Raw genomic sequence first — 45,664 nt, 5'->3', positions numbered from 1 at the left:
TTGCTCTCCAAAATGATCCAGTCTGGACAGTGCATGAAATTATTTGCTGTTCATAGATGGTAGCGTTGGACGCTTACCTGACTCTTTTAAAAGCAATGGCGTTCAGCATGTTTTCTGCTACGATAATTAACAAAGGCGTTAGTGAGTAATCAGAATATAGCGACCAATGTTGATTAGCTTGTCACTCAAGTATGAGTAATGTTGCGTACGTCTCAAAATTAATATCGATGAAGACGCTAACATCTTCGATTTTTGCAAACATTTTTATGTGTTAAAAAAATCACTTTAGCTCAAGTAAAGCTAACTCGCTTGATCAATATCAATTTGACTGAGGTAAGTCCATATCTTCAAGACGTATCGCCGTTTCCGACATTGTTATAGGCCAACCGTTGCAATGGGACGTTTATGGTGGAGATGGTAGCTTATTACTTCGCAAGGGATTTGTAGTTTCTAATGTGAATCAGGTCTCGGCACTGATCGAGCGCGGCTTGTTTGCAGATGTGGAAAAATCTGATAAAGCGATACGTGATAAGAGGCAAGCAGAAAAACAAATAGAACTGCCCTCCGTCGTGCGGATGATTAATACATCTCGCACCGAACTACGCAGAATTTCTTACAACATAGCCAGCGAACCCAACGCACAAGAGCAATTTCTCGCGCTAGGAAAACAGGTCGCAACGGCTGTATCAATGAATCAAGAAGTGGCTCTCGGCTGTATCTTACTTAATCAAGACGATACCTATGCGACTAGGCATTGCGTTGATACAGCCGTAGTGGCTATCCTTGTTGCCCGAGCATTAAAAAAACCACCTGAAGAAATAATTAGGCTCACCGCGGCGGCATTAACTATGAACCTCAGCATGCTCAGACAGCAAGAAAAACTACAAGGAAAGAATGAGAGCCTGACACCTGAAGAACAAGATTTTATCCAACAACATCCCGAAGCTACGGTAAGACAATTGCGCAGCGCGGGCATTAATGACGAGGACTGGCTCTACTGGATTTTATATCATCATGAAAATGAAGATGGCAGTGGCTATCCTGGGAAAAAATCGGCCAATGATATTCCCCTTAATGCAAAAATCATTTCGATCGCTGATAGATATGGTGCCAGGGTATTTTCCCGCAGCTATCGCAAATCTTTACTACCAAATGCTGCTTTGCGCGATATTCTGATAGAAGGTAAAGGCAAAATTGATATAGCGCTAGTAACGGCTTTCATACGTGAGCTTGGTACCTATCCAATTGGCACTTTCGTGCGATTGGAAAATGGAGAAATCGGAGTAGTTACTGGCCGAGGGAGTAGCACAACAACGCCTTATGTGCATGCATTAATTGGGCCTCGCGGTGCTCCCCTATCCGTTCCTGGGAGGCGGGACACTCAACATAGTTTGCAATCGATCAGAGAAGTGCTACACCGTGACCAGGTTCCGATTCGATTTACTATGCGCCATCTATGGGGCGATATTGCAAGTATGTAATTTTTGGAAAACTACTCAGATAACGCGTTTGCTATATGCTGACCACGCCAATTAATATCACCACTGCCATGTCAAATATGATGTGCGCTTAACTTTATTGCGATCATCTGCTATGAACGATTATTCCTGCACCACTGAAAACTCAAGCGACACCTACCGCTTAGACGATACAAATATAGAAGCTCACAGTAGTCTGATTTACGTGTTTGGTGCTGATAAAGAGGCCTCTCAGCAATTAACACTATCCTTAGCTATTTATAACCACGAGGTCATTGACTTTAGCGACTTGGACGAATTACGCGCGGCGGTGCTCATTCGTACTCCACATGCTTTAGTACTCGATATTGATTCGAACAAAGGACAGGAATCCAAGCTAGCTTTTGCAAACTCTGCTCTGACCTCATTCCCTGTAATCTACATCTCCGGCAAAGATAACTTTACCGAGCGTCTCGCAGCCGTCAGAGAAGGCGCTGTTGGATACTTCATCAAACCTCTGGATATTGAGGCATTGAGTACAAGATTAGACGAAAAAATTGCAAAAAATGAGGTTATGGCATATCGGATTCTTGTCGTTGATGATGATGAAATCCTAGCTGAATACTACGAAGCCGTATTGAGCAGTGCTGGGATGCACGTGAAGTCAATTTATGATCCATCGTCAATACTCGATGCAATCAAAAAGTTCAAACCTGAGTTGATTATCACAGATCTGAACATGCCAACGTGTACAGGCATAGAGATGTCAAAAATCATCCGTCAGAACAATCGTTTTGTAGACATACCAATTGTATTTCTATCCTCAGAAACCGAGCGTGAGAAGCAAATAAGTGCTATTGCGACCGGTGCCGATGATTTTTTAAACAAACCAATTAATCCTGAAGATCTGATTTCCGCGGTAGCCAACCGCGCAGAGCGCTATCGAAGCCTACGAAATAGGCATTAAGAAATTGCCTTAAGCAATCGGCAAGCTACTGACTGGCTTAATCTCTTCCATACAAATCATGGAGCGCAAAGATGCAACGCCCGGTACTTGCATCAATCTGTCGGTTAAAAACTGCGACAGGCTTTTCAGGTCTGGGGCGACGACTTTCAAAATGTAATCAAAATCGCCCGTAATCGTATGGCATTCAATAATGTCAGGGAAGGCCATGATATTGCGCTCGACCTCACGCACATTGCGAAACTGCTCCCTGTCCAGCGACAAACTCACAAACGCGATCACACCCAAACCGATTGCCTCAGCAGAAACCTGGGCGACATAACCGCGAATCACGCGTTTTTCCTCTAATGCCCGTACCCGTCGCAGGGTCTGCGGGGCGGATAAATGGATGTTCTCTGCCAACTGCAAATTGCTCATCCGGCCATCGTCCTGCAGATGTTTCAAAATACTGCGATCATAGTTATCCACGCCATCTCCTAAAATTTAAATATTTTATGTATTTAGTATATTACGAAATATAAATGCCGAATTGAGACTTAATAGAAATTATATTTCATTAATAGCGTTTTATTTATCGCATTTAGAAATCTAATTTCCAGCCGAAACCGCTACAATTTATAGCAGAACAAAAGCAATATCGGCGCCATTGGCGGCAAACATTTCAGCAATATTCAATACCAATTAGCAAGACCAAAAAATCAACGGAGATCACCATGGTTACCTTCATCGGTACACAGGAAATGCAAACCCATTTGAAAAAAGTCAGTGTAGAAGACGCGATTGCGCGTTTAGCTGACATGATCAAGGAGGACTATTTACGCTGGAGCCAGTTTGACAAATGCGCCCGCGTCGCCAGCCACTCAGATGTAGGCGTTATTGAATTAATGCCGATTTCCGACGGCAAGCAATATTCATTTAAATACGTGAATGGTCATCCAAAAAATACTCAAGAGGGTTTGCTAACAGTTACCGCTTTTGGTTTGCTAGCCGATGTCGATACTGGTTATCCTAAGTTGTTGTCCGAATTAACATTGACTACCGCGATCCGTACAGCGGCGACCTCGGTATTAGCAGCCAAATACATGGCGCGCCCAGTCAGCCGCAGCATGGCCTTGATCGGTAATGGCGCACAAAGCGAATTCCAAGCGATCGCTTTCCATTGCATCTTGGGCATACAGGAATTGCGTGTCTACGACGTAGACCCGGCAGCGACTGACAAACTCATCAACAATCTGCGCGCCTATCCTAATTTGCGTATCATTCGGGCTGCATCGACAGCAGAAGCAGTCAAAGGCGCAGACATCATTACTACCGTGACCGCAGACAAAACCAATGCATTGATTTTACTGCCGGAAATGATCAGCGAAGGCACTCACATTAATGCCGTTGGCGGCGATTGCCCGGGCAAGACTGAATTACATGGTGATATTTTGAAAAACGCCAACGTCGTCGTGGAGTACGAACCTCAATCCCGCATCGAAGGTGAGCTGCAACAAATGCCAGCTGATTTCGCGGTAACCGAGTTGTGGCAGATTCTGGAAGGCCAGATTGCTGGTCGCCATAATGAAAAGCAAGTGACTGTATTTGACTCTGTCGGTTTTGCGTTAGAAGATTTTTCTGCCATGCGTTACCTAGAAAAATATGTGGTGCAAAAGGACACGCGGATTTTGGATTTAATCCCAGAACTGCTGAACCCAAAAGACTTGTTCGGGATGGCTGTGACACCAGTTGCACAACAGCGCGCCATGGCAGAAAATGTCGTGTCGATCAGTGCCTAAGTTAGTGCTTAAGTCAGTGCCTGATATCAGTCATTACCGCTGATCAGGTCTTGCTGAAGTACATGGCAGATGCACTAAATACGATTCACTAATTTATATTAAATCAAACCACTCAAACTCAAACGAATGAAAACTATTTCCTTAATTGGTGCTCCGACAGATGTCGGAGCAAGCGTCAAAGGTGCTGGCATGGGGCCAGACGCGCTGCGCGTTGCAGGCTTGGTAGAAGCGTTGGAGGCGCGCCAATTAAAGGTAATTGATCACGGCAATTTGCATGGGCCAGCCAATCCCTGGCAGGCACCAGTCAACGGATTACGTCATTTGAAAGAAGCGATTGACTGGAATCAGGCAGTCTATGACGCAGTCAGCCAAGCATTGACTGATGGTCAGATGCCCATGATGTTGGGCGGTGATCATTGCCTTGCCATCGGCTCCATCAGTGCGATTGCCAATCATTGCAAAAAGAATGGAAAAAAATTACGGGTATTGTGGTTTGATGCCCATGCCGACAGCAATCTCTCTACCATCAGCCCAACAGGAAATATCCACGGCATGCCAGTCGCATGCCTGATGGGGCATGGCCCAGAATCGCTGACGCACTATGCAGATCACTCACCAGCAATGAGTCCTGACGAAATCCGCTTAATCGGTATCCGTAGCGTTGATGCAGGTGAGAAAAAATTCATTCACGAGATGGGCATGCAAGTGTTTGACATGCGCTATATCGATGAGCATGGCATGCGCAGCGTGATGAAAAGTGCGCTGGAAGGATTGGATGACAACACGCATTTGCACGTCAGTTTCGACATGGATTGCTTAGATCCAGATATCGCCCCAGGCGTAGGAACAGCCGTATTAGGCGGCCCGACTTACCGCGAAGCCCAGCTCTGTATGGAAATGATCGCAGACAGCGGTCGCCTCGCGTCACTCGATTTAGTAGAACTCAATCCGGCACTCGATATCCGCAATCAAACTGCAGTTCTGGCGGTAGATTTGATTGAGAGTTTGTTTGGCAAATCGACTTTAGTACGAATGTAGTCTGTGTGTAATTAGCTAAGTAAAACCTTGAGATTAGCGGTGAAGTCCTAAAATTAATAGAAAACCTTTATAAAGAAGCAAAATACAGAAGCCACACAAAACATCGTGTGGCTTCTGTATTTTATAAACGAACGCAAGTAGATTTTGGGCTTGTGCAAAATTGTCGCGGCAAAGCGTAACCACGACCATAGTAATTTACTACCTTAATATCTCAGTTTCTAAGATACGACGCTGCAACGCAGCTGGGTCGGTTTTGCGTAAGTCCTGAGAATTATTATTTGCGCCACAGAAACACTGCATAAATCGTCTGGCGTGTAGAAACAAAGATGTTTTGGCGTTATGCTTCGTCATGACCGACGATATCCCCGCCCTACCCCTGACAAATCCGACCTTTGTGCCCAACCGACCTATAGGACGTTATGTATATATTAATGAGATAGGACGAGGCTCGGTTACCGTTACCGCACTGTTTCATGACCCGCTGATAGAGCGTCAAGTTGTGATCAAAACTCTTCATTCGCATTTGTCTGACGATCAACGACAATTATTCGAAAAACAGTGGATTCAAGAAGCAGGCCGATTAAATCACCCAAATATCGTAACAGTCTATGATGCTGACAAATCGAATGATGTCCTCTATTTCGTGATGGAATATTTAGAGGGCAATGCATTAAGCGATTTATTCAATAGCGGGCATCAATTTACCTACAAACAAATCGCGGAACTAATCGCGCGCGTTGCAACTGCCTTGGATTATGCACATGAGCAAGATGTTATACATCGAGGCATCAAGCCAGCCAGTATTTTTATCACTGAGAATTTAATACCAAAATTAATTGATTTTGGGATGTCTAATTCTCCGGATCAGTCATCACAAACTGGCATCAGCGAAGAACTGCCTAAGCATCAGGATAGTGATCTTAATAGTGACATCAGTTACGCCAATAGCGTTATTAATGCCGACACTCGCAACACCAACAATACCAATAATGCCTTTAATATCAGCGGTGATCTAAGTGACAATACTGCTGAACAGTTAAGCAATGACTTGGTAAGCGTCGAGACTCATCCGTCGAGCCCGCAATTTGCGGCAATCAATTATCAGTCGCCAGAACAAATTAAAGGCAAGGCAGTTGATGCGCGAACCGATATTTTTTCATTGGGTGTGGTGCTATACCAGTTACTTTGTGGCGAGCTACCATTTAAAGGTGAAGATAACAAGCAATTGCGAAAAGCAATTACGCGTTCCCCGGCTATTCCGCCCCAAGAGATTCGCTCGGATGTACCGCTCCGGCTGGCTCGTATTGCTGCTAGAGCACTGGCTAAAAAACCGGCTGATCGCTATGCGCGGGCGTCAGATTTGGCAGGTGATTTAAATCGGTATTTATATCGAGAAAAAGCCAAGCGCATAATCGCAGAACAACATAACACAACGCTTGGCACAACATTTACCGTGGTGAATAATGCGGATCAGGAAAGACAAAAAAATAAAAAAAAGCGCAGTACTATTCAACTACTCGTCGTTACCACCGTTGTCTTAATCGCTGGTATTACCAGCTTGGTGATGATCGTCCCTGTACCACCCAGATCAGCAACACTTGAAAAAAATGACGGAAATAATTCTAAACTAGCTGTCCAAACGGCACCCTCGAGACCGGTTGCGCTGAGTGAATCGGTAAATCGTGATACCGAGGAAATCATTAATATGCCATCGACAACGCAAAAGATAAAGCGGTTACCAGACAATAAAAAATCAGACTCTGCAGCAAGTAAAGTCCCACCAAAAATCAAAATATCAAGCAAGACGGCAAGTGCCGCCGCCGTTCCTGCTGCTGTTCCTGCTGCTGTTCCTGCTGCTGTTCCTGCTGCTGTTCCTGATGTTGTTCCTACAGTCTTGTCGCCAACAGAAAAGCGCTAGTTTGTACTAAAAAATATCTTCCTCTTAATTTTGAAAACAATTCAAATTGATGCGGTGATTTGAACCCAGATTTTCCATTGGAACAGCGACAAGTGTGCCTTTGGCGAACTGACTGGCTAGACGCGACGACGACGCAAGCTGCATCTTGCTAGGAGGAGCAACAACGCCAGGCAGTTCGCCAAAGGTGCAATTGTCGCTGTAGCGCTCGCACTCAAATCGCGGTCGTGCTATCTCGCTGAACACCGCATGTCCTCTGCGTTTTTTGCGAAGTAGTAGCGGTCTAATGGAAAATCTGGGTTTAATAGATGCAAACAAAAAGCCACATCAATCATTATGTGGCTTTTTGTATTATCGATTGCATCGATTCAATCTAATTACTCGATTGCCTTGACCATATCTTCAATCACTTTCTTCGCATCGCCAAACACCATCATCGTCTTATCCATGTAAAACAATTCATTGTCCAGACCGGCATAACCCGATGCCATTGAACGCTTATTCACGATGACTGTTTTAGCTTTATAGGCTTCCAGAATTGGCATTCCGGCGATCGGTGATTTAGGGTCTTTGGCCGCTGGATTAACAACGTCATTTGCCCCTAAGACCAATACCACATCGGCCTGACTGAATTCATTATTGATGTCTTCCATCTCAAACACTTGGTCATAAGGCACTTCGGCTTCTGCCAGTAATACGTTCATATGTCCTGGCATACGACCAGCTACAGGATGAATCGCGTATTTGACAGAAATACCTTTATGCGTGAGCTTCTCGGTCAGCTCTTTTAATGAATGCTGAGCACGGGCAACTGCTAAACCATAACCTGGCACAATGATCACTGTCTCTGCATTACCTAGCAGAAAAGCGACGTCATCAGCAGAGCCGGATTTCACATTACGTTGCGCCTGGCCGCCAACCGCAGCCTCGGTCGGTGCACCACCAAAGCCGCCTAACAGCACATTGAAGAAAGAGCGGTTCATCGCTTTACACATAATGTAAGACAAGATCGCACCGGAAGATCCGACCAGCGAACCAGCAATAATCAGCATCGAGTTATTGAGTGAAAAACCAATACCCGCCGCTGCCCAGCCAGAATAGCTATTCAGCATAGACACCACAACTGGCATGTCCGCGCCACCGATAGGGATGATGATCAACACACCCAAAATAAAAGCAATCGCTGTCATCAAAACAAAGGGAATCCAAGCAGGCGCAGTGCCCGGTGCGAAGCAAAAAATCAAACCTAGACCGACCATAAAAATTGCCAGTATCAGGTTTAGAAAGTGTTGCCCCTGAAAGCTGACAGGTGCGCCTTGAAACAGACGGAATTTATATTTACCAGACAATTTACCAAACGCAATCACAGAACCCGAGAAGGTAATTGCACCGACAAAAGTACCGATAAATAATTCCAGACGATTACCGAAAGGGATCGCATCATAGCGTGCCGTGATATTAAAAATCCAGGGCTCGGCAACTACAGATACGGCAATACACACTGCTGCAAGACCGATCAATGAATGCATCGCTGCTACCAGCTCTGGCATCTTGGTCATCTCTACTCGCTTAGCCAGCGTGGCGCCAATACCGCCGCCGACGACGACACCGAATATCACCAATCCATAGCCAAGACCCGAGCCAGCGGCTTCATTTTTCAGCTTTACGATCAAAGCAATCGTCGTCACTACCGCGATTGCCATACCAATCATGCCGAAGCTGTTACCGCGTCTTGCAGTCGATGGATGCGACAAACCTTTAAGCGCCTGAATAAAGCATACCGAGGCGATCAGGTACAACATCGTGACCAGATTCATACTCATTATTTGTGCTCCTTAGCTGCATCAGGAGTCACTTTAGGCTCTTTTTTCTTGAACATTTCCAGCATGCGCTGGGTAACTAAAAATCCACCAAACACATTGACCGCGGCAAGGGCAACCGCGACCGTGCCCATGACCTGGGCTAATAGACCTTCCGTCAAACCTGCTGCCAACATGGCACCGACGATGATAATGGCTGAGATTGCATTCGTGACTGCCATCAAAGGCGTATGCAAAGCAGGCGTAACTGTCCAGACCACGTGGTAACCGACATAAATTGCCAGTACAAAAATGATCAGGTTGGTAAGGGTGTGACTAACTTCCATGATGTCCTCTCTTCTTTATTTAGGGTGAGACATGCAAAGCAAACTGTCGAAAAAAACTTGATATGGTTAATACCGTCTTATTTAAATAACTTTCTTAATACGCCTTAAGACTGGTAATTTGATTCTTCCCGTCGACAAAAATCACTTTCGGTTTAAAGCTACTGGATTCCTCGTCCGTCATCGGTGCATAGGTACAGATAATCATCAAGTCGCCCAGTTGTACCCGACGCGCTGCTGCGCCATTCAAGGAGATTTCGCCGCTACCACGTTTGCCTTTAATCACATATGTGGAGAACCGTTCACCATTGTTGACGTTGTAGAGTTCTATCTGTTCGTGCTCTTTGATATCAGCAGCGTCGAGCAGATTTTCATCGATGCCACACGAACCTTCGTAGTGGAGATCGCACTGGGTCACAGATGCGCGATGAATTTTGGCGCGGAGCATGTTTCTTTGCATTGTCATTCTTCTTTCAATTACATTGACTAAAAATCCTGGCTACTAGCTCAGGATTATTTATCCTTATTTCCTTAAAACTTCACCGCCAGCGCACATCAGCGTAGCGACCACAATCTCGTCTTCTTTATTAATCGCTAAAGCAGCGTCTTTATCGATAATCAATTTCAGAAAATCCAATACGTTGCGCGCATACAAAGCAGACGCATCAGCAGCCACCAACGTTGCCAGATTCGGCTCGCCAATAATATGCACGCCGTATTTCGTCACTGTCTTATTTAATTCTGATAAAGGACAATTGCCGCCCTGCTCTACTGCCATATCCACAATCACTGAACCAGGCTTCATCGCCTTGACAGTTTCTTCTGAAATCAGCGTCGGTGCTTTACGTCCTGGGATCAGTGCCGTGGTGATGATGATGTCCGCTTGTTTGGCGCGTTCGTGCACCAGAGCCGCCTGTCGCTCCATCCAAGACGCTGGCATAGGACGAGCATAGCCGCCAACACCTTTGGCGATTTCTCGCTCTTCATCGGTCTCGTATGGGACGTCGATAAACTTAGCGCCCAGCGATTCGACTTGCTCTTTCACTGGCGGACGTACATCCGACGCTTCAATCACAGCGCCCAAACGCTTGGCTGTTGCAATCGCTTGCAAACCGGCTACGCCCACGCCCATGATCAAAACCCGGGCAGCTTTGACCGTGCCTGCAGCGGTCATTAACATCGGCATAAAGCGCTGATATGTATTTGCCGCCAGCATTACTGCTTTATAGCCGGCAATATTTGCCTGGGATGACAATACGTCCAGAGACTGCGCACGGGTGATACGTGGTGCAGCTTCGAGCGCGAATGCGGAAATACCATGCGCTGCCATGGCGGCAATGTTCTCTGCATCAAATGGATTGAGCATGCCAACTAGCGTCGTGCCCGATTTGATCAATGCACGCTCATCTGCATCTGGTGCTCTGACTTTTAACACCAGCTCTGCACCAAATGTCTCAGACGCAGTGCCGATTTGCGCACCTGCTGCCTGATACGCCTCATCAGTAATACTGGCGGCGATACCGGCGCCAGATTGCACGATGACCTGATGTTTTGCAGCTACATATTTTTTGATGGTCTCTGGGGTCGCCGCTACACGCGTCTCACCCGGCCGTGATTCGGCGGGGATGCCGATTCTCATAGGTTACTCCTTGATTTGCTTGTTTTAAATTCTGACCGGGCACACGCTGATGAAACGATGGCGCCAATTTGCTACTTAAGAAAACTCCTCAAGAAAGCTGGAAGCATCGTCAGCGCCGTCACCCGAATTTAGTATTCTTTCGTATTCGACAACGATCTTACACGCAAAATGTTGTGTGGCATTACCGTTCTTTTTTTGTCTTTTCGCTAAAAATGCTGCTTGTGGCTGCACCATTGCCGTGCAAATTGCGTCCGATACACTAGCATGAAAAACCACGCGCTATAAGCCTTTGCGGGAGAATCGCACAAAATAAATTGACTACTCCTGATGAAAATCGGGTTCAAATTTAAGCAAAATCAGACTGCTATAGACAAAATTCGTATTAGCTAATTCACCTTCAGATTTGCTGGTTTGCCACACAATATCTGATCGCAAAGTAAAATAGCGAACTTATAGAAAGAGGCGCTATGTCTACAGTCTGGAAACCCTCGGTCACCGTTGCGGCCGTTATCACTCGCCAACACGACCAACATCTGCAATTTTTAATGATCGAAGAAGAGACTGACGACGGCGTGCGGATCAACCAGCCTGCCGGTCATCTTGATCCTGACGAAACGCTGCAACAGGCAGTCACTCGCGAAACGCTGGAAGAAACCGCGCACGATTTCACACCCACGGCGCTGATCGGATCTTATCTGTCACGCTATGTGTCGCCCGTCACTGGTGAGCAAGTTACCTACCTGCGATTTGCCTTTAGTGGTGAGTTAGGGCAAGTACATCAGCGTGAACTCGATCACGGTATTTTGCGTACCGTGTGGATGACACATGCTGAGCTGTTGACATCACAAGAGCGTCACCGCAGTCCCCTGGTGTTGCAATGCGTCAATGACTATCTGGCAGGCCAAAGTGCACCGTTGTCGCTACTGTTTACGCATCCGTCTGCATTGGTGACAAGTCCAGTCAAGTAAAAAAAGTAAGCGCAGCACAAAGTAAGTAAGGTCAGGAAAAAGAGAGAACAACAAGTATGGCAAAGAAACGCGTAGTAATTGGTATGTCTGGCGGTGTAGATTCATCGGTGTCCGCTTGGCTGCTCAAACAGCAAGGCTACGAAGTCATCGGTCTGTTTATGAAAAACTGGGAAGACGATGACGACTCCGAATACTGCTCCACCCGCGAGGATTGGATTGATGCCGTCAGCGTCGCCGATGTCGTAGGTGTGGATATTGAAGCAGTCAACTTTGCGGTCGAATACAAAGACCGCGTCTTTGCAGAATTTTTGCGTGAATACCAGGCTGGTCGCACACCCAACCCAGACGTGCTCTGCAATGCCGAGATCAAATTCAAAGCCTTTCTCGATCACGCCATGAAGCTGGGGGCAGATTACATCGCCACCGGCCATTACGCCCGCGTGCGTGAGGTGAATGGTGAATTTCAATTACTCAAAGCACTCGATGCCAGCAAAGATCAAAGCTATTTTTTACACCGCCTGAATCAAGCGCAATTGTGCAAGACCCTGTTCCCGCTGGGCGAAATTCAAAAGACCGAAGTCCGCAAAATCGCAGAACAAATCCAGCTGCCCAATGCAAAGAAAAAAGATTCCACCGGCATCTGTTTTATCGGTGAACGGCCTTTCCGCGAATTTTTAAACCGCTATTTGTCTTATCAACCAGGCGATATGAAAACACCTGAAGGCGAGCTTGTCGGCAAACACGTCGGTCTGAGTTTTTATACCTTGGGACAACGCAAAGGCATCGGCATCGGCGGCATCAAGTCACATCAAAATGCGGATGGCAGTAGCGACGCCTGGTATGTCGCAAAGAAAGATATCGTTGCCAATACTTTGTACGTCGTTCAGGGTCATGATCACCCATGGCTGTTATCGTCGGCGTTAGAGGCAGGACAAAATAGCTGGATCGCCGGACATGCACCGGCGCAAACTCAGCTGTCGGCAAAAACCCGTTATCGTCAGGCCGATATTGCCTGCACGCTGCAAGCGGACAGCGATCGTTTTGCCTTGCATTTTGATGTGGCGCAATGGGCAGTCACGCCGGGACAATCCGCCGTGCTATACGACGGCGACGTTTGTCTGGGCGGCGGGATTATTAGCGGTGCGACGGCGGGGTAATCCAATATCAACTGGGATTTTTCGATTACCCCTAAAATCAATGCACAGAACAACTAGTTTTAGTTGGCAACAGATTCAAGAAAAAATATACTCCCCCTGATTTTTTGAAAAATAGCCTTATTACCCAATGCTTATATGGACAATTAAAAATACTATCAGGGAGTATAATTGGACTTGCGCAAAAAACAAAACTCCTCACCACAGAGGCACAGAGGAAGAACAAAGACAGAGAAAGGCAGGATTTCGCTGGTCTCCTAATTTTCTGTGTGCGTCTGTGCCTTTGTGTCTCTGTGGTGAGAGGTCTTGATGTTTGATGTTAAGCCATCGTGACTATTAACAGCCACGCAACGCGCCGTAGCAATGATAACTATTTATCCGGTTCGACAAAAGGCAAGGCTCCCAAGTGCTTGGCTCGCCTTAATGCAGTATTGATTTTATCGATGATGCCATCGTCTTTTTCCGCCAGAATGGCAAAATGAATATAGTCAATCGTCAGCGGTTTGCTAAGCACTTTAAACGTGATACCTGCTGGCATCGGTGTATCAGCCGCCACCTCTGTCATGGTCGAGTTGATCAGCGCTTCCACCTTAGCGGGATCGGAACTAGGATGATCGATCAGCATGACATCCGTTCTTTTCGTTAATAATTTTTTTAAACGCGAAGGTACCGAAACAAGACTTTCATCGGTGCTGACCAGCTTATTTTTATAACTATCAAATTCTTCGCCGTAGCTAGCGCCGCGTACAATACCAACTGATTTGTTTTTTAAGTCAGCAATATTCGCATACGGAAAAGTCATATCACTTCGAGTCACAATCCAGATGTGGTGGCTAAACGCAACATCGGAAAAGCGCAAAGTCTGCATGCGTTCCTTTGTTTTCGACAATCCAAAGGCCAAACCATCTCCCTCGGCCAGTCTTTGCAATAATCGCTTCCAGGGATAATGATAGGGATCGAAGCTGATGTTTAAATCTTGTTCTACATATTTAAGTATGCTGTTATAAGCATCGTTGATGAACATCTCTGCGTAATTTTCAGCATAAGTCTCACCTAACAGAATGACAACTTTGCGCTTCTCGGTAGTTGCTACACTCCACGCCATAGGTGGCAGCGAGAGTAAGGCCAACGTGAGTAATTTTCTTCTCACATCACAGTGCAAACTAAACGAGTTACCCATATCCACCTTTCACCTAGATATCCATTATGTAAACCGGATCTAAACTTGAGCCATTGGTTTGGTGCTATTCGCACCCTTTAAAAGTCATTTTAAGTTTATATCAAAATCATTCAAAGCTACCTGTATCACTACTTTCTTTTGACACTAGTACACACTTTTTAGCTATAGTGCCGCATCTCTCGTCAATCCTATTTGTCTGCGCATGTCTTCTATATTTTCGTTCGTTACCTCTAAGCTCACTGTGTCTACACCGACTACGCCCAAGTTTACTATTTCTAGTCTGACGCTTTGCGCGCTGACGTCCTCGGCAATTGTTGCCGCTCAGGCGGCTGAAAATACGGTCACTCCGTCAGTCGGCAAAGACCAGGCACAAAGTGTCGAGGTGCGCGGCGTCAGCATCGTATTGGATGAACGCAAACAGGCAACCGCCAGCAAAGCCATCATCAATCAAGAAGACATCGCCCGCTACGGCGACAGCAACCTGAGTGATGTTTTAAAACGGGTGCCGGGCCTGGGCTTTAGCAGTACTGGCGCGCTACAAATGCGCGGCTTAGGCAATGGCTACACCCAAATTTTGCTCAATGGCGAGCCAACGCCGCAAGGTTTTCTGGTGGACAGCATTGCGCCGGATTTGATTGAACGAATCGAAGTTTTGCGCAGCGCGACAGCGGAATACAGCACGCAGGCGATTGCGGGGACGATTAATATCATCCTGAAAAACAATGTCAAAAAGCCGCAGCATGATCTGAAGATTGGCGTTGCTGATACTGGCAGTAAGAGCAATGGCAAAATCTCACCGAACATCTCATTGCAAATCGCCGATCGTAATGGCCCTCTGGCATACACCATCGCCGGCGCGCTGCAACGTCAACAGCGAATTACACCCTCGACCCAGGATGAGGTCGGTACCGATCAAAACGGCAACATCAATTTACTACGACATGCCCAGCTAGAAGAACGTTTTACGAAAGATGAATTGACCTTTGCACCAAGGCTGATCTGGACGTTTTCTGACGACGACACACTCACATCACAAAGCTTTTTGACCAGCAGCCGCATCAACAATGTCAAAGATCGGCATGAGACCAGCGTACTCAATACGCTATCCGATTTCCCCAATAACGTCGGCAGTTGGGATGCTTATACCAATGCCTTACGCAGCGATCTGAACTGGCGACGCAAGTTATCGGATAGCGCCAAGATAGAAATGACCTTAGGCGTTAACCTGAGCCACCGCCATACCTATTTTAATTTTGATGGCATGTCCTTAGCGCAGACTTTGTTAGAACGGCATCAGGTGGTGTCAGGCGTTAACGACCAGACTGCGACTTTCAGCGGCAAATACACCGCACCCTACATCGATAAACATGCCTTGGTGCTGGGCTGGGATGGCAGCCTGATACGCCGCGACGAAAACCGGATTGAACATATCAGCGACGGGCTAGGCAATGACGCTGCCGATAGTAACGAAGCCTACCAATCCAAGGTCAAACGACTTGCCTTGTTTGCGCAAGATGAATGGGATATCAGTAATCAACTCAGTGCTTCACTGGGCTTGCGCTGGGAAGGTTTGCAAACGACCACTGATGGCAATGTGTTGAGTCCAGTGCACAACCAATCCAGCGTCTTAAGCCCGCTATTGCAAAGCGTATGGAAGCTCGATGGCGACCCCACTAATCCTAAGCAAACACAGCAATTCAGGCTGGCACTCACGCGTACGTATAAAGCGCCGACCACCACTAATCTGATTCCACGTCGCTACACCGTCGACAATAATAACAGCGCGGTCAATCCAGACAACCAAGGCAATCCGCAACTACGCCCAGAACTGGCATGGGGACTGGATGCGACGTTTGAACAGTATTTTGGGCAAGGCGGTTTGTTCAGTGCCAACGTGTTTGTACGCAAGATTGATGATGTGATTCTGGACAAAGTATCGCAACAAAATGGCGTCTGGACCAGCATCCCCACCAATAGCGGCAAAGCACAAGTGCATGGCATAGAACTGGAACTTAAATTACCACTGCAAAGTGTGATGAGCAAGGCGCCCGCGATTGAACTGCGCGCCAATGTAAACCGCAACTGGTCTAGCGTTGATCAAATTCCCGGTCCAGACAATCGGCTAGATCAGCAAACCCCGCTCAGCGCCAATCTGGCAATGGATTACAAGTGGGATCAGCAACTCACCTTAGGTGGTAATCTGGGCTATCAACGTGGCGGCCACATCCGTACCTCGCAAACCCTGAGCGGCTTTACGGGCAACTTGCGCACGCTGGATTATTATGCGGTCTGGAGTCTGGCAAAACAGACGCAGCTACGACTCTCGCTGACCAACTTATTCCCGCAAAACAAACTCGATGTCGAAAACTATCAGGACAGCCAAAGCGGACGCCAGTTATCGACGACAACCTCCGGCTTGAGCAGCGTGAAGCTGACTTTAGAACAGGCGTTTTAGTTAGCTCCGGCTTTATCTGCATCGGATTCGAAGACTGAGAGCGATGACAGGATCAGGACTTACGCAAAATTGTTCCTGCAAAGCGTGGCGATCGGGATAGTAATTTAGGGGCTACACCGAGGCTGCGGCAGTTTTGGCCAGTCCTACAGATCAACAAGGGAAAATATAGATGGATGTCACTTCGTTCACTACACATCAATCTACATACTCCCCATTATTTTTTTAAAAACCAGCTAATTGTCCAAATATTATATGGATAATTAAAATATACTTACCTGCAGTATATTTCATCGCTCTACGGCTTTCCTTAAAACTCTTCCCATTCATCGGCTCTGCTAGCAGATGCCGTGGTCTGCTCGGTCACCTTGTTTGCTGCTAATGCCCGGCGTTTGTATGCGGTTGCCGATTTTGGGGCCTGAGCTGCTGCGGCACGTACGACCGCTTTGGAGGCCGCTGGTTTGCTGTAGCTTGCTGTGTTTTGACTGCCGACGCTGTTGATCTTGAAGACACTGACGACTTGGGTCAGCTTCGTCGCTTGCTCTTGCATCGAGGCAGAAGCAGCGGCGGCTTGTTCGACCAGTGCGGCGTTTTGTTGGGTGGTTTCGTCTATCTGTGCAATAGCGATGTTAATCTGATCGATTCCGGCAGTTTGTTCTTGGGTGGCGGCGCTGATTTCGTTCACGACGTCGCTGACCCGCTGGACGCTTTGTACAATTTCTTGAATAGTGAGTCCGGCCTGATCGACGAGTTTGGTACCGGTGTCGACTTTTTCTACGGAGTTACCTATCAGTGTCTTGATCTCTTTGGCAGCGGACGCGCTGCGCTGCGCGAGATTGCGTACTTCGGAGGCCACGACGGCAAAGCCACGTCCTTGTTCACCGGCTCTGGCCGCTTCGACTGCGGCGTTGAGCGCGAGGATGTTGGTTTGAAATGCGATGCCGTCAATGACGCCGATGATGTCGACAATTTTTTTGGAGGAGTCGTTGATCTCGCTCATTGTCTGAATCACCTGGGAGACGACATTGCCGCCTTTGGTCGCCACTTCAGAGGCCGATACCGCGAGCTGGTTTGCCTAGCGGGCATTGTCGGCATTTTGTTTGACGGTGCTGGTGAGCTCTTCCATGGCGGAGGCGGTCTCTTCCAGTGAGCTGGCTTGTTCTTCAGTGCGGGAGGAAAGATCGAGATTGCCAGTAGCGATTTCAGTGGAGGCGGCAGTGATCTGCTCTGTTCCGGTACGGACTTCGCCGACGATATTTTTTAGGCTGTCGCTCATGGCTTTGAGTGCGCGCAAGAGTCTACCTGTTTCATCATTCGAGGTAACGATGATGTCTCTGGTTAAATCTCCTGCTGCGACGGTTTCTGAAATTTCGATTGCCTCATTAAGAGAGCCGACAATTTTTCTTGTGATAAAAACTCCTAAAGTGATCACCACAAGGACCGTCAGCAGGGCAATTGTCAATGCCATCATGTTGGCATGTTTTAGCGCGGCAGCGCCATCGTCAGCACCTTTTTTTCCTAGATCAGCGTTATATTTTGCATGCTCTTCAAGAGCAATATCCATACTTTTTACCACGCCCGTCACACTCTTAAAAAGTACGTCCAGAGCCTCGTCGGCTTTATCTTGTTTCATCAATCCGATCACTTGCTCTTGCATCACGCCGAACGCTTTAAAAGCAATGCGATCATTTTCTAACAAAGCTTTGTCTTTATCGTCAGATAAGTCTTGCTTCTCATACAGGTTAAACATCTCTGTGATTTTTTTATACCGGTCGATCATGCCGATTTCTAAATCACGCCGTTTATTAGGATCTTTTGCCGTGACATATCGATAGGTCATCACCCGCAATTTAGTAATAGTCACAGCCGCATTATTTAAATCTGTCAGGCTAGGCACGGTATTTACATTGGCGTAATTAGCCGCTTCATAGACCTTATTAATTTGGATGACGCCCAAACCTGCGATTGCTGCCAATCCGAGAAATGCCATACCTATCAACAGGTACAATCTTTGTGCAATTGTCATTTTATGTTCTCCTCCGTCGTTATCCGGTACTTCAACCAAAATTGAACCGCATGAACGTTGTTACATTTTGATTCAACCTTTTGGAATAATCGTTGATTTCAAATACTATTTGTTGCCACATGTCAATCTTTTTGCAATTTTTTACAAATAAATCTACAATATTTGCGTCGAAACTAACTCTTCAGAACAGGGATTAGAGATGGCGTTAACAAATTACACCAAACCGTAATCGGGACGATTAAACCACTAGGAAGTATTAACGGCCACGTCGGGCTTGAACAGAATGCGACTGAGTTGTTAAAGAGATTTTCACAAGTCCAGCTATTGAATAAAAATAAGAGATATGAATTGACGCAGCATGGTTCTAAGCAGCGAATGAATATACTCCCCATTATTTTTCAAAAATATGGCTGATTGTCCAGATATTATATGGACGTCTTAAATATACTTATAGCCAGTATATTTAAGACAGATACGCATCTGGAGAGTAGTTAACCATCTCAGAAATGCAACAAATAGCAGAGAGGATATGGGTCTATGTCAGACAATAATTCACTACTGGCATAGGTTTTGGAAGGTACTCGTCTTGCAGCGAAGCGCGTAAATCTATCTCAATGGCACGGCAAATACTATCGAGCGGCAAGTCATTCGATTGCAGGCCAAAAGGCTCCTCAATCTCATCACCAAGTACATCCAAACCGAAGAAAGTGTAGGCAACGATCCCGACTACAAATGGCGTCATAAATCCGATCGAATCCACCAATCCAAATGGCAAGAGAAAGCAATAAATATAAGCTGTCCGGTGCAGTAGCAAGGTGTAAGAAAACGGAATCGGCGTATTTCTGATGCGCTCACATGCAGCCGCTGCACCACTCATCGCACTCAACGTCGCATCAATCGATACCGCCAGACAAGCATCAATCCGAGATTCTTTTAGACACTGGCGCAAATCCATTCCCATTTTTTGCATCAAAAAATCGGGCTTATTATGAGCTGTGCTGAGCGCCAGCCATTCAGATTTTTGCAGTAAAGGCTGGATATCTTGCGACATCGGCAAATCCCTAAGTAAGTCTCTGAGCGCATGGCTAAACGCGATCGCGCGATAAATCATCCTTACACGGATATCGTCAAAACCCGCCCTCGCCAAAGCTGGCTCGGGATAATCAATCAAACTCAGACATTGCCGGGAAAAATTTCGGCTACGCAGAACCAGCTCGCCCCACAGTTTTCGTCCCTCCCAAAATCGGTCATACGCCGCGTTATTTCTAAAGCCCAAAAATATCGCCAGCGGCAAACCAATTAAGGTAAATGGGATCGTCGTCAACGTGATTTTGAGTTTAAATAAATCACCGTGCGATAAGGTCACCAAGGTGGCAACCAAAATATTGACGATCAGTGCGGGTAAGATGCGAGGCAAGATCGAACCACGCAGTAACAGAAACAGCCTAAGGCCGGATGGTCGATCTCGAATAATCACGTGTCGTCCACAATATCGATTTGAAGACACTCATTATTGCACTGACTCAGGACCACTACTGAACTTCTGCTTGGATTATTTGCAATTCAACCGAGATCTCGCTCCATTGAACTTGAATATGGCAGGCAGTATTGTCTCTGACCAGATCAAAACCAAAACTGGCTTGTGCAAATCCAAACACTGCACTCAACAGCGCTTTGATTCACACATTCTTTCTGCTTCGAATTACATTAAAACTCTTCCCATTCATCCGCTCTCTTAGCAGATGTAGTGTTCTGCTCTGTGACCTTTTTTGCTGCTAGCGCCGGACGTTTGTATACGGTCACAGGTTTCGATGTCTGCGCTGCTGCGGCAGATACGACCGGTTTAGATGCCACTGATTTGCCGTAGCTTCCTGTGTTTTGACCGCCGATGGTGTTGATCTTGAAGACGCTCACGACTTGTAAAAGATTCTGCGCCTGATCTTGCATAGACGCCGCGGCTGCGGCGGCTTGCTCTACTAATGCGGCGTTTTGTTGTGTGGTCTCATCAATCTCGGTAATGGCAATATTGATCTGATCAATGCCAGCGGTTTGCTCTTGGGTGGCGGCGCTGATTTCGCTCACGACGTCGCTCACACGCTTGACGCTCTCTACGATTTCTTGAATAGTTTTACCGGCTTGATCCACCAGTTTAGAGCCTGCCTCGACTTTTTCTACAGAGTTGTCAATCAGAGATTTAATCTCTTTGGCGGCAGAGGCGCTGCGCTGTGCGAGATTGCGTACTTCTGACGCTACTACCGCAAATCCACGACCTTGCTCGCCTGCTCTGGCAGCTTCTACCGCTGCGTTGAGTGCCAGAATATTGGTTTGGAAAGCGATGCTGTCTATCACGCCGATGATGTCGACGATTTTTTTAGAAGAGTCGTTAATGTCGCTCATGGTGTGGATGACTTGCGACACCACATTGCCACCTTTGATCGCCACCTCGGAGGCGGATACGGCGAGCTGGTTTGCCTGACGTGCGTTGTCGGCATTTTGTTTGACGGTGCTGGTCAACTCCTCCATTGAGGAGGCAGTTTCTTCTAATGAGCCGGCTTGCTGTTCTGTGCGGGAGGACAGATCGAGGTTGCCAGTCGCAATTTCGGTCGAGGCAGCGGTAATCATGTCAGTGCCGGTGCGTACCTCGCCGACGATATTTTTTAAACTGTCGCTCATATCTTTAAGCGCCTGTAGCAGTTGCCCGGCTTCGTCCTTAGAGGTCACTTTGATGTCGGTCGTAAGATCACCGGCGGCGACAGTTTCTGAAATTTTGATCGCCTCGCTGAGGGAACTAATAATTCTTTTTGTAATCAGCAAACCCATGACGGCAATCCCAATAATTGCAAATAATGAGATGGCAGTAGATACCATGTTGGCAGTTTTTAACGTTGCAGCACCTTCTTCCGCTACGGTTTTACCCAAATCCATATTAAATTTAGTGTGCGCACTTAAACTCTCATTGAGTTTCTTTGAAATTGTACCGAGGTTCAACACTAATAGATCTCTTCCCTCATCACTTTTTCCTATTTTTGCCATCTCTAGCACTTTTTCACGCAAGGCGTTGTAGTCTTTAAACGCAACACGATCTGCATCTAACATGGCTTTTTCTTCTTTACTAGAGATGTATTCTTTCTCGTATGCAGCAAACGTCTCCATCACTTTGGCATAAGTCACTTTCATTTCTTTTTCTACTGCGTCCCGCTGGGAGGCGTCACTCAGCGCCAGGTATTGCCACAACAGCAAGCGCAGCTGCGCTATGTCACCGCTGGCAATACCTATGCTACTGATACTCGGTATGGTATCGACATTGGCATAATTGGTTGCGGTATAGACTTTATTCATCTGGTATATGCCAAAACCAGCCAGTCCCGCCAAACCTAAGAACGCAGAAAAAATCAATAGATATAAACGTTGCGCAATCGTCATTTTATTTTTTCCTTTAGTAGTGAACTATTAGCTAAATCGATTTAGCGGCATTGGGAATTACTGATGCTAGGCTTACTAAAGAGTAATCTCCATGACATTATCTTTATTTAAAACCAAGTAAGAGATTTGGTAAGACTTACACAAAATCACCACAATTTTGCCAGCGGCATAACCAATCCGGTGAATAAAGACAAATCTGGTGATGCCTTATTCAAGCCTTTGGCAAAACCAAAATCAATCGTCAGTTTATTACTCGGGCTGTAGGTTAATGCAGCCAAAGCTTGGGCAGTGTCGTCGGTGCCGCGTCTGCGTGTGCCGCTGAGTTCTGCCGTGATACCCCATTTTTCAGTGACGGCTAGTGATGCGGATGTTGAAATACCTGTTTGCGTTCTGGCAGTACCGGGATCGACCAAGCCCAAACGCGTAAAATTAAGGTTGGCATCTATATGCAGTTTGCCGATGTCTTTACTGTAAATCCCATTCACGCTGTAATCTGTTTTGCCACTACCGATCGTATTTTTAGCGGTGGGGACTTTGACGCCAAACTCCAGTCCAAATGCGGTATCGTCATTCATCAAGAAGGCACGCTTTAATACCAGCGTGGTATCACCCAAGCTGCGCTCACGGTTGCCCTGATCATCCGATGATGAAACTATGGCCTCACCGCCGATCAACACCCCCCATTGCGGATTAAACGCCAGCTTTAATTGGTAAGGCAAACTATCTCGTCTGGTCCCATCTTGCCTGGTGCTAAGCAGACCCAATTCCAGTTCTAATTGTCCTGGAAACGGTAATTGTGCTGGACTCGATACCGAGGGACGGTACGGCGTAACCTCACCATCATCAGCGTAAGCATAGACGCAACAACTGAGCAGAGCGAGCAGACAGATGGGGAGATGAGTAGGTCGCATTCTTATATTCCGATCTAGATGGGGAGATAAATGGTTTCAAGATCCAATTACAATAAACATATAGGACTGACGTAAAATTATCCCAGCAACACGCATTGACGATTACCCTATTTAGCATCTAAGTTACCGAGATAACTTACGGTGACTCGGTGCCGTAACGCTTTGGGTCGGTTTTGCGTAAGTCCTGCATAAACATCGAACTGGGAAAAATTTAAAAATCTGTCACAAAAGACGAATTAAAACTCTTCCCACTCATCGACCTTGGCATCAGACGTCGTTTTCTGCCCATTGATTTTTGTGATACCCAACACAGGGCGGTTAATAAAAGTTGCTACTTTGGGCTTCTGTGCTTTGGCAGGATGTACTACCGGTTTGACTACGGCTGCTTTTGTTGTAGTGCCTGCGCTGTAGCTGCCAACTATGTTTTTTGCACTATTGACACTATTGATCTTAAAGACGCTGACGACTTGGGTCAGGTTAGTCGCTTGCTCTTGCATCGAGGCGGCAGCAGCAGCAGCTTGTTCGACCAGCGCGGCGTTTTGTTGGGTGGTTTCGTCTATCTGTGTAATAGCGATATTAATTTGATCGATTCCGGCAGTTTGTTCTTGGGTCGCGGCGCTGATTTCGCTCACCACGTCGCTAACCCGTTTGACGCTTTGTACGATTTCTTGAATCGTCAGGCCAGCCTGATCAACCAGTTTGGTACCGGTATCGACTTTCTCGACAGAGGTATCAATCAGTGTCTTGATCTCTTTGGCGGCGGAGGCGCTGCGCTGTGCGAGATTGCGTACCTCTGAGGCGACGACGGCAAAGCCGCGCCCTTGTTCACCGGCTCTGGCGGCTTCTACTGCAGCATTGAGTGCGAGGATGTTAGTTTGGAAAGCAATGCTGTCTATCACACCGATGATGTCGACAATTTTTTTGGAGGAGTCGTTAATCTCGCTCATGGTCTGAATCACTTGGGAGACGACATTACCGCCTTTGGTCGCCACTTCAGAAGCCGATACGGCGAGCTGGTTGGCCTGGCGGGCATTGTCCGCATTTTGTTTGACAGTGCTGGTGAGCTCTTCCATGGAGGAGGCGGTTTCTTCCAGTGAGCTGGCTTGCTCTTCTGTGCGGGAGGATAGATCCAGGTTGCCAGTGGCGATTTCAGTCGAGGCGGCGGTGATCTGGTCTGTTCCGGTGCGTACCTCGCCGACGATATTTTTTAAACTATCGCTCATATTTTTCAGCGCTTGCAGCAGTTTGCCCATCTCGTCATTGGAAGTGATTTTGATGTCGGTTGTTAAATCTCCTGCTGCAACTGCTTCTGAAATATTGATCGCCTCGTGGATCGCGTTCACGATCACTTTAGTGACCCACACGCCCAGACCTGTCACCACAATAATTGCCAAAAGAGAAATCACGAGAGAAAAATTAAAAGCATTTTTGCGAGCGACGACAGCACTATTTGCTCTCTCGTTTCCAAGAGATTCGTTAAATTTTGCATGCTCGTTAAGATTACTGGTTACCTTATTAGCCACGTCCGCGTTACCGAGTAACTCTACTTGCGCTTCTTCCCCTTTGCCGCTCTGAGCCATGGAAATTAAGTTATCGCGCAAACTACCATATGCTTTAAATGCTTGACGGTCTGCATCCAGCAAAGCCTTATCTTTTTCATTGGAAACGGATTCCTTCTCGTATTTATCAAAAGATTGATTGATTTCGATATCTTCATCTTTGATTTTTTTTCTAATGCATTTCTCTTTTCTACATCCGTCTGCTGAAGGTACTGCCAGACTTGTACACGCATCAAAAGTGCAGTTTTAGCTATGTCATTTAACCCAATAATACTAGCGACAGTTTTAACATTTCCGTAATTGGCGGCGTCAAACACTTTGTCCATCTGGGCAAAGCCAAAAACTGTCAGCGTAGCGAGTCCCACAAAAGCAGAAAAAATTAACAAATATAAGCGTTGCGCGATCGTCATTTTATTTTTCCTTTAATGATGGCTTAGTTATTAGATGGCTTAGTTATTAAAACCGAAGTGAATTCGTCCTGCTACCGTCTCTGAATAAACTACTAGAATCCAGATTAAGTGTAAAACTAAATGTGCGTCGTCCAAGGAGTCAACCAAAACGACATCGGAAAATTTTACAAATTGTTTCAATTAAGCCTCAAATTAGGACAAAAATAATGCAATTCAATTGCGTTAAAAAAACGAATAATATGAATTAATATTGGCAAAGCACAAGCGCTCTGCAGATACTATTGCATCCCTCTTGCGAAGCAGTCCAACCCATTTTCTTGCTCCGTTGTACACTCCGATGCGATACCACCGAGTTCATTTTGGAGACGAAGATGCACCTTGCGCGTTACCTCACCCTGATTACTGTCAGCGTTATATTTTTGTTGTCGATCTTAATGATCGATTTGTTCCATACGGGTTGGTGGTTGCTGGTATTGTCCGGCGCACTGACCGCGGTTGGGATTGCCGATCTGGTGCAAACCAAACGCTCGATCTTGCGCAACTATCCGATCATTGCGCACTTCCGTTTTATCTTCGAGGCGATCCGTCCGGAAATACGTCAGTATTTTTTGGAGGAAGATAGCGCTGCCAATCCGTTCTCACGCAACCAGCGCTCTATCGTTTATCAAAGGGCAAAACAAGATTTAGATAAGCGCCCTTTTGGTACGCAGCTCGATCTGTATCAGGCTGGTTATGAATGGATCAATCACTCCATCGCACCGAGCAAAGTCGGCTCTTACGATTTCCGTATCACCATCGGTGCCGATCGCTTGCAGCCGTATTCGGCTAGCGTCTTTAATATCTCGGCTATGAGTTTTGGTGCCTTGTCTGCCAATGCAATCCGCGCTTTAAATCAAGGTGCGCAAAAAGGTGGATTTATGCATGACACAGGCGAAGGCAGTATCAGCCGCTATCATCGCCCCGCAGACAACAATGATCCCGGCGGCGATTTAGTGTGGGAAATTGGCTCGGGTTATTTTGGTTGTCGCAACGAGCATGGCAGTTTTTCGGAAGAACGCTTTGTCGCCAGTGCCACGCTGGTGCAAGTCAAAATGATCGAGCTGAAATTATCGCAAGGTGCCAAGCCCGGACATGGCGGCTTGCTCCCCGGTGCTAAAGTAACGATAGAAATTGCCGAGGCACGCGGTGTGCCCGCCGGAACGGATTGCGTATCGCCAGCCTCGCATTCCGCTTTTTCTACACCAACCGAGATGCTGTATTTCATCGATAAGTTACGCAATTTATCTGGCGGAAAACCGACTGGTTTTAAATTTGCTGTCGGCCATCCTTGGGAATTTTTTGGGATTGTGAAGGCAATGCTGGCGACTGGCATCACGCCCGATTTTATTGTGGTGGATGGCGGCGAAGGCGGGACAGGCGCAGCGCCAATTGAGTTCACCGATCATGTCGGCGTACCTTTGCAAGAGGCGCTGCTGTTGGTACACAACACGCTAGTCGGCACCAACTTGCGCGAAAAAATTAAAATCGGTGCCTCCGGCAAAATCATCACCGCATTTGATATTGCGCGGACTTTGGCGCTGGGTGCTGACTGGTGCAATTCTGCCCGCGGCTTTATGTTTGCGCTAGGTTGCATTCAATCACAAAGCTGTCATACCGACCGCTGTCCTACGGGTGTGGCAACCCAAGATCCACTGCGCCAACGTGCCTTGTTTGTGCCGGACAAGGCAGAACGTGTAATGCATTTCCATCAAAATACTCTAAAAGCCTTGGCAGAACTGATCGCGGCAACGGGATTAAATCATCCCTCCGAATTACGTCCGTATCATTTGGTACGCAGGGTGTCGTCCGATCAGGTCAAACTGGTATCAGCGCTACTGCCTTACTTAAACCCAGGCGATCTGCTGGATGAATCCCGTCTGAGCGAGCGCCCAGAAGTCTTTGCCACCTACTGGCCACTGGCGCAGGCGGAGTCTTTTCATCCTATTAAATAAATATACTCCCCCTGTTTTTATAGTAAATATGGCTTACCCTCCTTATACTCTATGGACATCCAAAATATACACATGACAGTATATTTAGGATGTCCGATTAATGCGACGAAAACAAAGCTCGCTGATCAAGCAAATAATTAATATTATTTTTCATATATTCAAAATTTAAGAATAAAATTCTGCTAACTTTAGTTAGAATCGTTAGTGGCTAAATTTTATTTGCTTTAAATTTGATTAAGACCAAAACTTGGGCTTTGTTTGATCTCTCAACCAGAGAAACTCAAATTTGACCGAATCTATCTCTTTCCAATTTAAATCGACGAAATTACATTGATCTTCCACTCCCTAAAAATATAACCGCCGACCATGAACCGTCCTGACACTCAAGCACTAGGTGGTACTGTTAATACCCGCATCGGCAAGGTGTATATGCATTTATCTAAATCGCATAGAAAAACTGCTGATTATGTATTGTCCAATGTGTTTCGCTCGGCGACGATGTCGATTGATGAACTGGCCAACGCGGTTGGGATTTCGGTAGCAACAGCCAACCGTTTTGCACGTGCTTTAGGGTTTGATGGTTACCCGCAATTTCGCTCGGAACTGGTATACGGTTTTGAAGCCATGCTGGCACCGATTGATAATCTGCGTAACGAAGTGCAGCGCGCAGCCACCAGCACCGAAGTCATCGCCAGATCGCTAAATGAAGACATCAGTAATCTGGAAAACACGCGCCGCGCCTTGGTGCCTGAAATGTGTAATCAGGCAGTCAAAATGATTACCAATGCCGAGCGTATTTACATCGTCGGTTACGGCGCCAGCGCCTTCCTCGGCGGATTGATGGCACATGGACTGGAGCCATTTTGCAAAACGATCCAATGCACGATTGGCTCGGGCGGCCCATCCCATGTGGCACGACAACTATTTAAATATACTGAGCGCGATCTGGTGATCGGCATCACCTTCCCACGCTATGCAGAAGACGTCATTACGCTGCTACAACAAGTGCGCGAAAAAGGTGTTCCGATTTTAGGATTAACCGATGCACCGCGCTCGCCACTGGCATCTATCGCTAATCTGACATTGTTTGCGCAAACTACCCGACAACTATCACCCAACTCCGAAGGTGCCGCCCTCTGTCTGATCGAAGCAATTTGCAGCGCCGTTGCACACCAATCTAAATCCCCCGTGCATGCCGCATCGGAGATGACTAAATTTATGCTGCCGTGGATGTATCAAGAACCACAAGCATCAGTACGCAAGCCTAGTATTAGTGCGGACGAGCCAGCCAAAGATGCGACTAAACACCTGGCTTAGTTTAAGTAAATATATTGGGTTCTTGCATCAACTGAAGGATATGACTACCGGATGTTTCTGGCTCGTCGCTTTTTAATCCAGATCAATACGCCGGTGACGCTAAGCATCGCTACGACCAGCCCCATGATTGAGATAAAGATGCGTCCACTCAGGCCCAAGATGCGACCGGAATGTAATGGGAATTGCGCTTGCAGGAAGATGTCTCCTGCACTGCCGCTACCGGGGATTTTCGCTCCGGCTGAATGACCATCGCTGCCATCAAAATACAGCCATGCATTACCCAGGCCGCCATCGCCATGATCGTTTCCGGCTTCAAAAAATCCAACCCCATAAACGCCAAAAGCGGGCGAATAAAATACACCACCCGCTGGCAAAGTCCAGCCTCGCTGTTGCGCCTCGGTTTGGGCTAGTTGCATGACTTGTTCGCGGCTGAGCAAAGGCAACACGGGGCGATCTGGCGCTTGTGGTACACGCGTCGCAAAAACATCTGCACTCAGGGGTGAAAACAATTGTACAAGCGGGCGAACCACCTGGCTGTTGAGATTCATCGATACCGAGGTAATCGCGAGCACCAGTAACAGCAACCAGACCCAGACGCCGCCAGAACGGTGTAAATCAAAATTCAGTTTGTGTCCGCCTTGCCGCCAGCGAAACGCCAGTGATTTGCGCCAGCTGCGCCAGTTTGGAAAAGACAAGTACAGCGCAATAAAACAATCCAGCACCCACACCATGCCTATGATGCCCATCAGCCAGATACCTAACTCTATGCCTCCGACATTGGGAATATGCATGGTGTAGTGCAGTTTGTATAAAAATGGCAGGAGGTTTTCCCGGCTCAGCGAAATCTCTCCCCATTGACGCTTGCCTTGTATTTCGCCACTGACCGGATCAACCGCAATCTGATTAAAACCGAGTTCATACGGCTTGCCAGTGACAGGATTAATTTTGCCCTCTACCGACATCTGTACGGTATGTCCTGGCTCTGCCTCATTTAGTACATAGGTCACCCAGATTGCAGGATCGCTGGCCTCTACCCTATTTGCCAGCTCCAATCCCGACAACATCTTCGTACCGTCGTTTTTCTCCGCGCTACGGGCGTGAAATAACCGCGGATTGAGCAAGGCATCCAGCTCATGATCCCATGAGATAAAAGCACCCGTCAGGCCAGAAATAAATAAAAAAATTGCCACCGCCAGTCCAAACCAGCGGTGCAATAGTACAAACAAAGGGCGCATGAACATGGCTTATGTATGAATCAATATGAAGAATACGACTCAATATTTCCAGTTAATCGCCACACTGCCATTGCGCGGCGCTGCGTAATAGCCCTGACTCCAATACAAACTGGTCAGATATTGTTGATTGCCGATATTGTTCAAGTTGGCAGAAATACTCAGCTTAGGGTTCACGTCGTAACGTGCCATCAGATTGACGACGGCATAGCTAGCCTGACGAATCACAATGCCGGCACCTTCATCGCGGAAAGTATCTGCTTGCCAATTCATGCTGGCACCCACTTTTGCCTGCGTCAAGAAAGGTAGTTGGTAGGTGCTTGATACACGGAATAATTTTCTCGGCACATAGGTTTTGACATCCTGCCCATCGCTACCTTTGAGCGTCAACTGCGTATAGCCTGCACTGACTTGCCATCCCTTGGCAATCTCACCAGAAGCATCCAGCTCCAGCCCTTGTGACTCGGCATCAATCCCTTTGTAATAGGCTTTAGCACCGACATAGCCCGCCTGCTCCGCTGCATTGTTTTGCTGCGTCTTGAAGAGCGCGGCAGATAGATTGAGTTTGCGATCAAACAATTCGGTTTTAAATCCAAGCTCATCACTCTTGCCCTTGACTGGATCGAGGGTCTTACCATTGATATCAATTTCGCTTTGCGGATTAAAAATTTCTGTATGGCTGGCATAGATTGATGCGTTAGGCGCTATGTCGTACACCAAGCCCAAATAAGGCGTCGTGTTACGGGCAGATTTTTGACTGCTGACGCCATAAGCAAATCCCGTGCTGTCGGCTTTGGTGACATTGACACCGGCTATGAGCTTAAATTGATCCGCCAGATTGATGCGCGACGCAAGGAATACCGTTTGCTGCTTATCTTCATAAGCACTGCCCTCAATCGAGGCATTAAAAGCAGGTTCAGGATAATTGCCAGTCCAGTTGCTGATATCAGGTAAGGCCGTTCCAATCCCTACCCCATAATGCGATATATCATCCATCTTCGATTTAGACCAGTTGACACCAAAACTAAGGTCATGCTGACGTCCGGCAAAATTGAATTTGCCCGACGCTGCCACATCAAATAATGTCTGCGTATTGTCCGAGTTATACAAAGATGGGTAGCTATATAAACCCAATCCAGTGCTGCGATCCGGCGTGCCATAAACGTAAAACAGCTTAGAATCTGCGGTGGATTTATTACGGCTGAATGCCGCCTTAATTTGCCAGTCATTATTCAACTGATGACTGAGCTCCACAAAGCTGCGGTCGTCCTGTGTCACCCAACGCGACCAGTCTGCCGCGGTGCTGGTAGAAATCCGGTAATTCGTTGGGCTGCCATCGGTGTAATACAGAGGTAGTGCACCCCACATGCCGCCTTTTGCATCACTCTTTTGATGAGAATGCCCGATACTTAATACCGTCGCATCGCCCAGATTTGCCTCAACAATGCCGTAAAAAACGGTCTTCTCCGGCGAGTAACGATCCAGGTAAGAATCACCTGCCTGCTTTGCCACAACAAAGCGGCCAGCCACTGTACCAGCGGCATTCAACGCACCGGAAATATCTGCATCTACACGGCGTGTATTCCACGATCCCAGCGTTAAACCCGTCGATGCCTGGAACTGGTATGTCGGATGCTTACGAATAAAGTTGACCGTCGCAGATGGATTACCGGTTGCCGACATCAAACCATTTGCGCCACGCACTATATCGATACGATCATAGATCGCAGTATCGATATCCCCCGTCACATTGCCGGAAGTGAATGGCACGCCTATGCCGTCGTATTGAAAATTGGTGATATCAAAACCACGCGCCATGTAATAAGTGCGATCGGTTTCTACTTTTTCTACTGACACACCAGTCGTGTTGCCAAGCACATCGTTGATATTGACTTGCTTAAAGTCATCCATTTTAGCGCGTGTGACAACGGAGACGGATTGCGGAGTTTCGCGCAAAGATAAATCAAGTCTGGTCGCCGAATTACTTTTACGCGCTGTATACGCACCGGTTTTCTCTGTACTTTGCTCGTTGCCTGAGACACCTTTCACTACCACTTCTGGTAATTCAGTTGCCGGATTACCAGCATCTGCTATCTCACCGGAAAAGGCGATCGCCGGGTAAATCAGCGCTATCGCCGTCGATAGAGCAAGTGATAGTGGTTTCAAGCTAAATAAGTTTTGATGTGCAAAAGAAGACAAATAGCGAACTTTACGAGCTTTATCAAACATAAGAAATTCCCACAAAAGTAAAAAAATATGTTCCGCATTGTACGTAGATCAAATATTAATTGCAAACGATAATGAGAACGATTATTATTTAATAATGATATTAATATTACAAAACGACAAGGGAATAACATGCAACGTAGGGCATTCTTAAAAACCAGTGCAATCGTGAGTTCTTCACTCTGGTTAAGTGGTTGTGGTGGTGGCGGCAGCGGCGAAACCGTATCGGTCGCAAACTCCTATAAGCAAACTAATCTGGTTGCCAACTCGGCTAAATACGCGCCGCAAATTGTCGAGCCAGAGCTGGTTGACGCCTGGGGTCTGGCTATTCGCCCGGCGGGTGCGGGTGGCCATTTCTGGGTTACTGGCATGGGTAACTCCTTCGAATATCTAGGTGATGTAGGCGGCAAACCCCTAATGACGGATAGCTTAAAAAAAGTTGCCCTGCCCGCATCAGGCGAAAATGGTGGCGCAGGTAATGGCGTCGTCTTCAATGGTGGCAACAATTTTGTGATTACCCAAGATCATCCCAATGGCGCAATTACAGGCCCGGCCAAATTCATTTTTGTGTCCGACAACGGTGTCTTATCTGCCTGGACAGAGCGCAAATTAGCGGATGGCAGCTTTGATCGCTCAGGTGATGCACTGTCTATGGTTGACTATGGCGATCAAGGCAGTTCTTTTTTTGGTTTGGCGATCAATCCAGCAGAAGATCAATTGTTCGTCGTCGATTTTGGTGCCAATCCCACCCCGACAATCCGTATTTTCAACACCAGCTTCCAGGAAGAAGCATTGGGCGGTCGTTTTGCCAATCCGTTTATTGCAACAAGTGGTTTTAAGGTCGGCGATCTGGTGCCGTTTAATATTCAAACGGTGACATATGCAGGCAAGACCTCGGTATTCATCGCGTATGTCAACACCCAAGAAGATCCCGATAATAAAGGTGCGTTATTGCCTGCTGTAGAGAGCTCGGGACGCGGACGTGGACGGCTGGTGGAGTACAGCGTCACAGGGCAACAAATTGCAGTCTGGGATGACCGCGGCGTGCTGAACGGCCCTTGGGCGGTGGTTGCAGCACCAGCAAATTTTGGTCCGTTCTCCAATCAACTCATCGTCGGTAATTTTTCCGACGGGACATTGGTTGGCTTTAATACGACGACTAAGCGCGCCACTGAATACATGCGAGATACCAAGGGCAATGTCATCAAAATACAAGGCTTGTGGAATATCTTGTTCGGTAACGGGCAAAGCTTGGGGGACAGTAATGCACTGTATTTCTCTGCGGGCCCCGCGGATGAAACCGACGGCCTATTCGGCTCCTTGCGCTTTGCTGGCTGATCCCACACTCCTTTTAAATTCCCATATGAAAAATCTCCAACATAATTTGCGATCCTCGTCATTCACACTGATGGCATTCCTCGCAGGCAGTTTTTTAGTCACTCCAGCCGTTCACGCTGGCGAAGCAATCTTCACTAATACTTATTTGGCCGAAACTTTGCCAGAGGGTGCAAAAGAAGTAGAACAATGGGTCACATTCCGCACTAAACGCTCCCAAGGTACTTACCAACTCTCCCAGACTCGTACTGAATTTGAATACGGCGTGACTGACCGCTGGACTGTGTCGTTATACGCCAATGCTTACTCAGTCAAAGCACAAAATAACAACTCGACAGCTTCACGCAATAACTATACGACAGTAGGCGATGGCGACGAGGTCTCCGGTGGTGGACCCGTAACTGCTGGCCCCTATGTACCTTTTGCCGAGATATTGCCGCTGCCCTCCTCCTTATACAAAAAATCTGATTTTGAAAGTATGTCTGTAGAGTCCATCTATCAATTTTTAAGTCCTTACAAAGACCGAATTGGATTGGCCGGCTATGTAGAAGCAACATTAGGCGAGAAGACGGAAGAGCTGGAATTAAAACTACTGCTACAAAAAAATCTGTTGGAAGACGATCTAATTCTTGCCGCCAACGTGGCCGTCGAATTAGAGCGCGAAAAATGGTCTGGGGTCAACGTAGATAAAGAAACTAAGCTCGAAATCAGTGGAGGAGCGTCGTATCGATTTGCACCTGGCTGGCGCGCGGGACTAGAGATCCGGAATGAAAGAGTATGGGAAGGTGACTATACATTCAGCAAAAGTAAACGTGATTATTCTGCCTGGTTTGCGGGCCCCAGCATTCACTACGCAGGAAAGAAATTCTTTGTCACGGCTGGCTACATGCAACAAATGCCTTGGGCAACAGCTTATTCCCTCGCCGCCAAGGACGAATTGGTTGATGGTCGCGTTTATAAATCTAGCGAACGTCATATAGTTCGCATTATGGCCGGGCTATCTTTTTAATTTTACTAATTTTTACTGACTTTTAAAGTTTACGGACTTTCAAAACGTATCTAAGCGTCAGCGTTTGTGAATCTTAGAACGCTGACGCGCGGATTAAACAATGAACACAATAGTGAAGCCAGTCCTGTCGCCCAAGCAATGGATACTGCTACCAACCCTAGTAATAACCTCGATTGCTCAACCTGCATATGCGGTGCAATATCACACTCAAGAGCAAGTACAGCATGTGTTATTTCCACTCGCCACTGAGTACAAAGAAAAAGGTTTTTTACTGACACAGGCGCAACGTAAAGCAATCGCAAACAATGCCAATGTGCGAGTGCGGGATTCACAAATACGTTTGTGGGAGGCGCATTCTGCACAAGGCTTACAAGGCTACATTCTGATTGATGAAGTCACCGGCAAGCATGATGCAATTACCTATGCAGTTGCCATTTCTACTCAAGGGAAATTACTCGGTGTCGAAATTATGGACTATCGCGAACTGTACGGCGAACACGTTCGTGATCAACGTTGGCGGGCCCAGTTTGTAGGAAAAAGCGTCGCAGACCCCATTAAATTAGACGAGGATATTAAAAATATCAGCGGGGCAACCCTATCATGCAGTCATGTGACAGATGGCGTGCGCCGCTTGGTGGCAACGTTTGAAGTGGCGATTAAAACAAATGATCACGCAGGATAGAGATGCGACAAAATTACTTTACACTCGTGTAACCATGGACTTACAGCGCAATCGACAAAATCAATTCATCCAGAACGGGACGCGCCCTGTCGGCTTTTTTATCGTTAATAATGGCAACGATAATCCACAGTTTGTCTTGTCTGTCTTTGACATAGCCAGCGATCGCTACCGCATCTTTTAAACTACCTGTTTTAATACGCGCCCTTCCGTCTAATGCGCTGTCTTTCAGACGTTTTCGCATGGTGCCGTCAACTGCGACGATGGGAAAACTGCTCGCAAATTCCGGGAACCAATTGCTGCGTGCCGCTACTTGCAATAAGCCAGCTAACTGTTTTGGACTTATTTTTTCTGCGCGGGATAAGCCAGAACCATTGTCAAGAATTAGACCCTCCGTACCAATACCCTGTCTTACAAACCACCGGCGTATATGTGCATCTGCCGCCTGCGCACTGGTTGCATAATTTTTAGCATCAGAAAACTCTACTCCCAAAGTCAGATATAGCAGACGTGCCATTAGATTATCTGATTGTTTGTTGACGATCTTGATGGTATCGGCGAGCGTTTCTGACTGCCGCTCGACCAACACATTCGCAGTAGCTGGCGTTATACCCTCTTTGGCGTGGCCAATCCAGGTGCCGTCCAGTTCTTGCCACAATTGCCGGATCAGATGTTCGATATAGCGATTGCGATCAAGCAGATTGGTGTATTTGGTCGCTTTGCAATTACGTGGAAAACTTCCAGAAAACGTGATGCTAGTCGTATAGTTACTATCGGTTTCTACCGTAGGCGGCATCCAGGTATTGTCCCAACTAGCGCATGGTTTGTTGTCCAGACGCAGCTGATTTTTAATCACTACTTGAGCCATCGGAGGTGAGCTTTGTAATTTGATGCTGTCTGTGCTGGACTCAATATCGAAGGTCGACAAATTACCGTTCACCAGCAACGCATCCGGTATCACGTTGTAATAGGTATCCGGTTTTTCATCAAATTGCACTGCATCGGTATCCATACGACTTGGCTGAAAATAATGGCGATCCAGCACAATATCACCGACGATATTGCGCACACCCTGCGACCGCAAACTACGCAACATGAATGCTAATTTATCCCAGGTAAAGTTGGGATCACCTCCGCCACGCAGATAAATATCTCCAAATAATCCGCCATTTAAATCGCCTGGCAATCCACCTTGTTTGATCGGCGTCTCACTGAGAATTTGTGTTTTCCAGCGAAACGTCGGCCCCAATTCTTCCAGTGCGACAAGTGTCGTCACCAATTTAATCGTAGAGGCCGGACTGACAGGCGTATCAGCAAATTGCGCCATTGTCGCAGGGCCGCCGCTGGCAGGCATTACGACAATACCCAGAGCAGTCGAAGGTATTCCTGCTTTTTTTAAAGCAAGCTCCACCGCCGTAGGCAAGGGACTTTGCGCCGCTGCAGAAATACAGAAAAAAGCGAGTGACGCTGCTACTAACTTGGAGATCGCATCAGGGCTAAATAATCGTGGCATCGAAAAACAAAAAGACTTTGGCATTGGCGGTAGTGGTGAACTGTGTTGGACTAACTTATTGGACTAACTTATTGGACTAACTTCACGGACTTGCTTATTGGACTCACCTACCGGATTAGCTTATTTTTCAAAAAAATAAAACAAACTGCATCGAGTGATTAAACTCAAACATCAACATACATGGTAAGGCAGATTTCTCCTGCGTTTAGCAGAAATGCCCAGAGACAGATTCTACCTATACAAAGCTGACGGCTCCGTCCAATCATGGGGATTTTTTGATTCTGCTTGTAACAAGGCTTGGCAACTGTCCAGATGAATTGGGATAACACGTATGTAGAACTCCTGTGCCAAATAAAAAGGCAGCCATATCGGCTGCCATTTTTATTTATAAAACCAACTAATTACTCAGCGGCAATCACCAAAGCAGCGGCATTAATGACGGCGGCAATACGGCCAACATCACGCAACTGTACGGCGGACATGCCTTCTTTTTTCAGCAATTCAAAATGTGATTTCACACAGAAATGACATTTGCCGACGATTGAGGCTGCCAGTGCGTACATTTCGAAACGGCGCTTATCTACGCCGCCATTGGTGGCGTAAGCGTTCATACGGAGTTGCGCCGGTTGCGTCTTCAAATCTGCATCATCGGCCATCTCCAGATAGGGATACCAGATGTTGTTCATGCCCATCAAGGCAGATGCAGTCAGCGCTGCATTGAGTTCTTCTGGCGTAATCGCGCCACTGCCTTTGATGGCATCGATGATGAACTTGCTTTTTGCAGCAAATGCAGCGGCCAGAGCGACACCGACTGCATCATTGCCTTCCAAACTGGAGCGGGCGATTGTGCCATCAATGTTCAGACGAATGTCTTTCGCATAATCGGGAATGGCATTTTTAATTAAATTAAGAAATTCCATAGTATTTTCCTATTATTCAATGATTTTAAAACCCGCCGCAGCGGGTTTTATTGATGACCGTGGACGCAGAGATGTCCTCGTTCAATTTACAGTGTAGAACCGCCAACTGTGCGATTGCATGGGCACAGCTCATCTGTTTGCAGACCATCCAGAATACGCAGGATTTCTGTCGGGTTACGGCCAACGTTCAGATTATTGACAGAAACGTGTTGAATGACATTGTCTGGATCAACGATGAAAGTAGCGCGCAAAGCAACGCCAGCGTTGACATCACGTACACCCAGCATGTCTACCAAAGAACCTGTGGAATCACCGAAAGAGTAGTGATTCAATTTGTCCAGATCTTTGTGCTCACGACGCCATGCCAATTTGCAGAATTCGTTATCAGTAGAACCGCCCAGCAAAATCGCATCACGATCAGCGAAGTCATTTGTCAGTTTGCCGAATTCAACGATTTCTGTCGGGCAGACAAATGTGAAATCTTTTGGGTAGAAGTAGATGATTTTCCATTTACCTGGGAAGGAAGCTTCAGTAATCGTTTCGAAAGCGGATACGCCGTTTTCTTCATGATGGTTAAAACCTGGCTTAGCTGCTGGTACGCTGAATGCGTCGAGTTTTTGACCTACAGTTTTCATAACTTTCTCCTGATTGGTAGTGTAAAAAATGTCTAAACGAAATGATTTAGTCATCGTGCGCCGCAGCATATCACTATGAATTTTAAATATCCAATAGATTTTAACTAAACATCAATTAGCTAAAACGTATGTAATGTTAGGCACGCCACAAGACATGCGCGTGACAATCTCTTGGCATCAGAGGAATCATTTTCCAGGTGCTTAAAAACAAAAATCATACGGATGACGGTTTACGCGAAGCTGACTTTAGATTAAGTTGTGCTCACTTTATGCTCACTTACAACGCAGTCACCGCTATAATCCCCCATCTTATTTGCTATGGTTGATTTATCGTGCCTGATCGTCTCGCCGTCTTATTACAATATTTACTGCCGAAAAAGGCGATTACCGAGTTTGGTAGCCATGTTGCCAATGCCAAAGCGGGTCGCATCACCACAGGCATCATTCGCTGGTTTGTCGGTAAGTACAAAGTGAATATGAGCGAGGCTGTTAATCCGGATATCAGCAGCTACGCTAGCTTTAATGAATTCTTTACTCGCCCGCTGCGCGATGGCGTGCGCCCTATCGCCGACGCTGCCTGGGTTTGTCCGGTGGATGGCACAATTAGTCAGTTTGGGCCGGTTGCACAGGGGCAAATCTTTCAAGCGAAAGGTCATAGCTATTCTGCGACTGCGCTAGTCGGCGGCGATAGTCAATTAGCGGCAGCTTTCAACAAAGGGAGCTTCGCTACGATTTATCTTAGCCCGCGCGACTATCACCGGATTCATATGCCTTGCGACGGTCGCCTAACGCGCATGATTTACGTGCCGGGTGATTTATTCTCTGTTAATCCGGTGATGGCAGCGGGTGTGCCTGGCCTGTTTGCGCGGAACGAGCGGGTCGTCTGCGTATTTGAATCAGCTCATGGCACGTTTATCCTGACCTTAGTCGGTGCAGCGATCACAGGCAGCATGTCTACCGTCTGGCATGGTGTGGTGAATCCGCCGCGAACCAAACAAGTGCGTGAGTGGACTTATACAGATAAAAATATTCAATTCAAAAAAGGCGAAGAGATGGGGCGCTTCTTGCTCGGCTCTACTGTGGTCTTATTGTTCCCGGAAAATGCGATTGAATTTAATTCTGGCTGGCAATCTGCCGGCGCGGTGAATATGGGAGAAATGATGGGGAATAAGATCAGGGCATCAATCGATCCCTCATAGAACGGCAAGGACTACAAGCTGAGGGATGTAAATAAAAAACTCGTTCATGGGGTCAGCCAAGAACGAGTTTTTTATTTATAGTAGTTAAAATCGAGCAGTAAAACCATAAAAATCAATATACTCCCCTGCTATTTTCAATAAAATGCCTTATAGCCCAATGATTCTCTGGACGTTTAAATATACTCATTGAGAGTATATTTATCAACATGTAAAACTCCAGACCATCCTGCTAACGCTAAGCTACTCAAAAATCGTTAAGCGCATTAAACGCATTAAACCGTAATCACAAGACCTTAAAGTGCAGTCGCTTTGCCGGATGCCAGTGCATCCTGAAAAATGCTGAGCATGCCAGGTACGGCAGCGTTGGCGGCAGCTTCTTCCTGAGTATTTAAGTTCTCCATCTTTTTCCCAAAAGCATCCATTTGCTTACCCATGTCGTCCATCTGCTTGCCAATGGCATCCATCTTTTTGCCCGAGTCAGTCATAAACACAGAAGCTGCCATTTTGATGCCCAAAGCACCCATGCTTGCGCCTTGCGCGCCCATCTCCAGACCTAACTGCGTCATCTGGCCGCTATATAGATAAACGTCTCTAAGCGCATTATTAGCGGCGGTCAATATGGCGGGGTCTTGTACCAGATAAGTTTTGCCTGCTTGTTTAAACCAGAGGAAGTCAATTTTCTTCGATGACTTCAATTTTTCTACTCTTCTAACGTCGCTAGAATCGCAATAAAAGATCGAATCAACCCCAGCTGCGTTGCGCACCAAGGCAAAATTTAAATCGCTCTTTCTATGCTCGATATGGACATGCTTAGAAAGCAATTCTTTACTAATCGTGATGTTGACTGAAGGGCTACTAGAAGACTCGCTCGATGCAGCCCAAGTCGCCTGAGAGTAAGCACATAAGCTGAAAGTAAGTGCGGCAATACTAAGTAACTGGCGGCGCATGATGGCTCCTGAGAATGAAATTATTGTTGAAACTAAGGATGTGAATAAGACTAGCTAGTTGTTGAACACATAGTAACAAGCCATCAAAATTGATCGAAGCAGCATCCGACAAAATGTGGAATATGAGGCATAGAACGACAAAATATTGAGTTATTGACCAACATAGGACTTACGCCCCCTAAAGCATTACAGCGAATAGTCGTACCAAAGTACTGTCGTCATCGCTACGCCTTTGCCGGGACGATTTTGTGTAAGCCTTCAATAAATACAATGCTTGAGATAGGCAATCTCTTTAAAAAAGCTTGCAAATTCTCAATGGCTGGACAATAATCTAAACAAGAATTGTTCTCATTAATATTTGCGGAGGAAAAATGGCTGAATTCTCTTATGCTGACCAAGCTGAAAACAACAGACTTGCATCTAGCCCCGCCAGTGGCAACATCGGTAAAGATGGAAAACAAATCGTCCGTCTTAAAAGTCAGGAACTCATGCATCAGATGCGTGAAGTCGAAATTGATCATGAAGGCAGAATTTATCGCTTACGTGTAACCCAGTTGAACAAATTGATCTTGACGGCGTAATTTAGTTATTAGGCAGTAGTAGATAGCTAACTCAGCATTTCAAGAGTAATTCGATTTAAGCCAGCGATGCCGGACGACATGCAAAGCAAGCCAAGCAAACCTTACGAGGAGCGTTTGATGTTCAGCATAAATCCAGATTTTTTTGAGATTGCCAGCAAACCGGCCCAGCCAGAATTATTAGTCTCTGCCGTGTTGCACCTGATGTCGCATTACACGGTGAGTTCAGTACAAAATAAAGATGGCGGTGCGTGCCTGAAGTTGGCATCGGTAATAGAACGACATTTAAAAGCGCTGGCAGAATTACCTGATCTGGCACCGGTATTAAGAGCCACTTGCCAGCAATTGTCAGAACAATGGGCGGGCTTAGTTGAAAGAAGTTTGCCACCGCAAGGACGAATCAATTTGTTCACGCGTCTGGTGGCAGGTAGCAGGTAGCAGGTAGCGGATAAAAGAATTTTTTACTGACTTATTTGTAGAGAGTTAGTAGAACATTTTGAACTTAGTAGATTCATTTTTACCATTTTATTACCAGAGGTTTTCATGATCGTTTGTGTTTGTAATAACGTCTCTGAAAAGAAAGTGCGCAATGCAGTGGCAGCGGGCTTAACCACGATGTCTGAGCTGCGCACGCATTTAGATGTTGGCACTTGCTGCGGCAAATGCGCCAGTTGCGCGCGTAGTATTCTGCGTGAATGCCAATCATCTGGGGTAGTTTCTTCGATCAACAAAGCGCAACAGCCTCATCCAATACGCTTTCAGCCGCAGGCGCTGGCGGCTTAATATTTGTACGGTAATGCGTAATGCCCAATTAAACGAGATATGAATGTTTAGCAATACCTCAACAATGGTTTCCATGGACTATTCCAATCCAAGTCAACGACCGCTACATCGTATGTTGCCAATCCTTGGCATCGTACTGGCGCACCTCGGATTAATCTATGCGTTGAATGCAGGTTTGCTCAATAACGCGGTGCAGATTCTGCCAAAAGAGCTGATGGTAAGCCTAGTGGCGACGAATGAGCCAGCACCGGAGCAACCGAAACCTAAAATCAGCATGCCTAAACTCATGCCCTACCAAGCTGTTTTCGCGCCGACGCCTGAGGTGATGGTAGCGACGAGTACGGCACCATCAGTTCAGACTACCAACATCCCTCCAACACAAGAACATACCCAAATCGCGGTGGAGACCAGCGCACCAGTCGTTCCGACGACACCTGCATTACCTAAAGTAGTCACCGGGGTGGAATATATACAAGCGCCGCAAGCCGAGTACCCGCCACTGTCCAGAAGAATGGGAGAAGAAGGCAAAGTCGTTTTACGTGTTTTAGTGAACGAAAAAGGGCGTGCAGAAAAAGTGGAGATTCAAAAATCCTCAGGCTCCAATCGCCTTGACGAAGCAGCACGCGTCGCTATCTCGCGCGCCTTGTTTAAACCCTATGTAGAAGACGGCAAACCATTAATGATGCTGGCAACGGCCGTGATTAGCTTCTCACTAAACAGTTAATTTGCGCCCTCGCCTCGCGTCGGATTTGCATCACAGCAAATCTGTTTAATGCCGATATTCATGCCGATATACGCCAGCGCAATCTCCTACATATCAATATACTCCCCGTTATTTTTTATAAAAACATCCTATCGTCCAAATAACATATGGACAATTAAAATATACTCACTATGAGTATAATAAAATTCAGATTTTCTATTAGACCGCTATCACTTCGTAGCAACGTAAATGACATGCATCGTTCAAAGCTATACTTATTACTGTCACAATGAAAAATCTGGGTTAAAAAATCAGAACTAGCGTACAAACGTTGTACATACGCTTATACTGCAAACTCCTGCAAACAAACTATTTCGAGGTCCCAATGAAAGGTGACGCCAAGGTTATTAAGCTGCTCAATGCGCAGCTAACCAATGAACTCAGCGCAATTAATCAATATTTTTTGCATGCGCGTATGTACAAGCATTGGGGTTTTGAAAAAATCGCCAAGAAGGAATATCAAGAATCGATTGGCGAAATGAAACATGCCGATAAATTGATAGACCGTATCCTGATGTTAGGTGGCCTGCCAAACTTACAAGCCTTGCACAAGCTGATGATAGGCGAGGACACGCCAGAGATGCTGCAATGTGATCTGAAGCTAGAAACTGCAGCACAAAAGACCGTTAAAGAAGGTATTGCAACGTGCGAATTAGTTGGCGATTATGTATCGCGCGACTTATTCCAAATGATACTCGACGATACCGAGGAACACATCGATTGGCTGGAGACTCAACAAGAGTTGATCGAAAAAATTGGCCTGCAAAACTATCTGCAAGCGCAAATGCTGGACGCGGAATAAGTTAGTTTTAATAATTTAGTTTTAGGATGTCTTATAGAAACTTGTCGACGGCAGACATTTTTAAACTATAAAAAAAGGAGGTAGAAGCTTAAACGCTTTTACCTCCTTTTTTATACGTGTTTTTTTAACGTAGCTTAGAAACTAGCTCACTGCGGCAGTGACTCTTTAAATGACGGACGCTCCAACAACTTATCAAATAATTTCGCTAAGTTGGGATAATCACCGCGCCAGTCAATCTCTGGGAAGCGGAAACTTAACCAACCCAAGGTGCATGCAACGCTGATATCTGCCAGGGTCAAATGCGTGCCCAGGCAAAAAGGTGCATCGCCCAAGCCCGTGGACATTGATTTTAAGCCTTCTGTCACTTTGCTCATCTGGCGTGCAATCCAATCGGCGCTTTGCAAGGCTTCTGGCCGCTGCGTTTTTTCCAGACGGATTAAAATCGCAGCATCGGCAATTCCATCCGCCACAGCCTCCCAGCATTTGACTTCAGCACGCTCACGTCCGTTGACCGGAATCAGCTTGCCGACAGGCGTCAGGGTATCGAGATATTCAACAATGACGCGCGAATCAAACATAGCGCCGCCATCTTCCATCAACAGGCAAGGTACTTTGCCCAGGGGATTAGATTGCTGGATTGTGGTGTCTGCTGCCCAGACATTTTCCAATACCAACGTGTAGTCGAGCTTTTTTTCCGCCATCACTACGCGGACTTTTCTTACATAGGGACTTCCGAGGGAACCAATCAGTTTCATAGGCACTTTGTGAATTTATTAGGCTAAATTATAGCATTGCCGTCTGTCTATACCCTCAAGGATGCAGATAGACAGTGACTGCAAGACCAGTGTAATGAGTGCGGGCTAGTGGTAAAATCGGGCATTCTGCGCAAAAAATAGCAAAAATCCTTAAGAAATCTGCTGTTTCGGCACCCGAATGACAAAATTGGATTATATCGCCCAGCGCGTCATTTTGTTGTTTTTTGCGCAATGCAATTATCTATTTTTGACGATTCAACCTCCTGTTCTTCGCTTTTTCACCTAATCCGTTACTTCAATCCCAAAATCATGTCTCTTTCCACACTCTCTGCCCTTTCCCCGCTTGATGGCCGTTATGCAAGCAAGGTTAATGCGCTGCGCGCCACTTTGTCCGAATCGGGTTTCATGCATCATCGCGTCAAAGTTGAGGTGTCCTGGTTACAAGCTTTGTCGCAAGCAGGCTTCGCTGAAATCAAACCATTTTCGACCGCGGCTAATGCTTTATTGGAAAAAATCGTCAGCGAATTCTCTGAAGAAGATGCAGCGCGCATCAAAGCGATTGAAGCAATTACCAATCATGACGTTAAAGCAGTGGAATACTGGCTGAAAGAGTCGGTAGGATTACCATTACCAGATAGCTACGGCCATCTGCCAGTACGCGCGCTGGCCATTGATACGGCAATCACACAAGAATTAAAAGCGGCAGCAGAATTTATCCATTTTGCCTGTACCTCAGAGGATATCAACAACACCTCGCACGGCATGATGCTCAAGAGTGCGCGTGACGGCGTCATGCTACCTGCCTTACAAAATCTGATCACACGATTAACAGAGTTAGCACTCACCAACGCCGACGTGCCGATGTTATCCCGCACCCACGGCCAATCTGCCAGCCCGACCACATTAGGCAAGGAAATGGCAAACGTCGTAGCTCGCTTGCAACGCGCTGCGCAACGTATCGCCCAGGTAGAAATCCTTGGCAAAATGAATGGCGCGGTCGGCAACTACAACGCACATTTATCAGCCTACCCCAAGCATGACTGGGAAAGTTTTTCAAAAAACGTAATTGAGCAACGCCTAGGTCTGGTCTATAACCCTTACACCATTCAGATCGAACCGCATGACTATATGGCAGAAATGTTTGATGCCTTTGCACGTGCAAATACGATTTTGCTGGATTTAAATCGTGATATCTGGGGCTACATTTCAGTTGGCTATTTCAAGCAAAAAACTAAGGCGGGCGAAATTGGCTCATCCACCATGCCGCACAAAGTCAATCCGATTGATTTTGAAAATTCCGAGGGTAACTTGGGGTTAGCGAATGCACTACTCAAACATTTGTCTGAAAAACTCCCAGTCTCGCGCTGGCAGCGTGACTTGACGGATTCCACCGTCCTGCGCAACATCGGCGTGGCGCTTGGTTACACCTTACTCGCTTACGATAGCTGCCTGCGTGGCTTAAACAAGCTAGAAACCAATCACGAGCGTTTAGCCAGCGATCTGGATGCAACATGGGAAGTTTTGGCAGAGCCAGTGCAAACGGTGATGCGTCGTTATGGCGTAGAAAATCCTTACGAGCAATTGAAGGAATTGACACGCGGCAAAGGGATTTCTAAAGAGGCTTTGCGAGCGTTTGTCGCCGGTCTGGCAATTCCACAAGAAGCCAAAGATTTGCTGTTAGAAATGACACCAGCAAATTACATCGGTATTGCTGCGAAATTGGCGAAAGCGATTTAGACAGATACGACAAACGGCAAAAAAATGGCGCATATGCAAAAATAATGCGCCATTTTTTATTTTGGCTTTAACCCAGATTTTCTATTCGATCGCTATCGCTTGGGAGAAATACAGGGGACATACATGACTCAAAATAAGTTAGTCCCGATTTCAACCCAGATTTTCCATTGGAACAGCGACAAGTGTGCCTTTGGCGAACTGACTGGCTAGACGCGACGACGACGCA

General features: G+C 46.7%; 40 protein-coding genes. 20 read left to right on the top strand and 20 right to left on the bottom strand.

Features of this window, described 5'->3' with window-relative positions; translation table 11 throughout:
• The first annotated feature begins 389 nt into the window (after window positions 1–389).
• Window positions 390–1,481, top strand: a complete 1,092-nt coding sequence (locus QN395_RS17045; protein WP_322119774.1) for an HD-GYP domain-containing protein — start codon at window positions 390–392, stop codon at window positions 1,479–1,481.
• Between the two features lie 112 nt (window positions 1,482–1,593).
• Complete coding sequence (locus QN395_RS17040) at window positions 1,594–2,424, top strand: response regulator (RefSeq protein WP_322119775.1); 831 nt, start codon at window positions 1,594–1,596, stop codon at window positions 2,422–2,424.
• A 9-nt stretch (window positions 2,425–2,433) separates the two neighbouring features.
• On the opposite strand, the gene QN395_RS17035 is transcribed toward QN395_RS17040, so the two are convergent.
• Window positions 2,434–2,889 carry an Lrp/AsnC family transcriptional regulator gene (locus tag QN395_RS17035; protein WP_322119776.1) on the bottom strand — a complete coding sequence of 152 codons (456 nt, stop codon included), beginning with the start codon at window positions 2,887–2,889 and terminating at the stop codon, window positions 2,434–2,436.
• A 245-nt stretch (window positions 2,890–3,134) separates the two neighbouring features.
• On the opposite strand from QN395_RS17035, the gene QN395_RS17030 reads away from it, so the two are divergent.
• The 3 genes from QN395_RS17030 to QN395_RS17020 all read left to right on the top strand — a co-directional run bounded on the left by QN395_RS17030 (window position 3,135) and on the right by QN395_RS17020 (window position 7,155).
• Window positions 3,135–4,199: an ornithine cyclodeaminase gene (locus QN395_RS17030; RefSeq protein ID WP_322119777.1), complete on the top strand. Its 1,065-nt coding sequence runs from the start codon at window positions 3,135–3,137 to the stop codon at window positions 4,197–4,199.
• A 126-nt stretch (window positions 4,200–4,325) separates the two neighbouring features.
• The gene (rocF, locus tag QN395_RS17025) at window positions 4,326–5,237 is read left to right on the top strand and encodes an arginase (protein WP_322119778.1); all 912 of its coding nucleotides are present in this window, start codon (window positions 4,326–4,328) and stop codon (window positions 5,235–5,237) included.
• Between the two features lie 349 nt (window positions 5,238–5,586).
• A complete protein-coding gene (locus QN395_RS17020) occupies window positions 5,587–7,155 on the top strand; it encodes a serine/threonine-protein kinase (RefSeq protein ID WP_322119779.1) in 1,569 nt (522 codons plus the stop codon).
• Between the two features lie 374 nt (window positions 7,156–7,529).
• Here the strand turns inward: QN395_RS17020 and QN395_RS17015 are convergent, their stop codons facing one another.
• From QN395_RS17015 to QN395_RS17000, 4 genes are all read right to left on the bottom strand, one after another.
• Entirely contained in the window at window positions 7,530–8,975 is a 1,446-nt protein-coding gene (locus QN395_RS17015; RefSeq protein WP_322119780.1) for an NAD(P)(+) transhydrogenase (Re/Si-specific) subunit beta, read from the bottom strand.
• A complete protein-coding gene (locus tag QN395_RS17010) occupies window positions 8,975–9,298 on the bottom strand; it encodes an NAD(P) transhydrogenase subunit alpha (RefSeq protein WP_322119781.1) in 324 nt (107 codons plus the stop codon). Before QN395_RS17010 ends, QN395_RS17015 begins: the two co-directional genes overlap by 1 nt.
• A 94-nt stretch (window positions 9,299–9,392) precedes the next feature.
• Complete coding sequence (gene panD / locus QN395_RS17005) at window positions 9,393–9,755, bottom strand: aspartate 1-decarboxylase (protein WP_322119782.1); 363 nt, start codon at window positions 9,753–9,755, stop codon at window positions 9,393–9,395.
• Window positions 9,756–9,818: 63 nt separating this feature from the next.
• Window positions 9,819–10,934: a Re/Si-specific NAD(P)(+) transhydrogenase subunit alpha gene (locus QN395_RS17000; protein ID WP_322119783.1), complete on the bottom strand. Its 1,116-nt coding sequence runs from the start codon at window positions 10,932–10,934 to the stop codon at window positions 9,819–9,821.
• A 467-nt stretch (window positions 10,935–11,401) separates the two neighbouring features.
• Here QN395_RS17000 and QN395_RS16995 point away from each other — a divergent pair, with 467 nt between their 5' ends.
• Both QN395_RS16995 and mnmA read left to right on the top strand, forming a co-directional pair.
• The gene (locus tag QN395_RS16995; RefSeq protein ID WP_322119784.1) at window positions 11,402–11,902 is read left to right on the top strand and encodes an NUDIX hydrolase; all 501 of its coding nucleotides are present in this window, start codon (window positions 11,402–11,404) and stop codon (window positions 11,900–11,902) included.
• Between the two features lie 56 nt (window positions 11,903–11,958).
• A complete protein-coding gene (gene mnmA, locus QN395_RS16990) occupies window positions 11,959–13,059 on the top strand; it encodes a tRNA 2-thiouridine(34) synthase MnmA (protein WP_322119785.1) in 1,101 nt (366 codons plus the stop codon).
• Window positions 13,060–13,426: 367 nt separating this feature from the next.
• On the opposite strand, the gene QN395_RS16985 is transcribed toward mnmA, so the two are convergent.
• Window positions 13,427–14,236, bottom strand: coding sequence for a substrate-binding periplasmic protein (locus QN395_RS16985; protein ID WP_322119786.1), 810 nt, complete (start codon window positions 14,234–14,236; stop codon window positions 13,427–13,429).
• A 202-nt stretch (window positions 14,237–14,438) separates the two neighbouring features.
• Between QN395_RS16985 and QN395_RS16980 the strand changes: the two genes are divergently transcribed.
• Window positions 14,439–16,691, top strand: a complete 2,253-nt coding sequence (locus tag QN395_RS16980) for a TonB-dependent receptor (RefSeq protein ID WP_322119787.1) — start codon at window positions 14,439–14,441, stop codon at window positions 16,689–16,691.
• Between the two features lie 307 nt (window positions 16,692–16,998).
• On the opposite strand, the gene QN395_RS16975 is transcribed toward QN395_RS16980, so the two are convergent.
• The 7 genes from QN395_RS16975 to QN395_RS16945 form a co-directional block, all read right to left on the bottom strand.
• On the bottom strand, window positions 16,999–17,733 hold the full coding sequence (locus tag QN395_RS16975; RefSeq protein ID WP_416352061.1) for a methyl-accepting chemotaxis protein: 735 nt from the start codon (window positions 17,731–17,733) through the stop codon (window positions 16,999–17,001).
• Between the two features lie 30 nt (window positions 17,734–17,763).
• Window positions 17,764–18,714, bottom strand: a complete 951-nt coding sequence (locus QN395_RS16970) for a methyl-accepting chemotaxis protein (RefSeq protein ID WP_322119788.1) — start codon at window positions 18,712–18,714, stop codon at window positions 17,764–17,766.
• A 535-nt stretch (window positions 18,715–19,249) separates the two neighbouring features.
• Entirely contained in the window at window positions 19,250–20,191 is a 942-nt protein-coding gene (locus tag QN395_RS16965; protein WP_322119789.1) for a bestrophin family protein, read from the bottom strand.
• 230 nt (window positions 20,192–20,421) lie between these two features.
• Complete coding sequence (locus QN395_RS16960) at window positions 20,422–22,137, bottom strand: methyl-accepting chemotaxis protein (RefSeq protein WP_322119790.1); 1,716 nt, start codon at window positions 22,135–22,137, stop codon at window positions 20,422–20,424.
• A gap of 146 nt (window positions 22,138–22,283) precedes the next feature.
• Window positions 22,284–23,048 (bottom strand): transporter, encoded by a 765-nt coding sequence (locus QN395_RS16955; protein ID WP_322119791.1) that lies wholly within the window; start codon window positions 23,046–23,048, stop codon window positions 22,284–22,286.
• Between the two features lie 236 nt (window positions 23,049–23,284).
• Entirely contained in the window at window positions 23,285–24,691 is a 1,407-nt protein-coding gene (locus tag QN395_RS16950) for a methyl-accepting chemotaxis protein (RefSeq protein ID WP_322119792.1), read from the bottom strand.
• On the bottom strand, window positions 24,634–25,017 hold the full coding sequence (locus QN395_RS16945; protein ID WP_323492432.1) for a hypothetical protein: 384 nt from the start codon (window positions 25,015–25,017) through the stop codon (window positions 24,634–24,636). The genes QN395_RS16950 and QN395_RS16945 overlap by 58 nt, the downstream gene beginning before the upstream one ends.
• A 371-nt stretch (window positions 25,018–25,388) precedes the next feature.
• On the opposite strand from QN395_RS16945, the gene QN395_RS16940 reads away from it, so the two are divergent.
• Entirely contained in the window at window positions 25,389–27,008 is a 1,620-nt protein-coding gene (locus QN395_RS16940; protein WP_416200119.1) for an FMN-binding glutamate synthase family protein, read from the top strand.
• A gap of 366 nt (window positions 27,009–27,374) precedes the next feature.
• Window positions 27,375–28,325: a MurR/RpiR family transcriptional regulator gene (locus tag QN395_RS16935; RefSeq protein ID WP_322119794.1), complete on the top strand. Its 951-nt coding sequence runs from the start codon at window positions 27,375–27,377 to the stop codon at window positions 28,323–28,325.
• 44 nt (window positions 28,326–28,369) lie between these two features.
• Here the strand turns inward: QN395_RS16935 and QN395_RS16930 are convergent, their stop codons facing one another.
• The gene (locus QN395_RS16930) at window positions 28,370–29,560 is read right to left on the bottom strand and encodes a PepSY-associated TM helix domain-containing protein (RefSeq protein WP_322119795.1); all 1,191 of its coding nucleotides are present in this window, start codon (window positions 29,558–29,560) and stop codon (window positions 28,370–28,372) included.
• A gap of 39 nt (window positions 29,561–29,599) precedes the next feature.
• The gene (locus tag QN395_RS16925) at window positions 29,600–31,786 is read right to left on the bottom strand and encodes a TonB-dependent siderophore receptor (protein WP_323492431.1); all 2,187 of its coding nucleotides are present in this window, start codon (window positions 31,784–31,786) and stop codon (window positions 29,600–29,602) included.
• A 129-nt stretch (window positions 31,787–31,915) separates the two neighbouring features.
• Between QN395_RS16925 and QN395_RS16920 the strand changes: the two genes are divergently transcribed.
• From QN395_RS16920 to QN395_RS16910, 3 genes are all read left to right on the top strand, one after another.
• Complete coding sequence (locus tag QN395_RS16920) at window positions 31,916–33,121, top strand: TIGR03118 family protein (protein WP_323492430.1); 1,206 nt, start codon at window positions 31,916–31,918, stop codon at window positions 33,119–33,121.
• Window positions 33,122–33,146: 25 nt separating this feature from the next.
• Window positions 33,147–34,127 carry a DUF6662 family protein gene (locus QN395_RS16915; RefSeq protein ID WP_322119798.1) on the top strand — a complete coding sequence of 327 codons (981 nt, stop codon included), beginning with the start codon at window positions 33,147–33,149 and terminating at the stop codon, window positions 34,125–34,127.
• 100 nt (window positions 34,128–34,227) lie between these two features.
• Entirely contained in the window at window positions 34,228–34,809 is a 582-nt protein-coding gene (locus QN395_RS16910) for an FMN-binding protein (protein ID WP_322119799.1), read from the top strand.
• Between the two features lie 40 nt (window positions 34,810–34,849).
• On the opposite strand, the gene dacB is transcribed toward QN395_RS16910, so the two are convergent.
• The 3 genes from dacB to QN395_RS16895 form a co-directional block, all read right to left on the bottom strand.
• Window positions 34,850–36,319, bottom strand: a complete 1,470-nt coding sequence (gene dacB / locus QN395_RS16905; RefSeq protein ID WP_322119800.1) for a D-alanyl-D-alanine carboxypeptidase/D-alanyl-D-alanine-endopeptidase — start codon at window positions 36,317–36,319, stop codon at window positions 34,850–34,852.
• A 401-nt stretch (window positions 36,320–36,720) separates the two neighbouring features.
• Complete coding sequence (locus QN395_RS16900) at window positions 36,721–37,239, bottom strand: carboxymuconolactone decarboxylase family protein (RefSeq protein ID WP_322119801.1); 519 nt, start codon at window positions 37,237–37,239, stop codon at window positions 36,721–36,723.
• 86 nt (window positions 37,240–37,325) lie between these two features.
• Entirely contained in the window at window positions 37,326–37,874 is a 549-nt protein-coding gene (locus tag QN395_RS16895) for a peroxiredoxin (protein WP_322119802.1), read from the bottom strand.
• 332 nt (window positions 37,875–38,206) lie between these two features.
• Here QN395_RS16895 and asd point away from each other — a divergent pair, with 332 nt between their 5' ends.
• The gene (asd, locus tag QN395_RS16890; RefSeq protein WP_322119803.1) at window positions 38,207–39,073 is read left to right on the top strand and encodes an archaetidylserine decarboxylase; all 867 of its coding nucleotides are present in this window, start codon (window positions 38,207–38,209) and stop codon (window positions 39,071–39,073) included.
• 293 nt (window positions 39,074–39,366) lie between these two features.
• Here asd and QN395_RS16885 read toward each other — a convergent pair whose 3' ends face one another.
• Window positions 39,367–40,020, bottom strand: a complete 654-nt coding sequence (locus QN395_RS16885) for a hypothetical protein (protein ID WP_322119805.1) — start codon at window positions 40,018–40,020, stop codon at window positions 39,367–39,369.
• Between the two features lie 371 nt (window positions 40,021–40,391).
• Here QN395_RS16885 and hemP point away from each other — a divergent pair, with 371 nt between their 5' ends.
• The 5 genes from hemP (at window position 40,392) to bfr (ending at window position 42,946) form a co-directional block, all read left to right on the top strand.
• Window positions 40,392–40,601 carry a hemin uptake protein HemP gene (gene hemP, locus QN395_RS16880; RefSeq protein WP_322119806.1) on the top strand — a complete coding sequence of 70 codons (210 nt, stop codon included), beginning with the start codon at window positions 40,392–40,394 and terminating at the stop codon, window positions 40,599–40,601.
• 117 nt (window positions 40,602–40,718) lie between these two features.
• Window positions 40,719–41,036: a hypothetical protein gene (locus tag QN395_RS16875; RefSeq protein WP_322119807.1), complete on the top strand. Its 318-nt coding sequence runs from the start codon at window positions 40,719–40,721 to the stop codon at window positions 41,034–41,036.
• Between the two features lie 105 nt (window positions 41,037–41,141).
• The gene (locus tag QN395_RS16870) at window positions 41,142–41,381 is read left to right on the top strand and encodes a (2Fe-2S)-binding protein (RefSeq protein WP_322119809.1); all 240 of its coding nucleotides are present in this window, start codon (window positions 41,142–41,144) and stop codon (window positions 41,379–41,381) included.
• Window positions 41,382–41,424: 43 nt separating this feature from the next.
• The gene (locus QN395_RS16865) at window positions 41,425–42,105 is read left to right on the top strand and encodes a TonB family protein (RefSeq protein WP_323492429.1); all 681 of its coding nucleotides are present in this window, start codon (window positions 41,425–41,427) and stop codon (window positions 42,103–42,105) included.
• 364 nt (window positions 42,106–42,469) lie between these two features.
• Window positions 42,470–42,946 (top strand): bacterioferritin, encoded by a 477-nt coding sequence (gene bfr / locus QN395_RS16860; RefSeq protein ID WP_322119811.1) that lies wholly within the window; start codon window positions 42,470–42,472, stop codon window positions 42,944–42,946.
• A gap of 146 nt (window positions 42,947–43,092) precedes the next feature.
• Here the strand turns inward: bfr and QN395_RS16855 are convergent, their stop codons facing one another.
• Entirely contained in the window at window positions 43,093–43,701 is a 609-nt protein-coding gene (locus QN395_RS16855; protein WP_322121625.1) for a glutathione S-transferase C-terminal domain-containing protein, read from the bottom strand.
• A 309-nt stretch (window positions 43,702–44,010) separates the two neighbouring features.
• Between QN395_RS16855 and purB the strand changes: the two genes are divergently transcribed.
• A complete protein-coding gene (gene purB, locus QN395_RS16850) occupies window positions 44,011–45,438 on the top strand; it encodes an adenylosuccinate lyase (protein WP_322119813.1) in 1,428 nt (475 codons plus the stop codon).
• Window positions 45,439–45,664: the final 226 nt, after the last annotated feature.

Source organism: Undibacterium sp. RTI2.2 (assembly GCF_035018705.1).
Taxonomy (GTDB): domain Bacteria; phylum Pseudomonadota; class Gammaproteobacteria; order Burkholderiales; family Burkholderiaceae_D; genus Undibacterium.
Note: the sequence above shows the minus strand (reverse complement) of the source record. Positions and strands in the feature narration are given on the sequence as shown.

Coding starts and splice junctions, on each gene's coding strand:
- QN395_RS17040 (WP_322119775.1), top strand. CDS start 1,594: ATGAACGATTATTCCTGCACCACTGAAAACTCAAGCGACACCTACCGC.
- QN395_RS17030 (WP_322119777.1), top strand. CDS start 3,135: ATGGTTACCTTCATCGGTACACAGGAAATGCAAACCCATTTGAAAAAA.
- rocF (WP_322119778.1), top strand. CDS start 4,326: ATGAAAACTATTTCCTTAATTGGTGCTCCGACAGATGTCGGAGCAAGC.
- QN395_RS17020 (WP_322119779.1), top strand. CDS start 5,587: ATGACCGACGATATCCCCGCCCTACCCCTGACAAATCCGACCTTTGTG.
- QN395_RS17015 (WP_322119780.1), bottom strand. CDS start 8,975: ATGAGTATGAATCTGGTCACGATGTTGTACCTGATCGCCTCGGTATGC.
- QN395_RS17010 (WP_322119781.1), bottom strand. CDS start 9,298: ATGGAAGTTAGTCACACCCTTACCAACCTGATCATTTTTGTACTGGCA.
- panD (WP_322119782.1), bottom strand. CDS start 9,755: ATGCAAAGAAACATGCTCCGCGCCAAAATTCATCGCGCATCTGTGACC.
- QN395_RS17000 (WP_322119783.1), bottom strand. CDS start 10,934: ATGAGAATCGGCATCCCCGCCGAATCACGGCCGGGTGAGACGCGTGTA.
- QN395_RS16995 (WP_322119784.1), top strand. CDS start 11,402: ATGTCTACAGTCTGGAAACCCTCGGTCACCGTTGCGGCCGTTATCACT.
- mnmA (WP_322119785.1), top strand. CDS start 11,959: ATGGCAAAGAAACGCGTAGTAATTGGTATGTCTGGCGGTGTAGATTCA.
- QN395_RS16985 (WP_322119786.1), bottom strand. CDS start 14,236: ATGGGTAACTCGTTTAGTTTGCACTGTGATGTGAGAAGAAAATTACTC.
- QN395_RS16980 (WP_322119787.1), top strand. CDS start 14,439: ATGTCTTCTATATTTTCGTTCGTTACCTCTAAGCTCACTGTGTCTACA.
- QN395_RS16970 (WP_322119788.1), bottom strand. CDS start 18,714: ATGACAATTGCACAAAGATTGTACCTGTTGATAGGTATGGCATTTCTC.
- QN395_RS16960 (WP_322119790.1), bottom strand. CDS start 22,137: ATGACGATTGCGCAACGTTTATATCTATTGATTTTTTCTGCGTTCTTA.
- QN395_RS16955 (WP_322119791.1), bottom strand. CDS start 23,048: ATGCGACCTACTCATCTCCCCATCTGTCTGCTCGCTCTGCTCAGTTGT.
- QN395_RS16945 (WP_323492432.1), bottom strand. CDS start 25,017: ATGACGATCGCGCAACGCTTATATTTGTTAATTTTTTCTGCTTTTGTG.
- QN395_RS16940 (WP_416200119.1), top strand. CDS start 25,389: ATGCACCTTGCGCGTTACCTCACCCTGATTACTGTCAGCGTTATATTT.
- QN395_RS16935 (WP_322119794.1), top strand. CDS start 27,375: ATGAACCGTCCTGACACTCAAGCACTAGGTGGTACTGTTAATACCCGC.
- QN395_RS16930 (WP_322119795.1), bottom strand. CDS start 29,560: ATGCGCCCTTTGTTTGTACTATTGCACCGCTGGTTTGGACTGGCGGTG.
- QN395_RS16925 (WP_323492431.1), bottom strand. CDS start 31,786: ATGTTTGATAAAGCTCGTAAAGTTCGCTATTTGTCTTCTTTTGCACAT.
- QN395_RS16920 (WP_323492430.1), top strand. CDS start 31,916: ATGCAACGTAGGGCATTCTTAAAAACCAGTGCAATCGTGAGTTCTTCA.
- QN395_RS16915 (WP_322119798.1), top strand. CDS start 33,147: ATGAAAAATCTCCAACATAATTTGCGATCCTCGTCATTCACACTGATG.
- QN395_RS16910 (WP_322119799.1), top strand. CDS start 34,228: ATGAACACAATAGTGAAGCCAGTCCTGTCGCCCAAGCAATGGATACTG.
- dacB (WP_322119800.1), bottom strand. CDS start 36,319: ATGCCACGATTATTTAGCCCTGATGCGATCTCCAAGTTAGTAGCAGCG.
- QN395_RS16900 (WP_322119801.1), bottom strand. CDS start 37,239: ATGGAATTTCTTAATTTAATTAAAAATGCCATTCCCGATTATGCGAAA.
- QN395_RS16895 (WP_322119802.1), bottom strand. CDS start 37,874: ATGAAAACTGTAGGTCAAAAACTCGACGCATTCAGCGTACCAGCAGCT.
- QN395_RS16885 (WP_322119805.1), bottom strand. CDS start 40,020: ATGCGCCGCCAGTTACTTAGTATTGCCGCACTTACTTTCAGCTTATGT.
- hemP (WP_322119806.1), top strand. CDS start 40,392: ATGGCTGAATTCTCTTATGCTGACCAAGCTGAAAACAACAGACTTGCA.
- QN395_RS16875 (WP_322119807.1), top strand. CDS start 40,719: ATGTTCAGCATAAATCCAGATTTTTTTGAGATTGCCAGCAAACCGGCC.
- QN395_RS16870 (WP_322119809.1), top strand. CDS start 41,142: ATGATCGTTTGTGTTTGTAATAACGTCTCTGAAAAGAAAGTGCGCAAT.
- QN395_RS16865 (WP_323492429.1), top strand. CDS start 41,425: ATGTTTAGCAATACCTCAACAATGGTTTCCATGGACTATTCCAATCCA.
- bfr (WP_322119811.1), top strand. CDS start 42,470: ATGAAAGGTGACGCCAAGGTTATTAAGCTGCTCAATGCGCAGCTAACC.
- QN395_RS16855 (WP_322121625.1), bottom strand. CDS start 43,701: ATGAAACTGATTGGTTCCCTCGGAAGTCCCTATGTAAGAAAAGTCCGC.
- purB (WP_322119813.1), top strand. CDS start 44,011: ATGTCTCTTTCCACACTCTCTGCCCTTTCCCCGCTTGATGGCCGTTAT.